Source organism: Methylocaldum sp. GT1TLB (assembly GCF_051027445.1).
GTDB lineage: Bacteria > Pseudomonadota > Gammaproteobacteria > Methylococcales > Methylococcaceae > Methylocaldum.
This window is the reverse complement of the sequence record NZ_CP194898.1, coordinates 3,153,985-3,211,655: the sequence shown is the minus strand read 5'-3', so window position 1 is coordinate 3,211,655 and position 57,671 is coordinate 3,153,985. Positions and strand designations below refer to the sequence as shown.

48 protein-coding genes and 1 tRNA gene (2 of these 49 only partly in view) are annotated in these 57,671 nt (G+C 58.4%); 20 read left to right on the top strand and 29 right to left on the bottom strand.

Annotation, left to right across the window (positions count from 1 at the left end):
* Positions 1-408, bottom strand: the 5' portion of a protein-coding gene (locus ACR2R1_RS13930) for a bestrophin family protein (protein WP_434110560.1). Its footprint begins 504 nt before the window's first position; 408 of the gene's 912 nt are visible here — the first part of the coding sequence; it begins with the start codon at positions 406-408; the stop codon falls past the left edge of the window.
* Positions 409-465: 57 nt separating this feature from the next.
* Between ACR2R1_RS13930 and ACR2R1_RS13925 the strand changes: the two genes are divergently transcribed.
* Complete coding sequence (locus ACR2R1_RS13925; RefSeq protein WP_434110558.1) at positions 466-651, top strand: YbdD/YjiX family protein; 186 nt, start codon at positions 466-468, stop codon at positions 649-651.
* A gap of 53 nt (positions 652-704) precedes the next feature.
* On the opposite strand, the gene ACR2R1_RS13920 is transcribed toward ACR2R1_RS13925, so the two are convergent.
* The 3 genes from ACR2R1_RS13920 to ACR2R1_RS13910 form a co-directional block, all read right to left on the bottom strand.
* On the bottom strand, positions 705-965 hold the full coding sequence (locus ACR2R1_RS13920; RefSeq protein ID WP_077730857.1) for a hypothetical protein: 261 nt from the start codon (positions 963-965) through the stop codon (positions 705-707).
* A gap of 268 nt (positions 966-1,233) precedes the next feature.
* Positions 1,234-2,805, bottom strand: a complete 1,572-nt coding sequence (locus tag ACR2R1_RS13915; protein WP_434110556.1) for a SulP family inorganic anion transporter — start codon at positions 2,803-2,805, stop codon at positions 1,234-1,236.
* A 67-nt stretch (positions 2,806-2,872) separates the two neighbouring features.
* Positions 2,873-3,541: a carbonic anhydrase gene (locus ACR2R1_RS13910; protein WP_077730859.1), complete on the bottom strand. Its 669-nt coding sequence runs from the start codon at positions 3,539-3,541 to the stop codon at positions 2,873-2,875.
* A gap of 112 nt (positions 3,542-3,653) precedes the next feature.
* Here ACR2R1_RS13910 and nhaR point away from each other — a divergent pair, with 112 nt between their 5' ends.
* Positions 3,654-4,550, top strand: coding sequence for a transcriptional activator NhaR (gene nhaR, locus ACR2R1_RS13905; RefSeq protein ID WP_434110554.1), 897 nt, complete (start codon positions 3,654-3,656; stop codon positions 4,548-4,550).
* Between the two features lie 466 nt (positions 4,551-5,016).
* Here the strand turns inward: nhaR and ACR2R1_RS13900 are convergent, their stop codons facing one another.
* The 13 genes from ACR2R1_RS13900 to ACR2R1_RS13840 form a co-directional block, all read right to left on the bottom strand.
* On the bottom strand, positions 5,017-5,262 hold the full coding sequence (locus tag ACR2R1_RS13900; protein WP_077730861.1) for a hypothetical protein: 246 nt from the start codon (positions 5,260-5,262) through the stop codon (positions 5,017-5,019).
* Complete coding sequence (locus tag ACR2R1_RS13895) at positions 5,262-7,016, bottom strand: Hsp70 family protein (protein ID WP_434110551.1); 1,755 nt, start codon at positions 7,014-7,016, stop codon at positions 5,262-5,264. The genes ACR2R1_RS13900 and ACR2R1_RS13895 overlap by 1 nt, the downstream gene beginning before the upstream one ends.
* Positions 7,013-7,666, bottom strand: coding sequence for a nucleotide exchange factor GrpE (locus ACR2R1_RS13890; protein WP_434110549.1), 654 nt, complete (start codon positions 7,664-7,666; stop codon positions 7,013-7,015). Before ACR2R1_RS13890 ends, ACR2R1_RS13895 begins: the two co-directional genes overlap by 4 nt.
* Entirely contained in the window at positions 7,663-7,989 is a 327-nt protein-coding gene (locus ACR2R1_RS13885; protein ID WP_434110547.1) for a J domain-containing protein, read from the bottom strand. The genes ACR2R1_RS13890 and ACR2R1_RS13885 overlap by 4 nt, the downstream gene beginning before the upstream one ends.
* Before the next feature lie 8 nt (positions 7,990-7,997).
* The gene (locus tag ACR2R1_RS13880; RefSeq protein ID WP_434110545.1) at positions 7,998-10,421 is read right to left on the bottom strand and encodes a tetratricopeptide repeat protein; all 2,424 of its coding nucleotides are present in this window, start codon (positions 10,419-10,421) and stop codon (positions 7,998-8,000) included.
* 375 nt (positions 10,422-10,796) lie between these two features.
* Positions 10,797-11,987: a methyl-accepting chemotaxis protein gene (locus tag ACR2R1_RS13875; RefSeq protein ID WP_077730867.1), complete on the bottom strand. Its 1,191-nt coding sequence runs from the start codon at positions 11,985-11,987 to the stop codon at positions 10,797-10,799.
* A gap of 91 nt (positions 11,988-12,078) precedes the next feature.
* The gene (locus ACR2R1_RS13870; protein ID WP_434110543.1) at positions 12,079-13,089 is read right to left on the bottom strand and encodes a quinone-dependent dihydroorotate dehydrogenase; all 1,011 of its coding nucleotides are present in this window, start codon (positions 13,087-13,089) and stop codon (positions 12,079-12,081) included.
* Positions 13,090-13,101: 12 nt separating this feature from the next.
* On the bottom strand, positions 13,102-13,809 hold the full coding sequence (locus ACR2R1_RS13865; RefSeq protein ID WP_077730869.1) for a (5-formylfuran-3-yl)methyl phosphate synthase: 708 nt from the start codon (positions 13,807-13,809) through the stop codon (positions 13,102-13,104).
* Entirely contained in the window at positions 13,806-14,384 is a 579-nt protein-coding gene (locus tag ACR2R1_RS13860) for a DUF447 domain-containing protein (protein WP_434110541.1), read from the bottom strand. The genes ACR2R1_RS13865 and ACR2R1_RS13860 overlap by 4 nt, the downstream gene beginning before the upstream one ends.
* A complete protein-coding gene (locus ACR2R1_RS13855) occupies positions 14,381-15,784 on the bottom strand; it encodes a DUF6513 domain-containing protein (protein ID WP_434110539.1) in 1,404 nt (467 codons plus the stop codon). Before ACR2R1_RS13855 ends, ACR2R1_RS13860 begins: the two co-directional genes overlap by 4 nt.
* Before the next feature lie 398 nt (positions 15,785-16,182).
* Positions 16,183-16,788 carry a DUF2290 domain-containing protein gene (locus ACR2R1_RS13850; RefSeq protein ID WP_166642618.1) on the bottom strand — a complete coding sequence of 202 codons (606 nt, stop codon included), beginning with the start codon at positions 16,786-16,788 and terminating at the stop codon, positions 16,183-16,185.
* Between the two features lie 56 nt (positions 16,789-16,844).
* On the bottom strand, positions 16,845-18,971 hold the full coding sequence (locus tag ACR2R1_RS13845) for a DEAD/DEAH box helicase (protein ID WP_434110537.1): 2,127 nt from the start codon (positions 18,969-18,971) through the stop codon (positions 16,845-16,847).
* A 494-nt stretch (positions 18,972-19,465) separates the two neighbouring features.
* Positions 19,466-19,957, bottom strand: a complete 492-nt coding sequence (locus ACR2R1_RS13840; RefSeq protein ID WP_434110535.1) for an REP-associated tyrosine transposase — start codon at positions 19,955-19,957, stop codon at positions 19,466-19,468.
* 153 nt (positions 19,958-20,110) lie between these two features.
* On the opposite strand from ACR2R1_RS13840, the gene ACR2R1_RS13835 reads away from it, so the two are divergent.
* Genes ACR2R1_RS13835 through ACR2R1_RS13805 form a run of 7 tightly spaced genes read left to right on the top strand, consistent with a single transcriptional unit; the run spans position 20,111 to position 27,854 of the window.
* Positions 20,111-21,118: a stage II sporulation protein M gene (locus ACR2R1_RS13835; RefSeq protein ID WP_434110533.1), complete on the top strand. Its 1,008-nt coding sequence runs from the start codon at positions 20,111-20,113 to the stop codon at positions 21,116-21,118.
* On the top strand, positions 21,108-22,613 hold the full coding sequence (locus tag ACR2R1_RS13830) for a hypothetical protein (protein ID WP_434110531.1): 1,506 nt from the start codon (positions 21,108-21,110) through the stop codon (positions 22,611-22,613). Before ACR2R1_RS13835 ends, ACR2R1_RS13830 begins: the two co-directional genes overlap by 11 nt.
* Positions 22,614-22,616: 3 nt before the next feature.
* On the top strand, positions 22,617-23,972 hold the full coding sequence (locus tag ACR2R1_RS13825; RefSeq protein WP_156881657.1) for a DUF4350 domain-containing protein: 1,356 nt from the start codon (positions 22,617-22,619) through the stop codon (positions 23,970-23,972).
* Between the two features lie 6 nt (positions 23,973-23,978).
* Complete coding sequence (locus tag ACR2R1_RS13820) at positions 23,979-24,962, top strand: AAA family ATPase (RefSeq protein WP_156881658.1); 984 nt, start codon at positions 23,979-23,981, stop codon at positions 24,960-24,962.
* A 12-nt stretch (positions 24,963-24,974) separates the two neighbouring features.
* Positions 24,975-26,285 carry a DUF58 domain-containing protein gene (locus ACR2R1_RS13815; RefSeq protein WP_434110529.1) on the top strand — a complete coding sequence of 437 codons (1,311 nt, stop codon included), beginning with the start codon at positions 24,975-24,977 and terminating at the stop codon, positions 26,283-26,285.
* 26 nt (positions 26,286-26,311) lie between these two features.
* Entirely contained in the window at positions 26,312-27,118 is an 807-nt protein-coding gene (locus ACR2R1_RS13810) for a BPSS1780 family membrane protein (RefSeq protein ID WP_434110527.1), read from the top strand.
* 7 nt (positions 27,119-27,125) lie between these two features.
* Positions 27,126-27,854: an RDD family protein gene (locus ACR2R1_RS13805; protein ID WP_077730880.1), complete on the top strand. Its 729-nt coding sequence runs from the start codon at positions 27,126-27,128 to the stop codon at positions 27,852-27,854.
* A gap of 125 nt (positions 27,855-27,979) precedes the next feature.
* Here the strand turns inward: ACR2R1_RS13805 and ACR2R1_RS13800 are convergent, their stop codons facing one another.
* The 4 genes from ACR2R1_RS13800 to ACR2R1_RS13785 form a co-directional block, all read right to left on the bottom strand.
* A complete protein-coding gene (locus tag ACR2R1_RS13800; protein WP_086133479.1) occupies positions 27,980-28,195 on the bottom strand; it encodes a hypothetical protein in 216 nt (71 codons plus the stop codon).
* A 226-nt stretch (positions 28,196-28,421) separates the two neighbouring features.
* Positions 28,422-29,468 carry a magnesium transporter gene (locus tag ACR2R1_RS13795; RefSeq protein WP_347257810.1) on the bottom strand — a complete coding sequence of 349 codons (1,047 nt, stop codon included), beginning with the start codon at positions 29,466-29,468 and terminating at the stop codon, positions 28,422-28,424.
* Positions 29,469-30,712: 1,244 nt separating this feature from the next.
* Positions 30,713-32,242 carry a hypothetical protein gene (locus ACR2R1_RS13790; RefSeq protein WP_156881662.1) on the bottom strand — a complete coding sequence of 510 codons (1,530 nt, stop codon included), beginning with the start codon at positions 32,240-32,242 and terminating at the stop codon, positions 30,713-30,715.
* Positions 32,243-32,374: 132 nt separating this feature from the next.
* On the bottom strand, positions 32,375-32,848 hold the full coding sequence (locus ACR2R1_RS13785) for a hypothetical protein (protein WP_156881663.1): 474 nt from the start codon (positions 32,846-32,848) through the stop codon (positions 32,375-32,377).
* An 814-nt stretch (positions 32,849-33,662) separates the two neighbouring features.
* Between ACR2R1_RS13785 and ACR2R1_RS13780 the strand changes: the two genes are divergently transcribed.
* From ACR2R1_RS13780 to ACR2R1_RS13770, 3 genes are all read left to right on the top strand, one after another.
* Complete coding sequence (locus tag ACR2R1_RS13780; protein ID WP_434110524.1) at positions 33,663-34,481, top strand: EcsC family protein; 819 nt, start codon at positions 33,663-33,665, stop codon at positions 34,479-34,481.
* A 117-nt stretch (positions 34,482-34,598) separates the two neighbouring features.
* The gene (locus ACR2R1_RS13775) at positions 34,599-34,892 is read left to right on the top strand and encodes a DUF5132 domain-containing protein (RefSeq protein WP_133718103.1); all 294 of its coding nucleotides are present in this window, start codon (positions 34,599-34,601) and stop codon (positions 34,890-34,892) included.
* 2 nt (positions 34,893-34,894) lie between these two features.
* Complete coding sequence (locus ACR2R1_RS13770; protein ID WP_434110522.1) at positions 34,895-35,371, top strand: HMA2 domain-containing protein; 477 nt, start codon at positions 34,895-34,897, stop codon at positions 35,369-35,371.
* Positions 35,372-35,429: 58 nt separating this feature from the next.
* Here ACR2R1_RS13770 and ACR2R1_RS13765 read toward each other — a convergent pair whose 3' ends face one another.
* A complete protein-coding gene (locus tag ACR2R1_RS13765; protein ID WP_077730887.1) occupies positions 35,430-36,020 on the bottom strand; it encodes an HNH endonuclease in 591 nt (196 codons plus the stop codon).
* A 369-nt stretch (positions 36,021-36,389) separates the two neighbouring features.
* Here ACR2R1_RS13765 and ACR2R1_RS13760 point away from each other — a divergent pair, with 369 nt between their 5' ends.
* Positions 36,390-38,597 (top strand): primosomal protein N', encoded by a 2,208-nt coding sequence (locus tag ACR2R1_RS13760; RefSeq protein ID WP_434110520.1) that lies wholly within the window; start codon positions 36,390-36,392, stop codon positions 38,595-38,597.
* Between the two features lie 183 nt (positions 38,598-38,780).
* The gene (locus tag ACR2R1_RS13755) at positions 38,781-39,491 is read left to right on the top strand and encodes a rhomboid family intramembrane serine protease (protein WP_240502550.1); all 711 of its coding nucleotides are present in this window, start codon (positions 38,781-38,783) and stop codon (positions 39,489-39,491) included.
* Between the two features lie 35 nt (positions 39,492-39,526).
* Here the strand turns inward: ACR2R1_RS13755 and ACR2R1_RS13750 are convergent, their stop codons facing one another.
* Positions 39,527-41,008, bottom strand: a complete 1,482-nt coding sequence (locus ACR2R1_RS13750; RefSeq protein ID WP_086133483.1) for a lipopolysaccharide biosynthesis protein — start codon at positions 41,006-41,008, stop codon at positions 39,527-39,529.
* A 324-nt stretch (positions 41,009-41,332) separates the two neighbouring features.
* Between ACR2R1_RS13750 and ACR2R1_RS13745 the strand changes: the two genes are divergently transcribed.
* The 6 genes from ACR2R1_RS13745 to ACR2R1_RS13720 all read left to right on the top strand — a co-directional run bounded on the left by ACR2R1_RS13745 (position 41,333) and on the right by ACR2R1_RS13720 (position 48,936).
* Positions 41,333-43,711, top strand: a complete 2,379-nt coding sequence (locus tag ACR2R1_RS13745; RefSeq protein WP_077730891.1) for a phosphoketolase family protein — start codon at positions 41,333-41,335, stop codon at positions 43,709-43,711.
* A 70-nt stretch (positions 43,712-43,781) separates the two neighbouring features.
* A complete protein-coding gene (locus ACR2R1_RS13740; protein ID WP_434110516.1) occupies positions 43,782-44,981 on the top strand; it encodes an acetate/propionate family kinase in 1,200 nt (399 codons plus the stop codon).
* 406 nt (positions 44,982-45,387) lie between these two features.
* On the top strand, positions 45,388-46,173 hold the full coding sequence (amoC, locus tag ACR2R1_RS13735; protein ID WP_077732835.1) for a bacterial ammonia monooxygenase, subunit AmoC: 786 nt from the start codon (positions 45,388-45,390) through the stop codon (positions 46,171-46,173).
* 139 nt (positions 46,174-46,312) lie between these two features.
* Entirely contained in the window at positions 46,313-47,056 is a 744-nt protein-coding gene (amoA, locus tag ACR2R1_RS13730) for a bacterial ammonia monooxygenase, subunit AmoA (protein WP_086132856.1), read from the top strand.
* 110 nt (positions 47,057-47,166) lie between these two features.
* On the top strand, positions 47,167-48,411 hold the full coding sequence (amoB, locus tag ACR2R1_RS13725) for a bacterial ammonia monooxygenase, subunit AmoB (RefSeq protein ID WP_086132855.1): 1,245 nt from the start codon (positions 47,167-47,169) through the stop codon (positions 48,409-48,411).
* Between the two features lie 449 nt (positions 48,412-48,860).
* A tRNA-Thr gene (locus ACR2R1_RS13720) sits at positions 48,861-48,936 on the top strand.
* Between the two features lie 34 nt (positions 48,937-48,970).
* Here ACR2R1_RS13720 and ACR2R1_RS13715 read toward each other — a convergent pair.
* The 6 genes from ACR2R1_RS13715 to ACR2R1_RS13690 all read right to left on the bottom strand — a co-directional run.
* Positions 48,971-50,446 carry a RimK family protein gene (locus tag ACR2R1_RS13715; RefSeq protein ID WP_077730720.1) on the bottom strand — a complete coding sequence of 492 codons (1,476 nt, stop codon included), beginning with the start codon at positions 50,444-50,446 and terminating at the stop codon, positions 48,971-48,973.
* A gap of 1 nt (position 50,447) precedes the next feature.
* Positions 50,448-51,557, bottom strand: a complete 1,110-nt coding sequence (locus ACR2R1_RS13710; protein ID WP_086134663.1) for a GNAT family N-acetyltransferase/peptidase C39 family protein — start codon at positions 51,555-51,557, stop codon at positions 50,448-50,450.
* Between the two features lie 130 nt (positions 51,558-51,687).
* On the bottom strand, positions 51,688-52,875 hold the full coding sequence (metK, locus tag ACR2R1_RS13705) for a methionine adenosyltransferase (RefSeq protein WP_077730722.1): 1,188 nt from the start codon (positions 52,873-52,875) through the stop codon (positions 51,688-51,690).
* Positions 52,872-56,012 carry a cation-translocating P-type ATPase gene (locus ACR2R1_RS13700; RefSeq protein ID WP_434110513.1) on the bottom strand — a complete coding sequence of 1,047 codons (3,141 nt, stop codon included), beginning with the start codon at positions 56,010-56,012 and terminating at the stop codon, positions 52,872-52,874. Before ACR2R1_RS13700 ends, metK begins: the two co-directional genes overlap by 4 nt.
* Positions 56,013-56,144: 132 nt before the next feature.
* Positions 56,145-57,446: a guanine deaminase gene (guaD, locus tag ACR2R1_RS13695; RefSeq protein WP_434110511.1), complete on the bottom strand. Its 1,302-nt coding sequence runs from the start codon at positions 57,444-57,446 to the stop codon at positions 56,145-56,147.
* Between the two features lie 35 nt (positions 57,447-57,481).
* Positions 57,482-57,671: the 3' end of a TIGR01458 family HAD-type hydrolase gene (locus ACR2R1_RS13690; RefSeq protein WP_086134664.1), read on the bottom strand. It continues 617 nt past the right edge of the window; the window shows 190 of its 807 coding nt (coding positions 618-807); its start codon lies beyond the right edge, outside the window; the stop codon is at positions 57,482-57,484.

Below are 57,671 nucleotides of genomic sequence, written 5' to 3'. Positions count from 1 at the left end.
CAGCGGTTCGGCATCGCGGAGATGCTCGTTCAGCACCGAGGCATAAGCGGCAATATGTTTGGCGATGATGAGTCTGGACGGATGGTTTTGTCGAAGGAATGCGTTGCACTTCAGCGCCAGATTGCGGGACGTATTGACCAAGGTTCCCCACTGCCGCCTGCCTTCCCACCAGCGCTCGTACGCCGTGTTGGTTCGAAAAACCAGCAGCAGCGAGATGACGAAGCCCAGTAGGGAGTGAACCAGATTCGTGCCCTTGAATTCCTCGGGCAGCAGATCGCGATCGATATAGGCTATGGCCGCGGTGAATAAGGCGACCGAACTCATGGCCGGCAACAGCCTTCTGAACGTGTCGCTTTTATGAAATTTGAAAATGAGGCCCCACCACGATTTGGGGTTGTAATTGATCACGCTGAACTCCTAAGCGGCTTTCGATCTCGGGAGTGAATTGCCGAAGTGGATTATTAAATGATGAAAACAGTCAAGACGCTATGGCATCTGCTGCGGGAAATGACCGGCGACGATGCCTATGAAAAGTATCTGGCGCATTGGCGTGTCCACCACGCCGGCGAGGGCGGGGAGCCTTTGAGCCGCAAAGAGTTTTTTAATGCCGAGCTGCATCGGCGATGGAGCGGCGTCAAACGCTGTTGCTGACGCGGCGGCGCATCCCGCCTTCGCAGGCGGGATGCCGAAAGATGCGGTGGCAGTTATATCCGGCTCTTGATCCGTTCGTAGGCGCTTCTTACTTCTTCACCGAGCATTTTGACGCTGGTCCAGACATCTTCCGAGGCGTCTTTGGCTTCGTCGGCGACTCCGGCGAGCTTGCTCTTGAACTCTTCCAGCTTTTCTTCCGTCTTGTTCCACTCTTCCTGAGCCTCGAGTTTCGCCAAGTTGAGCTGCACCCGCAGTTCGTCCCGTTGCTGAAGTAAGCCGTCCCGAAATTTTTCCAATTCTTCTTTAATGTTCATGATGATTTCCTCAATGTTGGTTCGCCTTGATCTCGCACATACAAGGCCTCCTCCGATTTCCTTGGTTTGACTTAAACGGCGCGGTATTGCGAGGATTCGTCACAGCAAGCTGTACGAACGCATGGTAACAATCTTGAACGGAACTCTTCCAGTCCATCATTGTTTTGCGTCCGATGGAGTCCTGTCGGACTTCCCTCAATAGCTGCAACCCGGATGGACCGCGGAATCCTTCGGCAAACTCCAGGCCACGGCCCGTCAGGATGGATCTTCATGCGGCCTCGATGCGCCGTTCTCCCCAGGCGTGCTGCTGGAAGACGGCGCGCAGTCTGTCCCAGTCGATGACCAGTTCGCCGCCGGCTGCCTTATGCTGTTGTTCCCAATTGATCAGAAGATCCAAGCAGGCATGATCGATATACGTCAGTTCGTGGAAATTCACGTGCACCTGAGCGTCGGGACGGACCCGCTCCAGGGCCGCCGCGAGCTTCGGCAGACGGATGAAGGTTGCGGCGCCTTTGAGGTGGATCGTGGTCCGGCCGCTCGCTTTTTTCTCTTCGACCGCAACTTCCAGATGCGAGAAGGTATACAGCAATCGGGCCAACGCCAGAGCGATTCCGACAGCAATGCCGGTCAGGAGGTCCACCACTACCACGGTACCGAGGGTCGCCGCGTATATGCCGGCTTCCGCCCGGTCGGTGCGCCACAGTGTGCGCATGGCTTTGGGATTCATCAATTTGACGCCGGTGTAGACCAGCACCGCCGCTAGGCTGGCCACCGGAATCAAGCTCAGGACGCCCGGTAGAAGGGTGATGAACACCAACATCCAGACGCCGTGCAGGATCGTGGACAGCCGGGTTCTCGCACCGGCCAGCACATTGGCGGAACTGCGGACGATCACGCCGGTCATGGGCAATACACCGGCCAGTCCGCACAGGATGTTGCCGACGCCCTGGGCGGCTAGTTCCCGATCGTAGCGGGTACGCGGCGCATGCCGCTGCATAGAGTCCACCGCGGTGGCGGTCAGCAGCGATTCGGCGCTGGCTACGAAGGCCAGAGACAGGCCCGCGAGCCAAATCGCCCGGTCGGAGAGAGCTCGAAGATCGGATCCGCTGGGCCAGCGTAACGCTTCCAGCAGATTGTCGGGGACCGGCACGTACTTGAGGTCCGCCTGCAATATCGCGGCGCAGGAGGTGCCGACCACGACGCCGAGAAGGGGAGCCGGCAGCAGCTTGAGCTTTTGCGGCGCGAGCCTGTTCCACAAGAACATGGTTACGATGGTGAGCAGCCCGATCAGGGCCGCCGGCCGGTGAACCGTTTCGGAAATTCCTTTCCATACCGCCTGCGGCAAGGTCCACAGATTGATGATGCCGCCGAATTCCTTGCCGGTCCCGGGAGGCAGATCGTCCACCATGACATGGAACTGGGAGGCGAAGATCAGAATGCCGATCCCTGCCAGCATGCCCTGGATCAACGACGGCGACACGGCCCGGAACACCTGGCCCAGCCGCAACAGGCCCGCAGCCAGTTGCACCAAGCCGGCGAGCAGCACGATGACGCCCAGGGTTTGGAAGCCGTGTTCCTGAACGAACAAAGCGACCATCACCGCCAAGCCGGCCGCCGGCCCGCTCACCTGAAGCGTGCAGCCGGACAATGCCCCGGTGACGACACCGCCGATGATGGCGGTAATGAGGCCGGCCGAGGCGGCGTGCGCCATGGGCACGCCGGAAGCGATGGCGATACCCATGGAGAGCGGCAAGGCCACCAGAAAAACCACGATAGAGGCGGGGAGGTCCGTTTTCCAGGCGGCGCGAAAAGCGGATAGTCGCAAGGTCTGTGCGTTCATAACACGATTTGCCCTTTGGGCGGTCGGAAGTTCAGGAAGAGCTTCAACGATAGAAAAATGCGAGGACCTAGATTTCCGTTGCAATGAGTGTGCGTTCGTGTACGGACGGCATGGGGCGCTGCTCGGTCAGCCGCAAAAACTGCCCGCTTCCCGCGTCATAGCCGAATACTTCGCCGGTCTCGATCTTGTAGACCCAACCGTGCAGTTTAAGTTTGTTCTGGGCCAACCCGGAGGCCACCACCGGATGGGTGCGCAGATTCTCCATTTGCGCCAGCACGTTCTCCTGAATGGTGATATTGAGCAGGGAAGCGCTCTCCAGGTCTACATACTTATCGTGAACGACGCGGCGGGTGGATTCGGCATAGGAGAGCCATTGGCTCAGGGCCGGAAAGTCGCGGGTCGATGGCCGTTCCAAGAGGCCTTTCATCGCGCCGCAATGAGAATGTCCGCAGATGATGATGTCCTTGACCCCGAGACCGGCCACCGCGAATTCGATGGTGGCGGCTTCGCCGCCCATGACCGCGCCATAGGGCGGCACGATGTTGCCGGCGTTGCGCAGAATGAACAGCTCGCCGGGTTCGGTCTGGGTGAGCAAGTTCGGGTTGATGCGCGAGTCGGAACAGGTGATGAACAGCACTTCGGGCTGCTGTCCTTTTGCCAGCCGCTCGAACAGCTCGCGCTGAGAACCGAAAAGGTCGTTCTGAAATCGGTGTAGCCCCTGTAACAGTTTTTGCATCGTTGATTCACGCTGAAGTTGACTGACGGGGCATAGCCTATAGATTGAGCTTATTATAATAAAATAGAATGTTTGAAATTCATTTATAGATTAAATCAATTAATCTGTTCTTATGGGGCGCATCAACTATCAGCATCTGTTTTATTTCTGGAATGTAGCTCGCGAGGAAAGCGTGACCCGCGCTTCCGAGAAACTGCATCTGGCGCAGCCCACCATTAGCAGTCAATTGGCGGTGTTCGAAAAAACCATCGGAGAAAAGCTGTTTTACAAGAATGGACGCAAACTGGTACTGACGGACACCGGCCGCATCGTGTTCCACTATGCCGATGAAATCTTTTCCCTGGGTCAGGAGCTGGCCAACACGCTCAAAGGCCGGCCGACCGGGCGGGCGCTCCGGCTGGTGGTGGGCGTGGCGGATGCTTTGCCCAAGCTGGTCGCCTGCCGCCTGATCGAGCCGGCCTTCCGCCTGCCGGAGCCGGTGCAGATTCTTTGCTATGAGGATAAGGCGGAACGCCTGTTGGCGGAGATGTCGCTGCAGGGCATCGATTTGGTGCTGTCGGACGTCCCCGTCACGCCGGCGAACGGTGCCAAAGCTTTCAACCACTTGTTGGGAGAGTGCGGAGTCACGGTGTTCGGAACCCCCGGGTTAGCCAGTGCGTACCGCCCGGACTTTCCCCGTTCCCTCAGCGGAGCGCCTTTCTTGCTGCCGACCGGCAATACCGCGCTCCGCCGCTCGCTGGATCAGTGGTTCGACGCCGAGGACATCAGCCCGAAGATCCAAGCGGAAATCGAAGACAGCGCCTTGCTCAAGACCTTCGGCAGTGGCGGAACCGGGCTGTTCGTCGCGCCCTCTGCGGTCGAGGAGGAGATTCAACGTCAGTACGACGTGGAAGCCATAGGCCGGATCGATTCCGTGCGGGAACGGTTCTACGCGATCACCGAACGCAGGAAACTCAAGCATCCCGCTGTGAGCGCGATCCTGGAAAATGTCGGCAAGAAGCCGCTCTGATCCGCAGCCAGTTCCGGCATCGCCGTTTCCTTTTATCGAACGACCAGACAAGGTGGTTAAAAGGTAGGCGGGGATAAGCCCGTCCCGGTAATTCCTAAGACCCTTCGGTAGACCCGGCCGTTGGGCCAACGGGTTCGTCGGAAGGGTGGCTTCGGCGCTCCCGAAGACACCGTTTGCGATTGGGAAAGGATTGCCGACCTACGACTTTCCGAGGAATTCATTCTTGTAGGATGGGTAGAGCGAAGCGAAACCCATCGATGGTGGGTTAGGCGGCGAGGCCGTAACCCACCGAACGACTTCGGACCGGTGGGTTACGCGGAGCCTGTCCCGAGCGGAGCCGAGGGGCTAACCCACCTACGATAATGTTCACTCGAACGCCGGATGGAATAAGCGGTCAACCGCCGTTTCTTAGGTTCAAAAGGGGCCGGGCGATGTTCCTTGCAAAGGATCGCCTCGGTCGAAAGGCTCAGCGCCCGCGGCGAGCCAGAAATCCCCGCAGCAGCAGGGCCAGGGGCGAACGTTTGAGTTGCAGCGATTCCTCCAGCGCCTGCCGGGCCGCGGCGGCGTCGCCCGCGCCGAGCCGGGCGACGGCCTGGTGCAGCTTCGCGCACGCCTGTGCCTCGGCGGCGAGCGGGAGGCTCAAATCGGTCCGGCAGCGGGCGCACACCGGGTCCTCCCGCAACCGGGCCTGGCAGGTGGGGCAGCGCTCCATCAGGTATCGAGGTAATAGAGAATGTCGGCGAGACGCTCCACCGCCGTCTCGACGGCCTGGAGATCGCCGGCGGCGATGCCGTCCCTGATATCTTCGATGAGGTCGATCATGTCCTCGCGGTCTTCCTCGGACGCTTTCTCCAGCAGGCGTTCCGCCTTTTCCACCAGAGCCCGCGCCTTGACCTCCGTATGATGCCGCTCCGAAGCCGCTCCTTCCACAAGCGTTTCGGCTCCGGCCGCCGGCCCGAACAGGGCGTCGATGCGGGCCTTGGCCGCCCCCATCTCCTCTCCCTGGAAACGGGCGATGGCATTGTTGATGGTGATGGACTTGGAAAGGCCGGTGTCCTTCTCCCGAGCCGAGACGTGCAGGATGCCGTTCAGATCCAGATCCAGGCTGACCGTGACGGTGTTGCCCGCGGGCACCTTGCGCAGGCCCTTCACCCTGAATTCGCCGATTTCGATATTGTTCAGGGCGTCCGGGGCCTCGCCCTGGTAAATCCGGACGTCCACTTCCTGCTGACCGTCAAAGCTGGTGTAAAAGGCCTCGGTCTTGCTCACCGGCAGCGGGGTGTTCTTGCGGATGATGGGGACATAGACGTAGGGGTAGAGTTCGCCGTCGAGTTCGGCTATGGCGGAGGTCCCATAGGTGTAGGGCGTGATGTCGACCAACACCGCGGATACCGATTCTCCCGCGATCACCCCGGCCTGGACGGCCGCGCCCATGGCGACGCACAGATCGGGGTCGATGTTCCGGTGCGGCTCCTTGCGAAGCTCGCCGAACAGCCGCTCGCTGACGACGGGCGTGCGGGTGCTGCCGCCCACCAGCAGGATTTCGTCGATGTCGGAAGCGGTCAGGTTGGCGCCGCGCAGGGCGATGTGCACCGCTTCCAGGGTTTCGTCGATATAGCCCGCGATCATCTCTTCGTACTCGTAGCGGGACAGCTCCAGCGACAAATGGATGGGCGTCCCCTCCTTCTCGAATAGATATTCCTCGTCGATGCGCACGAAGGGCTGGTCGGACAGGGTTCGCTTGGCGCTCTCCGCGGCCCGGTTGATACGCGCCATGATCTGCCGCGACTCGGTGATGTCGAAGTCGTGCTCGCGCTTGATGTGCTCGACCAGATGATCGACGATCCGGGCGTCGAAATCGTCCCCGCCCAGCCGGTTGTTGCCGTGGCTGGCCAGGACTTCCACCACATCGTCCTCGATGCTCACCACCGACACGTCGAAGGTGCCTCCGCCCAGGTCGTACACCAGTATCCGTTTGCGCGTTCCGGTCTTGGCCTCGTAAGCCAGCGCCGCGGCCGTGGGCTCGTTGATGATGCGCACCACGTCGAGACCGGCGATCTCCCCTGCTTCTCGGGTGGCCTGGCGCTGGGCGTCGGAAAAATAGGCGGGGACGGTGATCACCGCCTTTTGCACGCTCCGTCCGAGGTAGTCCTCGGCGGTCGCCTTGAGACGCTTGAGGATGATGGCGGAGATTTCCTGCGGGCTGAAGTGCTGGCCCGCCAGCTCCACCCTGAGATCTTCGCCCATGTGGCGCTTGATGGACTTGACCGTGCGCTCCGGGTAGAGAATGTACTGATTGTGCGCCGGTTCGCCCACCAGGACGTCGCCGTGCTCGCCGATGCCGACGAAGGACGGCAGGATCTTGCGTCCTTCCCGGTCGGGGATGACGGTTACCTTGCCCTCCTTCAGAATCGCCACTTCCGAGTTGGTCGTGCCGAGATCGATGCCGATGATGATGTCGCTCATAGTTTGTTGGCCCTGACTTCCGCTAAACGTAAGACTTCGTCGCCCCAGAGAAATCCCTTGCGCAGTTCCGCCGTGACGATGCCGTTTTCGAGATCGGGCTGCCGGTCCAGTTCCAGCACGGTCATGGTGTGGGGATCGACGGGCAGACCCATGACCTCCAGCGGCCGGACCTCGTGGCGCGCCAGGATTTCCTCCAGCCGTCTGAGGCTCATGCCCTGGCCTTCGCGTATGCTCTCGATAAAGCGCCGGTCCTCCGGACGCGACTTGATGCGGAACCAGCCCTTGACCGGACGGTAGTTGCGCAACGCATTGAGACCCGCGGAGAGCCGGTCGTGCACATCCAGAAGATCCAGCAGCGCGGAACGCAGGGCGCTGCGGCGCAGGGTGGAAAACTCGCCCTGAAACCGCTCCAAAGTCTGATTCAGATTGCTCTGGCTGTCCCTGAGCCATTCGTGCGCTTCGCCGACCGTATCGAGAGCGGTGCGGAACTGGCGCGACTCGGTCCGGACCTCGGTGCGTAGCGCCGCCAGCTCACCGAACAGGGTGAAAAGGTCGGTCTGCCTCGCCGCGTCTTCCTCGAAACCGGCGGGCGTATCGAGGTACTGCCGGAATTCTTCCAGCAGACGGATCTTGTTCGCTTCGTCCATCATGTATCGGTGTGCTTCTCGGACAAATGCTCGGCCAGGCCCTCGGTGAGCGTCCGGATCAGGGTGCCGGCATCCGGCCGTTCCGGCCGGCCCGGTCGCAGAATCTGGCGCAGCAGGACGGAAACGTCGGGCTTTTCCCGATGGAACAACCGGTATTCCCGGCGCTTCTTGTCGGTCTCGATGAGCTCATAAGCCTTGCGGATACGCCGGAACTCCCCGGCGTTCCGCTCCGGCGGGAATTCCCGGACCTTGCGTAGATAAGCCTTCTTGATTGCCTCGTCGCCGGCGTCTTCCTCCACGCCCAGCACTTCGTAAGGGGTTTCCATGGACTCTCCTAGGATTTTTTCGTGTTCTTGGATTTCTTGCCGCGGCCGGGCAGGGGCAGTCCGTCCAGAATCCGGCTCGCGTCCACACCCAGGCCGCCCAGCAATTTGTCGAGAATCAAACCCAGCGCATCCTTCTCCGATAGCTTCTCGAGCTGCTCGGGGGGATAGTCGCCGAGCAATTCCTTCGCCCGTTCCTCGGGGGACAAGCGGTCGAGTTCCTCGATGCGCTCCGCGAACCGCTCGGCCGCCTCCTCGTCGAGACTGTCCAGCCCGTCCGGAAAAGCCTCATGAAAATCGGGTTGCAGGGATTCCTCGTGCTTGCGCAGAAATTGATCGATCAAGGCCGCGGTGCGGCGGTCGCCCGCCTGGTGCGCCTGGTCCAGATTCATCTGTAGCCGGAGCCCATCCATGGGCAGCAGCCTGCCCGCATCGCCCCGGCATTTCGCATAAACCTCGAAATACGCGAACACCGGCGCGTAGCGGCACCGCCTCGCCCCCTGTTTCGCGCATTCGGCCAGGAGCTCGTATTGGCCGGCAGCGGCGAAGCCCTGGCAGAGGCCGAAGAAATCCTCCTCGGACAGTTCCGCCTGTTTGAAGCTCCGCTTCAGCATCGGCGCCAGCTTGTGGAGAGCCTGCGAGAGATTCTGCCGCCCCTCGCCCCGGTACAGGCCGAGCAGCCTGACCAGAGTCATAAGCTCCGGCTTATCGGCCAAATGCTGCTTGTCCAGTCCCTGGATCAGGCTATCTGGGCCCTTCAGGGGCAAATCTGCCGCGAGCACTTCCATTGCCCACTGAAACCAGGCCGCCGCGCCGCCGCCCGCGGCGGTCCATGCCTCCTGCCAAAGATTCCGGCAGCGTTCGTTGTCGGCCTGCCAGAAGGCCGATAGCCCCTCGAGCCAGAGCAGGGCCGCGCTGCGCCGCTGGGGATCGAGCTTGCGGGCCGCGGTCAGCTCCGCTTCCGCCAGATCCGTGCGTCTGGCTTTCAGTTGCTTGCGGGCGTGGCCCAGATGGGCCTCCAGCAGAAAGCGGCGGGCATCGCTGTTGATGGGGTCGATTTCAAGGAGGGTCTTGGCATAGTTCGCCACCTTCTTGAACGCCTTGCGGCGCTGGGCCGCCCGCATCGCCGGAAGCAGAACCTCCGGGTCCCGCGGATAGCGCTTCACGGCGCGGTCCAGCCAGGACAGTGCGGCCTTGGCGTCGTCGAACTGCTCCAGCAGTCCGATCAGCCTTAGGTAGGCTGGCTTGTCGTCCGGGTCCAGTTCCAGGCTCTGCTCCAGGCAAGCGATGGCCAACTCGGGGAATTCCTTCTCGGCCAGGTCGGCCACATGGCGGAAGATCAGGGCCTGGGTGAGAGGTTCATCGCGGCCCTGCGGGGCATTCTTCAAGAGAGCGATGCATTCCTGCCAATACCGGCTGGCCTCTGGATAATCGAGTATTTCCTCGGCGTGGAGCGCCTTGATGCGGCATTGTTCGAAGGGAATCAGCTTGCCGAATGCCCGCTCGTAGAACGGGATGGCCTCCGGGGAGTCCGCCAGGGCCGCGAGACAGAAGCGGCGGCTTTCGGCCTCGCCCAGTTCGGCGCGGTGACGCAGGACCGCTTCCAGAAGCGGCCGGGCACCCTTGGCCTGGGCGGCGCTTTGGATGTCCCGCAACAGCGCGAGTTCCTTCTTGCCGTAGCCTTTCAGCTTGTCGACAACGGCACGCAGCTTCGGCGGAAGCTTGAGATAAGCCGCCACGTCCGGCGCAGGGGTTGCCAACTGTTCGCGCAGAGCCGCGGCCAAATTCCGGCAGGCCGAATCGGGATCGACGCGGTCCAAGACTTCCGACGCCCCGTCGGGATCGCGTTCCACCGCAAGGAGGCCCTTGAGCAGAGTGCGCAGATTCCGGTACGGCGAGCGGGACGATACCTGCCGCAGGCATTCCTCCGCTTCGGCTTCCCGGCGCTCCGCATAAGCCGCGAGGGCTTTCCGGAGCAGCGGCTGCTGCCGGACGATGGCATGCTCCCTGGGCAGGGCATCGAGCAGCTTGTCGTTTTCCAGGGCCAGCAAAGCCGCGGCCTCGACCAGACGCCGCCCGGTCGCGGAGGCGACAAAGTCATCGGGGACCGCTGCGAGCGCCTGGCCGAGCTTCACCATCTGCCCGGCCTTGAGCAGCCAGGTCAGGTACTCCCCCGAAAGCGGCGTGCCGGGGCGAAGACCGGCATGGTTCTCCCACAGCATCGCCGCTTCCTGGAACATGCCCTTCCCGGCCAGTTCGCGGGCACGTCCCAGATAGGCCTCGGCCAGAAGGTCTTCCGACTCCTGCCGGCGCTCCTGTTTCAAGAGGTCCTTCAGAGACGCGATCGCGTCCTTGAAATACCCGCTCTGGAGAGCGCGCTGGGCCGCGGCTTTGAGTGCCGGCACGGATTTCAGCGGTGAAGGTTTGGATTTCATCGGCGGGTTGGAAAGCAGGGGACAAGATGCGAACGGGGATTATCGCAAAAAATCTCCATTCGCGATTCAAGGAGATGTACGGATGCGGTATCGAATGAATCCCGTCAGCCGACCGGTTCAGCGGCGACTTTCCGGATTCGACGCAGGTTCGGACCGGCACGGTCCCGACTGGCAGTCGAAATCGGGTTCAGCACGCAGGATGGGCAAAGGCCTTAGGCCGTGCCCATCCTCACCGGGAAAGTTGGGGTGGGAGTTCGTAGGTCGGCAATCCCTTGCCGACACTTTCGTCGGCAAGGGATTGCCGACCTACTGAGGACGATCACGCCGGTTACGGGTAGCAGGTGTCCCGAACCGAAATCGAAGGGCGGCAGACGGCTAGCGGATCTTGAAGCGGCCGACCTGTTCCTGAAGGTGCGAGGCCAGTCGGGCCAATTCCTCGCTGGCGGCTGCCGTCTGCTCGGAGCCTTGAGCCGTTTCATGGGAGATTCCGCTGATGTTGACTACATTGCGGTTGATTTCTTCGGCGGTGATGCTTTGTTCCTCGGCGGCCGCCGCGATTTGGGTGTTCATGTCCTTGATGGTGTCGATGAAGCGATTGATGATCTCCAGCGATTCGCCGGCGTTGATCGCTTGATCGACGCTGGTCTTGGCCGCGCTCTTGCCCTGCACCATCGCGGAGACGGCTTGGTTCGCCCCGGTCTGGAGGCGTTCGATCATGCCCTGGATTTCCTGGGTCGATTGTTGCGTGCGGCTTGCCAGAGTGCGGACTTCGTCCGCCACCACCGCGAAGCCGCGGCCTTGTTCGCCGGCGCGGGCCGCTTCGATGGCGGCGTTGAGCGCCAGCAGATTGGTTTGCTCGGCAATGCCCCGAATCACGTCCAGAACGGCGCCGATGGCCACGCTATCCTCTTTCAGCTTGTTTATGGCTTCGGAGGTTTTCTCCACTTCGGTCGCGAGGCCATTGATGCTTTGGATAGTGTGCTTGACGACCGTGGTGCCGTTCTTGGCCTGTTCGTTGGCGTCCTGAGCGGCTTCGGCGGCGCGGGATGCGTTCTGGGCGACCTCGTGGACGGTCGCCGACATTTCCGTCATGGCCGAGGCGACTTGCTCGGTTTGCTCGTTCTGGTTGAAGACGCGCTGCCGGCTTTGCTCGGTGATCGTCGACAATTCTTCCGCCGCCGCCGCCACCTGTTCGGCATCCTTGACGATATCCCGCACCATGCCGGCCAGGTTTTTGATCACCGTGCTGCATTTCCAGGCCATCCAAGAGAATTCGTCCTTGCCCTCCAGGGAAATGTTCTTGGTTAAGTCGCCGGCGGCCATCGCGCTCAGCGCGTCCACCAGTTTTTCGGCGCGTTTTGCGGAGTGCCGGCCCAAATAGGCGGCCAGTGCCAGCATCGTGACCGATGCCGCGACCGCGGTAATGATGACGCCGGTAATATCGTCATTTTCGCCCGCCGTCTTGATGCTCATGAAAGTCACCGAGGCGACGCCGGCGATGCCGACACCCATGGCCAGGTACATCTGGCGGGATAAATTCAGGTTTTCTACGAAGGATTTCAGCATGGCTCGATCTCTGGGTTAATTATTGTTTTGCAACCTGAGTCACAAGTTTAGTCAGAAATTTTCGAGCCGTAGGGAGAGACTAGGGCGGCTGTTACAAAGCTTCGACGATCTCCCTGATCAAAGCCGGGCCTCGGTAGATGAAGCCGGTGTAGAGTTGGATCAATTCCGCGCCGGCCTCGAATTTCCGGCGAGCGTCCTCGGCGCCGGCGATGCCGCCGCAAGCGATGATGGGAACGGCGCCTTGCAAAGCCTGCCCGAGTCGGGCGACCACATCGGTTGATTTGCAGAACAAAGGGCGGCCGCTGAGTCCGCCGGTTTCTTCGCCGTGAGCGAGTCCTTCGACGCCTTCTCGGGAGGCGGTGGTATTGGTGGCGATCACCGCATCGATTCCGTATTTGACCAGGGCGTCCGCCGCCTGCTTGATTTGCTCCGGTTCGAGATCGGGCGCGATCTTGACGGCCAGCGGAACGCGCCGGCCGTGAGTCTGGGTCAGATTCTCCCGCTCCTGCCGGAAGCCGGACAGCAGATGGTCCAGGTTTTCGCCGGCCTGGAGGTCGCGCAGGCCGGGCGTATTGGGAGAGGAAATGTTGACCGTGACATAGCTGGCGTGCGGATACACTTTGCGCAATCCGATCAGATAGTCGTCGAGCGCCCGATCCAATGGGGTATCGCGGTTCTTGCCGATGTTGATGCCCAATATGCCGCTGTAACGCGCCTTTTTGACCTGCTCGACCAGGTAGTCCACACCTTTATTATTGAATCCCATGCGGTTGATGAGCGCCTCGGCCTCGGGCAGGCGGAACAAACGCGGCTTCGGATTGCCCGGTTGCGGGCGGGGCGTCACCGTGCCGATCTCGATGAAGCCGAAGCCCAGAGCGGCCAGGCCGTCTATGCATTCGCCGTTCTTGTCGAGCCCGGCTGCCAGACCTACCGGATTCGGGAAGCTGAGGCCCATCACCGTTCGCGGCTTGGGGGCGGCCGAATGATGGAGGGGATTCAGCGATCCCAGCCGGCTAAAGCCTTGAAGAGCGGCCAGGCTGAGATGGTGGGCGGTTTCGGGGTCGAGTCGAAACAGCAGAGGACGGAGCGAGTCGTAGAGCATGGGTTTTCGAAATTACGCGGTGATTCGCGGCGATGCGTTAACGCATTCGCCATGGACCAGGTTCAAAACGGTGAGTACGGACTCGGGATCCAGGGCATCGGTACGATCCCCGCCGCACAGAGCGCCCCGAAAGCCCAGGTAATCGGGTTTCAATGCCAGGAGAGGCGCGATATCCGGCACGCGAAGCGATCCGGCCAAGCCGCACAGCAAGCCGTGCGAGCGGGTTTCGGCAACGAATGCCCGAAGATAATCATTCCGGCATACTTGCCGCAACGATCCTTTTTTCTTGTCGCGCGTGTCCAGCATCGCTCCGACGAAACCGGCCGTAGCGAGTTCTCCGACCCAATGCAGCTCCGGCGATTCGTCGCCGAACAGGACGGCAACGAGACGTACATTGCGGCGGGCTAAGGAGGATAAGCCATGAATGAGGCCGGCCCAGTCCCCGCCCGGGAAAAAACCGATTTTCACGTAATCGACGCCGGTCGCCGCCATTGCTTTCACGGCGGACAACACGACATCGGCTTCCATCGGCAGATCGCCGACGGTGGCGCTGACCGGCCGGTCGCGGCCCAGCTGGCTGACGATGCGGCCGACATCGGCGACGGGCAGGGCACCCAGGGCGCCTTCGGCGGGATTTTTCAAATCGACGATGTCGACGCCGATTTCCCGAACCTGCCGGGCTTCGGCAAGGCTGGCAACGCTCGCGAGCATGCCGGTCATGTCGGAGCTGCCTTGTCCGTCTTGCCGTGTTTGAACGCTTCGACCGCATCCATCAGCCAGCCCCAAGCCTCGAATTCTTTAGGTCCCGCCGTCTTGTCCAGGCCGATGCGGAGATAGGCGAGTTCGGATTCGATCTTGTCCCGCGGCAGCATGTGCAGGCGGCTGACCAGGATAGCCGCTTCCAGTACCGAAAATTGCGCCCGGTTGAAGCCGCGGAACGGGGCGTGATTCGCTTCGTGAACCACGCGGCAGTAAAGCTTCGGGCGGAGTTCGTCCTCCTCCCAGCGCAGCAGTTCCAGTTCGGCATGGGCGAGGGTTTCGGCCAGCCTTTGGCCGGGGACGCTTTCCGCCGGAAGCAGAGGCCAGTCGCGCCGGCCGGTCAGGCAGCCGGCGAAGACGCGCACGTCGTCGGTGTAATTGATGACGGCCGTGCGGGTGGCCAGAACGTTATCCAGGGTCGTGGACGGCCGGAAAGGCATGATGAGCAGTTCGTCGTCCAATACGTGCACGCCCATGGGCGCGATATGCGCAACGCCTTGGGGCGAGCAGCTCGTGATGATGGTCTCGCGAATCATTCTTCGTCTTTCGGTGTTTTCTGCAAAGTCGACCCGGCCGGTTTGTAGGCGTGAGGATCGATGGTCGGCTCCGGCGCTTCCACGTGGCAGCCCCACTGCAAGGGCTCGTCCTGCGAGTAACGCTTGCCGAGCTGCCAGGCAATCTGCGCCCGGGCCAGCTCGACCCCCAGATAAAAGGCATGGCCGCCGTCGGTTTCCACGCCCAGCTTCGGATACAGCTCGAACGGGTCTGCGGCGGTGTGAAAGCCTTCGCGGTTAAAGATGTGCACGCCCTCGGGGCTGATCAGGATGCGATAGCTCGGGTCCTTGATTTGCCGGTAGATTTCATCGATTTCATCGCGGCTGAGCGGAAACGGCGCGCATTCGTGCAGGGCCATCAGCCGGTCGTCGATATGCTTGGGCAGTGTGTTCAGTTCGCGCGCGGCGAACAGGATTCGGCGCGCCAGATCGGCTTCGCGCACCGCCTTGCGGGCATGCTTGCTAACCTGGGTGGCGAGAATCTGTTTGATGTGCAGCTCCGAGCAGATTCCCAACAGGATCGCATTGATGCCGGCGGTGTCGGCATGGGTGAGCTCGGTCAGATTGCCGACGCCCATCATGATCTCGACATCAGGATGGCGCCTCCGGACCTCGTGATAGCGGACCAGCGACTCGGTGAATCCGAAATGGATGGGGTCCAGGATCGGATCGACGATGAAGTCCCGGCCCTTGGCGCACATGGCTTGAACGGCTCGATCCAGTGAATCCAGGTCACCGTGCTTGGCAGGAATCAGAATCGGGGTCGAGGATACCTGATCGGCGATCCACAGCGTTTCTTCATGCAGGCTGAGCAGATAGTCGGCGCCCGCCGTGCCGCCCCGGAGCAGATCGTCGTTTTCCAGCGAATCGACGCTGACCTGAAACCCCTCGGCCTTGAGCGCGCGGACCGCTTCCTCCAGATGCGGAAACGGCGTCTCCGGCAAACAGCCGACATCGATCACGTCGGCCCCGTCCTTCCGGTAGTCCCGCGCCTGGCGGAGGATGCCGTCAATGTCCATCCGGGGCGCGTCGACGATTTCCGCGAAGATGCGGAGTTCGTAACGGCTGATGTCCGGCTTTTTCTTCTTCTTGCCGAAAAACTCCGGCAGATCGTGCAATTCTTCCGGCCCGCGTTCGATCGCGATGCCCATGTCCTTGGACAAGGTTTCCAGATCGCCCCGGCAGCGTCCCGGCACCAGCACCCGGTCGGCCCCGAACGTGTCCTTGAGCCGCCGCCGAATCATGTCCGCCGTCATCAGCGCCGCCACCGTCAATCCCAGCTGATGCACGGTGTACCCGAACTCCGGCTCCATCTCCTCGAGAGTGCGGCGCAACTGCTTTTCCGCCAGCTTGCCGGTGAGAAACAGGATGTGCTCGGGCATTGATCGGTGGGGAATGTGTGGAATGGAGGCGTTAGGGGATTGGACCGCGGGATTATAACAAAGATCGGGGTTCTGCTTTCCCGGAGCTCCAGGTCCAGCCAGATTGCCCAAACTTGTAGCGCGGCCGCCGGGTCTCTGGATCAAACCCAAGGGCTCGCCGTGCTGGTGGCGGGTGGCTTTTCTAGCCGATACTTGGATTTGTGCGCTTATACCAAAGGTTTCAGCAGGTGAATCTTTCGGACGAGCGTTATGATGTCAGCTTTGATCTTTACCCAACATTAGGTGAAAGTCTCAACGCGACTAAAATCAGTTATTGTGCAAATTGAGGCAAAGCCCACAGTGGTTTGTAAACGCCTTGATCTCGTTACATAAAGGTCCATGATCCCTATCAGAACCGGCTAGTTCAGATACAACTCCAGCCTGTCCATATCAGTCATCAATGGTGCCACGATCTCGGTAAGCTCATCTCTCACGATTCTCTCGATTCTGTCGACTAAGTTGCTCTGAAGCAGATACTCCCAGTTATGGGGATACTTTTGTCGAACGACAAACAAAAGAAACGCAAGAGGCGTCAGTTCCCGTTTTACGCCGAGCCGAATTTCGTTCTCTAGCCCGATGTGGATATGGGCCGTTGGGTGTACTCCAGGTCTGTATGAAGATGGATCGTGGTCATAGCGAATAGGCGTGACTGAACTCCTGAAGGGACATGTTGCAAGATAGTCTTGATACTCAGCTTCCAATATTGATCGATGAACTCCGTGGTCATACAAGCCAAATTCTTCCCGAAATGCTGATAACGAGACCGCCTGCAATGGACAATCAAAGAACGTGTAGCTTGGTTTTGGATTGATAGCAAAGTTAAAGAAACAATTATCGTCCATATATAAATGGAACCAACGGTTTTCTCTGCAAATTAACCATTGATCTCTATAAGAATGTTCTTTGACGTTTCTAACAATCTCCGGGGTAATCTCGAATCCATTCTGGTCAAGCTCGAATTTCAATTTTGCATACCGAAGGAACGGACGAAATTGCGCAAACCATTTCATAATACGCCGTATTAATGTTGTGTTCTGTGCGTCTTTCTGTGCGTCCTTTTCCGTTTGCGCAACTCCTGAAGCTTACGAGATAGGACATCCTCTAAATCTTCGTCTGAGAATTCTTCAGTGAGCCTGTCGATAACATTTTCCAACTCTCCAGACTCAGCAGTTACTAAGTCTCGCTTCATTATCACGAGTTGTTCGCTGCTTGGATAAACAAACTGAAGTTTTGGGAAATGCTCCTTTGCCTTATCGAGTTCTTTTGCGAATCGCTCAGCGACAGTTCCCAGGCCAGATACACGCAGCCATCCCTTTGCTCGAGTCATAGCTGTAAAAACCATATTCCGCCGTTTGGCTGCTTTCCTGTCGAAAAGTGCATCTATGCCAACGAGGAACACGATGAACGCCTCGTTTCCCTTGGCCTTGTAGACAGTAGAAAGCGTTACTTTTTTTGCGGCACGAAAATCAGTTAAACCAAAAGAATCCTGTTGAAGGTTATTGCACGCAATGCCATGCCTGTTCAGCTCAGTGGCAATATTTCGAAAGTACGAGCGAATGTTCTTGTCATCGGCGCAAATAACAAGAATATCTTCTGGCGAAACCCCTTCTTCAGAAATGTCCTTAACGATTTGCCCGACAACATAGTCGATCTCCTCGCTAAATTCAGAGAAAACCTGTACTTCGATAAGCTGATTAATCGAGTTATCTTTCGAGATTGATGACGGTGAATTCTCTTCCGGACGCTCAATCACGATTTCTTGTCCGCTGATAAACTCTCCCTTAGTCACTTGGTACCCAAAATCTTCCCAATGTTCTTTGGATTCCAGCATCTGCACTATGCGTGGCCCATATATCCCGAAACCGAGCGCGTGGGCACAGACAAGAATCTCACGCGGGTTTCTGTAGCACTTGTGGAGAACAATATCTTCCTCAAAGTGCACTGCCGGCTCGCCTCGTTTGTCAGTACCGAACAAGACTTCTACAGTTGGCATCTCAACATCGAAAATCGTTTGAAGTACGTCGTATGCGATTACCAACTTCTCTTCATCTGCAAGCCGAAGAGCAAGCCTCAAAAAGGAAGGCGTAAAATCCTGAGCCTCATCAACGAAGATGTAGTCGAACAAAGAATTGAGAGAGCTATTTGAAATTAGACGGTTACACACATAATCAAAGGGCTGATGGGGATCAAACGCCCTAGCTTGGGCAAATGTTAGAGGCACTTCTCCATGTGCTTTGGCGGCGAACGAGTACAGCCCTTCAACTACGTCTCCTCCCCATGCATGGAGTATTCGAAGTTTTGCCCAGTCTGGATCGCGATCATCATAAAGTCGGTAGAAGCGGGTGATTAGCTGTTTGACATGTTGGTACAGGGCTTTCGTATAAAAGGTAAATGCAATCCGTGCATCCGGTTCGCGAACGTGCGTTAAAGCCGCCTTTATTGCAAGTACCACTGTTTTTCCAGATCCAGCTAACCCACGTATTCGCTGTGGTCCAGAAATCTCCGACATGTACGCGATTCGTTGATCGCGATCGAACCTTCTAATCTCTTCTTCGAGCGCAACGATGCGAGCAACTTTCGACGTCTGAGAAAACGGTTTGATATCTCTGTCAGGCGGCCTTATTAGCGCTTTTGAACCGTCAAGAACCGAAATAATTTCTGCAATAATCTCATCCGCCAGTGGCTTCGGTAACCTTTGGGCATCGAGCGTCCGTTTTACACTTCCGAGGCCGACAAGAAGAAGATCAGAATCCCCTTCATAGTCAACAGGTTCCTCAGGAGAAAACAAGTAGGCTTCGAGCGTTGCAGCGAGAGTATTTCGGTTTTTTCTCAGGCGAGGGTATCTGACGAGCTTCGAGAAAACCTGGCTATACGTGCCTTCCAAAGATTTGGCAGTATCCGAAGGTGTCTCGCCAAAAGCACGCGCGTCTTCGGGAAACGCGAATAGAAATACACCGTGCAATGGACTTACTAGAATCAGCGGCGCCGTAAGCACGACACCTTCTTCTCGGAATAGCGGAAAGTTGCAGAAAACAAAAGCACTTTCCAGCCTGAGATCTTCTTGGGTAGAAAGTAAGTAGTCAAGCAGTGTTTTGGCTACCGGTGCATTTCGAAAAGCTTGTTCTTTTGGATAGACTTCTAATGCCATAACTCAATTACCCCCCCAAATCTGTTCATTTAAATTTAATCTATCAGCAATTGCAGTAATTTGTGTCCCCGCGCGGAGGTTCGCCAGTGGCAACGATTCGAACTTACCTATTGACTCACTCTCCAAGTGCTGACAGGTCATGGAACGGCGATGGATTTGGTACACAAGTTCAGCGAACGTTATTGGTGGGATTGGGTATCCGCATTGGGCCGGAGCGGCAGTTCTCGCTCGTTCCCAAGCTCCCGCTTGGGAACTCTCCCGTCGAAGCTCCAGCTTCAAAAACAACTCACCACGCCCGCACCACTTCGATCAAACCTTCCTGGCTGGCATAGTTCCGCGCTGGAATCGCGCCAATGCTCGAGCATTTTCCGGTGTGGTGTGCGACCCAGGCTGCCGTAGGTCGGGAATCCCTTCCCGACGTCTTTGTCGGCAAAGGATTGCCGACCTACAACCATATTTGTGCCTGCATTCAGGGTGTGTGCCGAGTTCCCAATTCACACCGCTATGCTGCGGCGAAAAACGCTCTCGGCCTGATCCACACAGCCGCGCTTGACGGGGTTCTGGTGGATGTAGTCCATTTTTTGGCGCATGACCGCTTCCGATTCGATGAGTTGCGGGTGATTGCCTTCTTCCCAAATCTGATAGGTGCTTTCGGTTTTGTGATGTCGCTTGAATAGCGCCAGCAGCTCCAATATTTTGGCCGATCCGCGCTGCTCAAGGTACGCGACGATTTGCCTGGCCGTGTAGGACTTGAAGCGCTGCATGTCCCGGCTCAAATCGGGCGAAGCGGCGATGAGATGCAGGTGGTTTTCCAGTATGACGTAGCCGTAGAGCTGGAAGCCGGCTTCCAGCTGCAGGAACCGCCAGCAATCCAGCACGATATTCACAGTTTCCGGGCGGGTAAAGAGCGGCAGCCAGTGGTTGATCGTTGCCGTCAGGAAGTGGGGAGATTGATTTTGCAGGATATGGTAGCGGCTTCGGGGCATGGGTTTGAGTTTAGTCGTTCATTTTCGGGGACGAGTGGAAGCCGGAGCTTCCGATGCGGGGCTCCCAAGCGGGAGCTTGGGAACGAGCATGGTCGGCGGCCAAGATCGCCCACCTGGACTAAACTAAGCCTTCAAATCTTTTCGGACCGGGATGTGAAGGAATATCAATTCATCGAAACGCGGCGGGCGGATTGGGACGCGTGGGATCGGTGGCTGGCTGGCGGGCTTCGCGGAAAGGGGGAGCGGAGCGATGCTTCGGGTGCCGAGCCGGGGCCGGCGGCGATCACGGTTGAGAGTTTGCCGCGTCAGTTTCGGGGGCTGTGCCGGGATTTGTCCCTGGCGCGGGACCGCCGCTATTCGGAGCCTCTGCTCGATGCGCTGCGCGACCGGGTCTTGGCGGCCCATCAGCGCATTTATGGCGCCCGCAGGGCGGGGGGAGGCCGGTGGCTTCGTTTCGTGCTGCACGATTTGCCGGTTCTGGTCCGGAGCGAGGCCCGGCTGGTCTGGGCTTCGGCGGCGCTGTTTTTCTTGCCTTTGTTTCTCGCTCTCGCCGTGCTTCAGTTTTATCCGGACGGCGTGTATTTCCTGCTCTCACCGGAAACGGTGGGTTCCGTGGAAGAAATGTACGCCCCGACGGCGGAACGGCTGGGGCGGCCTCGGGATGCGTCCGACGACGTGATGATGCTGGGGTTCTACATTGCCAACAATGTGCGCATCGACTTCCAGTGCTTTGCAGGGGGCATCGCTTTCGGCCTCGGGAGCGTATTTTTCCTGATTTATAACGGGCTGGTGATCGGCGCGGTGGCGGGGTATCTGACGCAAGTCGGCTATATCGAGACGTTTTGGGGCTTCGTCGCGGGGCATAGCGCGCCGGAGCTGATAGGCGCCGTACTCTCCGGTGCGGCCGGCCTGAAAATCGGACTGGCCCTGATTGCGCCGGGGAGACTCCGCCGCGCCGATGCGGTCAAGCGGGCGGCGCAGCGGGCGGTGCATCTCCTTTACGCAGCGGCCGGACTGACTTTTTGCGCCGCTTTCGTGGAAGCGTTCTGGTCGCCGATCCGAACGCTTCCCGTGGAGCTCAAATACGGCGTCGGGATGGCATTCTGGCTCTCGCTGCTGGCCTATTTCTCTCTCGTCGGACGAAGCCGCCGTGCAGCTTGAACGACTCTGTCTGGATCTCCGCCGACGCACGCCCTGGGAGGCCCTGGATCTTGGACTGGTTGTGCTGCGGCACTGGCATCGGCCGGTTTATCGTGCCTGGTTCGCCACCATGGTGCCGTTCACTCTGATCGTGTTTCTTCTCCTGTGGCGGTGGCCCGCCGTTGCCGCAATCAGCGTGTGGTGGTTCAAGCCGCTGTTCGATCGAATACTGTTGAAGGTCTACGCGGAAGCCTCGTTCGGACGGGCGCCGAGCACGCGGGAGATTTGGCGGTCGCTGCCGGGGCTCATCCGGAATTCCGGCTTGCTCATAGGGCTGACCCTGGGGCGTTTCAGCCTGGCCCGTTCGTTTCATCTTCCAATCGCGCAACTGGAGGGCCAGCGCGGGCGAGCGGCGGCGGCTCGGCGCCGGGTGCTCGACAGCAAGACTCGGGGGTGCGCGGTATGGCTCACCTATCTCTGTGCGCATTTCTCGGCATTTCTCCAGATTTCGCTGATCCTTTCGATCGAACTGTTTCGGCCGCGGGAGATCGAGCCGGTTTTCGACTGGGCGGCTTTTTTTCACGGCGAGTCGGATGTCTGGCTCGTGGTGCTGTCCGACTTCGCGTATCTGGCGGGGGAGACCCTGATCGAGCCGTTCTACGTCGCCGCCGGCTTCACGCTGTATCTCAATCGCCGCAACGAACTCGAAGGCTGGGACATCGAGCTGGGTTTTCGCCGTCTGAGCCGGCGCATCGAGGCGGAATCGGAAGGGCGGGAGGAGACTCTACGGAAAGCGGCTCTGATGATGGCGTGTCTTTGTTGCGCCGGCCTGTTCTCGCTTCAAGCTCCCCGTGAGGCCTTCGCGGACCAGCCTCCCGCGAGCGTCGCCGAGACCGGCGAAGCGAAACGGGCGATTCGGGAGGTGTTGGCCGATCCGGTATTCGGCCGGGAAGTTCAGGATTGGACGTGGCGGTACCGAGATTCGGAGAGCGAGTCGCCGTCGGACGATTCCGGTGCGCTGGAGCTGTTGAAGACGTTTGCCGAGTGGATGGCGAAGGCGATCCGGAGCCTCAGCTTTGTCGCAGCCGCCGTTCTGGCCGCGGGCCTGATCGTTTTGCTTTATCGCTATCGCGAGAGATGGCTGATCCGGAGTCCTGCCGTCCGCAGCGTTCCGGAAACCCTGTTCGGCTTGGACGTGCGGCCGGATTCGCTGCCGGCGGACCTCGTCTCCGCTGCGAGACGGCACCTTGAGGCGGGGGAATATGCCGCCGCACTGTCGCTGCTTTATCGCGGGGCGCTGGTTTCTTTGATTCATCGCGCTTATGTCGACTTCCGCCCGGGGGATACCGAAGGCAACTGCCTGGACCGGATACGGGGGCGAATCGATGCGGCCGGCGAGCGTTATTTCGCCGAGCTGTTGCTGGCCTGGAAGCTCGCGGCTTACGCCCATGCCGCGCCGCCCGTGCCGCAACTCGCCGATCTCTGCGACCGCTGGTCTGATCACTTCGCGGACTAATATATGAGAGGCAGTAAAAAAACCTACTGCGCGACCCAAGTCCGCGCCTGCGATGCTCAACGTACCCCCTTGTACGCCTCCGCTTCTCGGCGCGGACTCGGACCGCTCGCGACGGTTTTTTCACTACCTCTGAGCCGAACGGTGATCTGGAGTTCGACGGGGGTTCTGGTGCTGGTCGCGCTGAGCGCCGCCTGGTTTTTTTCCAACTTCGATTACGTACCGGTCACGACTTGGGAGAAACCGGGCAAGGAGGCTCGGCGCGATCCTTATCTGGCTTTCGACCGTCTCATGGGGCGGCTCGGGCGGCCGGCGGTACGGGTCAGCAATGCTCTGGTATTGGATGAGCTGACGCCGGGCGGGGTGTTGCTGCTGGATCGCGGCCGCCGCATCTACGTCAATGCGCGCCGCGCCGACGCTCTGTTCGATTGGGTGAGCCGCGGCGGCTATTTGATCGTTGCGGCGGAATACCGCCAAGTCGACGACCCCATCCTGAAGCGTCTGGGGATCGGATGGTACGAGCCCCCGAAGATCGAGCCCAAGAAAACCGCCGCTACGGAGGAAGACGGCGCGGAGGACGAACAGGATGGAGCGCAGATGTGCGAACCTTCGGATGCGCGGTCCGACGATGAGCCGGATACGGTTGAAGTGCATCTTCCGGCGCGGGACCAGCCGTTGCGGCTGCAACGGACGTTCGGGTCAAACGGCTTGGGTCTGGTGCCGACCGACCCGGCACCAGTCTGGAAAGCGGGAGTGGTCGATACGCGCAGCACCGTGCTGCATTACGACTATGGCCAAGGCCGGATTACGGTACTCGACGGCTTCACGTTTCTCTCCAATCGGCGGATCGGCGAGCACGATCACGCCGAACTGATCTGGGGGCTGATGCGGCATTACCAGCCGCAGGGCGAAGTGCGTCTGGCTACCAGGCTCGAGGTTCCGACGCTCTGGGAATGGCTGGCCGAATCCGCGTGGATGGCGCTGATCAGCGGCGCGCTGCTGATCGCGGCCTGGCTTTGGCGTATCGTGCCGCGGTTCGGCGGGATGCTGCGGTCGCCGAATCCGGCGAGGCGCAGCCTGATCGAGCATCTTTCCGCCGTCGGACGCGCCGTCTGGCGTCACGGCGAAGACGGGCGGGCTCACTGGGAAAACGTGATGCGGCAGGAATTGCGGAGATATGTTCTTCAGCGGCATCCGCGCATCGCGCAGGTCTCCGAGTCGGAACAGGCGAGAATTCTCTCCGGTATGAGCGGGATTCCCGAGAACCGGGTGACGGCGGTCTTGGCCGCACCGGACAAGCTTTCGCCGCGGCATTTCGTCGATTGCGTGCGTACGGTGCAAGAACTCGAACAACGATTGTGAGGATTTATGGCGGTAACCCGTTTGCTCGATGAACAAGTGGACAAGGCCGGAGTGCTGCTCCGGTCGATTCGTGCCGAGCTCCGCAAGGTGCTGATCGGCCAGGAGCGGATGATCGACGAGGTGCTGATCGGTTTGCTCTGCGGCGCGCACGTGCTGCTCGAGGGCGTGCCCGGTCTCGGCAAGACGCTGCTGGTGAAGGCGCTGGCGAAGACCTTTTCCGGACGCTTCGCGCGGATTCAGTTCACGCCCGACCTCATGCCTTCGGACGTGGTCGGCCATACCTTCTTCGATATGGGCAGCAGCCAGTTCATTACCCGCGAAGGGCCGGTCTTCACCCATCTCCTGCTGGCCGACGAGATCAACCGCGCTCCGGCGAAGACCCAGGCGGCGCTGCTCGAAGTGATGCAGGAAGGCCAGGTGACTCTGGAAGGCCGCTCGATGGCCGTTCCTCAGCCGTTCATGGTCCTGGCCACTCAGAATCCGATCGAACAGGAAGGCACTTATCCGCTGCCGGAAGCGCAATTGGACCGGTTTCTGCTCAAGATACGCATCGATTACCCCGATATGGAGGAAGAATTGGCGCTCACCCGCCAGGTGATCGAGCGCCGGTCCGGGGGCGAATTGGCCGTGGATAACGTGGCGGTCCTGATCGGCCCGGAACAAGTGGCGGCGCTGCAGCGGTTGACGGCCCACGTGGAGGTGGACGACCGGGTGCTCCGCTATGCCGTCTCCATAAGCCGAGCTACCCGCGAGCATCCGCGCCTGTCCATCGGCGCTGGTCCCCGAGGCAGCATCGCTTTGGTCCGCGCGGCCCGCGCCAGCGCACTGCTGTCGGGGCGGAGTTACGCGACGCCGGACGATATCAAGGCGGTGGCTTTGCCGGCGTTGCGCCATCGCGTGGCGACTTCTCCGGAGGCGGATATCGAGGGATCGAGTGCCGACACGCTGCTCCGGGCGCTGCTGGACCAGGTTCCCTCGCCGCGCTTCTGACCGGGGTTTCTCGTGCTCCTGCCTCATCGCGTCCTTTTGATCGCGCTCGCCGCCTGGTTCGGTCTCGCCGTTCTCGCGGCAGTGTGGCCGTCATGGCTTGCGGTCTGGCAATTCGCTGGGGCGGCGCTGCTGAGCGCGGCGCTGGCTGACGGGTGGCTGGCCCTGAGTCGCCGCAATCCGGTGCGGGTCGAGCGGGAAATCGAGGATGCATGGCCCGTAGGGGTGACGCAAACGGTCCGTCTCCGCCTCGCCAGCCCCGAGCGCAGCGTCGCAGGCTGGGTGTTCGACCGCCATCCCGAGACGTTTTCCGCAGAAGGCTTGCCCTTGTTTTTCAAGCTGTCGCGCGGCCATTGGGCGAAACTCGGCTATATGGCGCAGCCCCTGGAGCGCGGACCCCATGTCTTCGGCGGGATCGAGTTGCGGCTTCTTTCGCCGCTGCGCCTATGGCTCACCCAATACCGGGTCGGCGGCGATGAGACGGTGCGGGTTTACCCGGATTTCGAAAAAATCACCCGATACTCGGTGTTCGCGACCGATAACCGCTTGTCCCAGATCGGCGTTCTGCGCAGGCGGCGGCGCGGCGAGGGTCTGGACTTCCACCAGTTGCGGGAGTATTGCCGCGACGATGCCTTGCGGCAAATCGACTGGAAAGCCACTGCGCGCAAGCGCAAGCCCATCGCGCGCGAGTATCAGGACGAAAGAGACCAGAACATCGTGTTTCTGCTGGATTGCGGCCAGCGCATGCGTGCCAAGGACGATGCCCTGTCGCATTTCGACCATACGCTGAACGCGCTGCTGCTGTTGTCCTACGTGGCTTTGCGCCAGGGCGACGGCGTGGGGCTTTCGACTTTTGCCCAGGCCGAGCCGCGCTACTTCGCTCCCCGCAAATCGCTCGTCACGGTGCAGCGCTTGCTCAATGCCGTGCACGACCTTCAGCCCTCGCTGCAAACGCCCGATTATCTGATCGCCAGCCAGGCCCTATGCGAGCGCTTGAGCAAACGTTCGCTGATCGTGCTCCTCACCAATCTGCGCGACGAAGACGAATCCACGCTGCCGCCGGCTCTCGCCATTCTGCGGCGGCGGCATCTGGTGCTCCTGGCGAATTTGAGGGAAACGTCCTTGGACGCTCTCCTCCATGAGCCGGTAACCGATTTGGATGGCGCCTTGGCCTATGCGGCGGCGGTGGATTACCGCCGGGAGCGCCGGCGGCAACTGGCCGCCCTGCGCGCCCAAGGCGTCGCCGTGCTGGATGTCGCCCCGGCGGAACTGCCGGTGGCGCTCGTTAACCGCTACTGGGACATGAAGCGTAGCGGCGTTTTTTAACTAAACCAAAAAGAAGAGAGGTTCCTATGGACACTACGGGTCGTGATCCGTCTTCCAACGATGCTTCCCACAATCCCTTTCAGGCTCCCCGGTCGCGAGTGGCCGATCCCGTTCCGGAGAATTCCGGCGTGCTTCTGGAAAAGCCGAATCGGAACGATGCCGGGCGCGGCTGGGCATGGTTGAGCGAAGGCTGGGGATTGTTCAAGGAGGCACCCGGAACCTGGATCGGAATTATCGTCGTCATGTTCTTGCTGAGCATCGTCATCAACCTGATTCCGGTCGTGAATCTGCTGTCCAGCCTGGTCTACCCGGTGCTGACCGGCGGGTTGATGCTGGGATGCCGTTCTCTCGAACAAGGGCGGGGACTCGCCTTTGGCCACTTGTTCGAAGGATTCCAGCGCAATTTCGGAAAGCTCGCGCTGGTCGGTTTGCTGTACCTATTGGGAGCCCTTGTGGTCGCGGGGGGAGTGTTCGTGGTCGTACTCGGCGGCTCCGGTACGATGAGCATTTTCGCGGGAACGCCGCCGGACGCGTCGAATATCATGATGGTGCTCGTGGCTTCCTTGCTCGCATTCGCCCTTCTGGTTCCGCTGCTCATGGCCATGTGGTTCGCGCCGGCCTTGGTCGTGTTTCATGACAAGAGCGCCGTCGAGGCCATGGGGCTCAGCTTTCGGGGGTGTCTCCGCAACATCATGCCGTTCCTGGTCTACGGTATCGTGGGCTTGGTTGCGGCGATCGTCGCGACGCTTCCCGTCGGCTTGGGTTGGTTGGTCCTAATGCCGGTGTTGATCTGTTCGACATACAAGGCTTATCAAGACATCTTCATCGCTTGACGCAGTTATGACCGCTTCCGCCGCCCCGCTCGACACCGTCCGATCCGTCGCCACCCCGGAGGGCTGCGAGCTTCGACTTCGTGTCGCCGGGCCGGCGGCGCGGGCGCGCGCCTTTATGATCGACGCCCTGATACGTCTTCTGATTTTCGTGTGCGCCGTGGTGGTGCTGCGGTATTTCGGCGCATTGGGGCAGGGTCTTGTCATACTGACTTATTTCGTCCTCGGCTGGTTTTACAACATCGCGTTCGAGGCCTTGAACGACGGCGCTACGCCGGGAAAACGCCTGTGCAAATTGGCGGTGTTGCGCGAAGACGGAACGCCGGCGGGCTGGGATGCCGCCTTCATCCGCAACACCTTGCGCTTTGTCGACGCTTTGCCGGTCGGCTACGCGTTCGGGCTCATCGCCATGGGGTGCAACGCCGACAACAAACGGCTAGGCGACATCTCGGCCGGCACCGTGGTGGTCTATCGGCCGGATGCCGGACAATCCGCCGTCATCGACGACTATTCCGAGGCGGAACCCCCGCCTTTTTCCCTTACCCCTTCCGAACGGCACGCACTGATCGAGTACCGGCGGCGTTGCGCCACGCTCACACGAGAGCGCGCGGAAGAACTGGCGGAATTGGCTTTCCCTCTGACTCGGGGGCTTTCTCCGCCCCAAGGACGGCAGAAGCTCTTTCGCATCGCCAATTTTCTGATGGGGCGAGAGGCATCGGCAGCCCGTAAGACGGATTAACGGGCCCGTGATCGCCGATCGGCGAAACCGGCGATAAACGCGAATGCCCCATTCCCGTGGAGCAGCCTGTCACCTCGATTCCGATAACGAGGCTGCATGCCGCACGGGCTTCGCGACAACCATTTTCACCGGTCCGACTGGGCGAGATCTCGCAGGATTTCAAAGTGGCCCTGGATAAGATGATCGACGAATTCGGTCCACGCCATCCGGCGGGTGGGTTCGACCTCCTGCGGCCAGGCGGTTTCTTCGTAGTGGAGCAGTACCGTGTTGGTGTCCGCGCTGAGCTCGATGATCTGAAAGCGGTAGCCTGTGAGATGATCTAGACCGATGTGTGGATGCATACATTGTGGCTCCGGATTGCCAAAAGATCAGCTGATGGCCTTGAGACCGATCCTTGACGCTGTCGATCCCGGAGGGTCATTAAAGCGTTATTGCCAAAAGATGAACAGCGTCGTAACGGAAATAAATCGTAGCCTGAGCAAGATCGTCGGTTTCGCAACCGGCGGAGGGGGGTGGCAAGGTCGCTTAAGCCGGGTTGAGCGAAGTCACTGCATTCCCTGCCGCTTTCTAAAATAAAAAGAGGTTGACCGCGGCGAAATAGATCAAAAGGCTCATGACGTCCTGCAGAATGGTTGCGAGAGGGCCGCTGCCGTAGGCGGGGTCCGTTCCCAACTCCCCCAACAGCCACGGAAGAAAGAGCCCGATCGTCGTCGCCACGCAGCCGGCCGAAAACAACGCCACGGCAACCGCCAGCGCCAGATAAAAGTCCCCGAAGATCAGCCAGATTATAGGGAGAGTGACGGCAGCCAAGGTAAGGCCGATCAGTAGGCCGGTCCGCATTTCCCCGCCGAGCAGCGAGCGGAGGTTCGCATGAGAGAGCGATAGCCCGCGTACGGCAATGGCCTCGGTCTGAGTGCCGATGGCATCGGCGATATAAACTAAACCCGGAATGAAAAAGGCGATAGCGATCCGGTCCTGCAATTGTGCCTCGAATTGCGCAACGACCTGGGTCGCCAAGGCGCTGCCCACCAGTCCGAGCATCAACCACGGCAACCGGTCCCGCGCTCGCCGCAGCGGGGCCGATTCCATAGCTTCCCGCGCCTGATGCGTCTCGCGTTTGATCCCGGCGAGGCGGTGCAGATCTTCCACGTGCTCATGTCGCAAGATGTGCATCAGCGCCAGGGGCGGTACCACGCCGAGGAAATGTCCGCCATGGTCGACGACGGGAACCGCGGTCAGCCGATGGTGCAGCGCCAAGGACGCCAGTTTCTCTTGATCTTCGTCTACGCGAACCATGGGCAGTGCCTTAAGAACGTCTCCCATAGGCGTCTCCGCGGGCAAGGCGATCAAATCCTCCAGAACGACACACCCGAGCAGCCGATCTTCCGGATCGGTGATACAGATCAATTCAGCGTGATCGAAGCGGTGTTCTCTTAAGCGAGTTTGAACGGCCGCCGCGGTTTCGTTCGAATAGGCGCGGGGTACGCTGGCCGTCAGGTGGGTGCCGGCCGTTTCGCCCTGGCGGTGATTTCTCTTTCGAGATTTCGTCGGGCGTCTTTTCTTTTCGATGGCTTTTTCCATATTCGCTTTCTGCATTTGTTCAATTTGGGGCATGACTCGGAGTCCAGCGCGACCAAGGCCGGCTCGTTCGAGTTTATCGGCGCACTTTCCCTTGCGACCGAATACCCGTCAAGTCCCGCTGCGGGGTATCGGAATTAATCCCCAAGCCAGGTTATACGTGTACCGGGGCGATCCTATGCGCATTTCTTGATGTTTCCGTGAACTACATTTCGTCACGTGTCTCTATCGGCCAATGGTCAAGGCCGAGAGAAAAGCGGCATTCCGGTACCGGGGCCTTGGATGATCGCTATTGGAGACTTCGATAGTCCGATAAACACGTTCAAGGATAACCATGGAGTGTGATCAAAAGATTTCGAAGTTGATGCGGAACTGTTACGCCGCGCTGCGGGCTGCCATCCCTATAGCGGCCGCCGTGCCGACCACGGCGCAAGCTGGCGCGCAGCGCCTATGCCGTGGCTTCGTGACAATGATGTTCGCAGAGTTTTGATGTCCTATTCACTCGCTTGCTTTGAGACCGATCGCCCATCATGGCTAAGAGGGTTGTACCCACACGGATTGACGCCGATACCTTTGCCGGCAGCTCGCGTGCCGCTTGTAGCGATTGGCGCTCCGTGCGCAGATTCCATGTCGGCACGGGCCACCAAGAGCCCACTTCAAGATGCCGGATATACGACTGCATGCGCTTCCTTGTCGCCATCCCTATCGATCGGTTTCTTGCGCTCGGGGAGGAGTCGATATACGCACAGTTAGGCTTGGGCGCTGACAGGCAGGGCTAGAGCATTTTCATACCGCCTGTACGGGCACTCGCGAGTAGGTCGGGAATCCTTTCCCGACGACACGTCCCGCCGAGCGTCTTCGTCGGAAGGGTCGCGACTAAAGCGACCGTTTGCGATTGGGAAAGGATTGCCGACCTACGAATGCTTGAATCCATTCACCCGAGCCGAAGGCGCCAACGACGTCCGCCAAGCCTGTTCTGCCGTACGAGCGAGATGAAAACGCTCTAAGTACATTCAGGGAAGTCTTGCGGCATAGGCAACCTGCAGGACAACCCCGCCAATCAAGCCAATCAGTCGAGATTCCGCAAATATTTGCGGAATGTACTCAGGGGAGCTAAAAGCTAGAAAATGATGAAGGAGATACTGTGCGCTGCATACGGTTCGACGATGCAGGGTGCACGCAACGCACCCTACATCGAAAGTGAAACCGATGTAGACGTGACCGTCCGTTTCGTGCGCGGACTTTGCGTCCTGCCTGTGGTGGCTTTCCGAGGCCCTCGTTTACTCGCTATCCTTACTCAGGGTCGGTTGGCCCATTCGCTGCACTAACTCCTCCACCCGTCGCCACTCCTCCTCAAGGCGGGCGCGGTCGATCTTCGATGGCTCTTCTGGAGATGCCATCTGTTTGGCTCGTAGCTGGTCAATCTCTTTGCTGAATAAGCCTTCCTGTTGCGCCGCAAGCTGGAGCATTAATTCAGAGTTCCCCTTCCAAAAAGTGCTATTTTCCGGGGGCTGATTGTACGACTCTGGGTGCCGATAATAACCCTGCTCATCCGCAGGCTTTTCTTCCTCTACTATTAATGGATGTGCTTGCGCCCAAGAATCCTTGCGAATGCCTGTTACCTGCCAAGAAACTTTCATCCCCGACTTACCTCCCGCAATATTGAAGCGATTGTTTGAAATCTCCCGAGCGACATGAAGGTTAGGGGCAGGCTCGCCAATAGAGGTGAGCTGATAGCGGAAGTCGCAATTGAGGGCTTCAAACCATTCAGGAAGCTCCACAAAACACTCCCCATTCCCGTCAAGAGCCGCAACCCCGTCATAAACATTCTTCATCTCGGCCGACTCGACAAATGAGTGAGCAAGGTACTTGTGCGCCGGCTCAAGGGGGTGATCGATCCTGAAGCCACCACCGGACTTGATTAAAGGACCAAAAACCTCGACTTTTCCATCGAGAAATGCTGCCCATCCATCTTCACCCCCTCTGCCGTACACGCCAATGCCCCTTTGAGCAGAACTTGTACCCCACACACCAACGCTGATGAAACCACCGCTGCTATCGCCACTCACACCGGCGCTGAAGAAACCACCGCGGCTATTGCCACTCACACCGGAGCCAGAGGCACTATCGCCACGCACGCCCGTGCCTTCTCCCGCTACGCCAGATACGCCGGTGCCGGTATTGACTGCTGCTCCGGCTACGCCAATGCCTCTTGTTCGCTCTGTGCCGGCTAAGCCGAACACACCCACTAGAGAGTTGCTGGAGCCCACGACGCCGAACCCGGCATCGCAGAGTCCGCGTACGCCGGCTTCGAAGCCGCCGGTAGGTACACCGAAACGTTCACCAAGTACGCCATCCCCATCGCCGCTAGTCCCGCGGACGCCGGTACCCCTGATGCTACTTCCCACCACGCCGGTGGCCTCGCCGACGAAGCCGGTCACGCCGTTACCACCGGTAGTGCTGGAGCCGAAGACACCGGAGGCGTCGGGAGTTGGAACAAATGTAACGCCCAATACGCCAGTGCCGGTTGCACTTCGGCCAAGCATACCTAGGCTCTGCAAGCTTTCGCCCGCGACACCTTCGCCCTCGATGCTGCGGCCAAATACTCCCGGATTTTGGATGCTGTGGCCTTCCACCCCGGCGATGTTAGTAGGGATGTTCGCTACGTTAGGAGGGAGAGCGCCGCTCGTACCGAACACGCCTACTCCGGTGGTGGAGTCACCCCACACGCCCACGGCGACGGGATTTCCATTAGCATCTACCGGCACCTGATCGCTATTCGCCGGCTCAAATCCTTCTACTCGTGCCATATTGTCCTCCTTTCATGGTTTCGCTGCGGTTGCCGTTATCGCTGTTTGTGCAGGAACTAAAGCTTGCGGTCATGACAGTGTTGATGTGAAGAGTCATTCAGGAGATGCGATGCCATTATCGAGCGGCTCTAGCTACTGCCGCTTGGCGGTAAATCCGGCGACCGTGAGGGTGGTGTTGATGAATCGGATCTCGCGATTGCGGTCGACGATCACAAACGCGACTGTCGAAGGCCCATCAAAGGCCGTTCCCGAGAACTCGGCGACACTGGTACCCGTGCCATCGGGATTGACCGAATGGGTGCACGTCTTGGACGTGAGAGGTCCGAGGATAGTCCCGTTGATATTGACAGTCGTGGTGACCGCGCAGCCTCCGTGGCCATCAAAGATCACCGTGCCAAGGGCGGCCGTTGGCACCGCTTGAGGGGCAGCGGGGGGCACAATCATCCCGAACTCCCCCGAAAATCCCCACCTTCCTTCGATGCCGCGTTCGGTAAATGCTGGTCTTGGAGCGTCCGCTCTCGAAGATGAGGCTAATGCCACAAAGACAAGCAATACTGTCAACGGCTGTAGGACTACCCCATACACGTTGCGATTGTGTTTCGTCATAGTCACCTCCTACGCGAAACGCCTCTTCGCCATAACGCATTTGATGAAAGAATCGGATTTGCCAGAATCACAGGTTATCGCGGGTGTGGCCGACGAATCATTGAAATATTTGGATGCCGAGGATGAAAGTGGCTGTCCGTCATTTCGATCCAAATATCGGCTCCCTTATGGGGCGGGAGGAGACTAAACCGATATTCGAAGGACACCTTGTCCAAGTAAAAAAGGGGGTAGGGATTGTATGTCTGGAGAACTGCCATTTGAGCCCTTATTAATCAGGCCTGTAAATACCCTCCTGGTATTTCGGGCCGCCGCCCAGGCCGGTACACGCCCGGCCTGGGCTCAAGCGGCTGGTCGCCGCGCCGGGGCATCCCTGCCCCGGATTAACCCGGCCTATATTTATAGGCCGGGTTAATAATAAGGCCCAGCAGCTTTGGGTACTAAGCGCTACGTGGGCAATATCAAAAGCTGACGTTCAGGCAAAGTCGCAATCATCAATCCGCGATCGTCCGCTTTAGCCGAAAATCAGGCGCATGGACGACCGCTACGAATGGCAGCTTCGAATCGGGAGTGGCAGTTCAAATCATCTGACAGTGTTGGTCCGATCCGGCCGCAACAACCTCAATGTACGAGTAGAACGGTTTTGGGATTTGCTCTCGCCTTACTAAAATGCGTTCCATGAGGCGGCACGGGAGCGGCAATAGCATGGCCGGCGATGGCTGCCGTCATATAACTGTAATCTCGTGCGGCTATTTTCACGCTTTTTGTAAACAGCGGTTTGGGCCGAGCGAGCGATCTGATTATGAGTGGCAGACCCATGGCTTTGTCGCACGAAGACTATTTGAGTCTCAAGCGGGCATATCGGCATCTCGAATATCCCGCCTTCGCCGTCAGGCTTGCCGATGCGGTCGGCACACCCTTGGAGAAAGGGCTTAAGCTTTTGCCCAAGCCATGGTACCGAAGACTGCATCGCTGCGCCGAGAATGCCATTTGGAAGGCTTTGGGCGTGGCGGTCACGAGCCTGGACAATAAGCCGGGGACGGCATCCCGCGACGTGTATTACAAGTTGCTCAGCATCGCGAGCGGTGCGGTCGGTGGTTTTTTAGGCGGTCCGGCCTTGCTGGTGGAGCTGCCGTTTACGACCATTCTCATGCTGCGTTCGATTGCCGATATCGCCCGCAGCGAGGGCGAAGATCTCGACGATATCGCGACCCGCCTGGCGTGTCTCGAAGTGTTCGCCTTGGGTGGGCGTACTAAGGACGATGATGCGGCTGATGCCGGGTACTACGGGTTGCGTCTCGCTTTGGAGCGGCCCGTTGCCGCGGCCTCCAGCTATATCGCTCGGAACGGCCTAGGCAATCGGGCCGGCGCGCCGATGTTGGTGGATTTTATTATGATGATCTCGAGCCGTTTCGGCATAACGGTCTCGGAAAAAGCCGCTGCGGAAATCGTCCCGATTGTGGGGGCGGTCGGCGGCGCTTTGGTCAACAGCGTGTTCATTCAGCACTTTCAAGTTATGGCACATAGCCACTTTTCGATCCGCCGTCTCGAGCGGAAGTACGGCCCGAAGCTCGTTCGGGCGGAGTACGATAAGCTGCGCGCCCCCGAGTACAGGCTGTCGTACGCGTCAGTTTAGCTTTCCTTTATTTAAACTTTTCGTGGTTCTTGGCCCGCTGGCATAATACCCTTGGCTTTTTATGCGGCCGAGGTATTTTCTTAATCAATGGGGTTTCTGGAATCCAGGGAGGTAGCGATGGCTGGTTTCGGCGATTTTCTTGAAAACGGTGTGGCCAAAGGCGTTGTGATCGGGCTTGGCATGGTGGCGGCCGGTGTCGTTCTTGCGCCGGCGCTGCGGCCAGCTGCACGAGCAGCCGTGAAGACCGGCATCCTGCTGTTCGAAAAAGGCCGCGAATGGGCGGCTGAAGCCGGCGAAACCTTCGAAGATCTGGTGGCCGAGGTTCGAGCGGAGCTGGCAGAGCAGGCGGCCGCAGCGGAAGGATTCGAAGCCGCCGAGCAAGCCGCTGCGGAAAGCGATATGAAAGGCTAAAGATGGTCTCGGCCTTCGTCGTTCATGAGCTAGCCGGTCGATTACGGCTGAGAATTCCCGAAAAGCGCAATGATTCGGCCTTTTTTGCCGCTCTCGCCGAACGTTTAGCCGAATGTCCGGGCGTTACCAGCGTCAAGCTCAATGCGTTTACCGGTAGCGTTTTGCTGCTTCACGCCGCGGAAACGAGTGCAATCGATGTTGCAAGGTATGCGGAGCAAGCCGCTTTATTTTCCGTTAAACCCTTGTCGGCCACACCCGTCCGCACGCTGGGTCAGCGCGCAACCAAGGGTCTCAATGCATTTGACCGCAGCCTTACCACCGCGAGTGGCGGGCTAGTGGATTTGCAGTCGGCCTTTTTTCTTTTGTTGGTGGGATTGGCGGTTTATCAGGCGAGACGCGGGCAGATTCTGGTGCCGGCGGTTTCCATGCTTTGGGAAGCGATCAGTCTGGTCGGTTCGGACAAAATCGGCAAACACTAGCCGGAAGCGCGCGTACTCTTTGTCGGATGTTGCAGACCATCTGAGGGAGCTGAAGGCGCTAGCTTAACCGCTGATGCAAAGGGCTTTTGCGGGGAAAATGCGCTTTCAAGAATTCCATTTGATCGCTCAATACCCGGCGTCCTTGTAGGTAGACATATTCCGCGTGGGTTGGGGTGAACGGAATGGCTAGGAGTTGCATGCCGGCTTGTTCCGGGGTTCGTCCGGCTTTATGGTTGTTGCAGCGCTTGCATGCGGTTACGACATTGTTCCAGGTGTCGGCGCCTCCGACGCTGATCGGAGTGATGTGGTCGCGGGAAAGGTCGCTATGGTGAAATCGGTGGCCGCAGTAGAGACAAAGATTGTTGTCGCGGCGGAATAGGGCAGGATTGCTTAAGGGCGGAACGTAGTTGGGATCGATGCCGTAGCCGTTGTTATGGTGGTGGTGTGTGGCGATGATCGAATTGACTTCGATGAGACTGCGGCGCCCCGTCTTGGCATTAATGCCACCCCGCAGCGTATACAGGTGGGTACCGCAGCTATAGGCTACTTCACCTAGATGATAAAGCTTTGCCGCCTCTTGGTAGCCTATCCATTCCAGCGGCATGCCAGAGGCATCGGTACGTAACACCTGTAGATGATAAATCTCCATAGATCCTCCATCGTTCGATTGTTGTCTTTCATTGCAGAATGGTTAAACACTTGATTTCCGGTTGCTGTCGTCGGTCGACTTATGCACAGTGTATTCAATTTGTTTGTCAAGGAAAAATTTGAATCAGTGCTGCCGCGATTAGATTTTTTTGTGACCAAATAAGGCATTGATAAAATTATAAAAAATAAGTTTTGGTCAAAATCTTTACAATTTAATGAAAGTCTAGTCTTCATGCATTTTTCGGCAACATCCCGACATCTATTCCACAAAGTTATCCACAGAAACTGTGGATAAGCAAGATTTTGCTTTTCTGCTAAGCGTGTTGCGGTTTTCCCGATTCTACCCGGGATTTGTGGCAGTTCGTTGAACATGACGAAAATTCTTAAGATCGCTGTTTCGGTGCCTTTGCGACGTCTGTTCGACTATCTTCCTCCTTCAGCTTCCGATATTCAGAGTTTGAAGCTTGGCGTCCGCGTCGAAGTTCCCTTCGGCCGTCGCCGAAAAATTGGCGTATTGATGGACATTGCGGAAGAATCGGAGGTGGACCGTGGACGTTTGAAGGAGGCGTTAGCGATACTCGACAGCGATCCCTTGCTGTCTTCCGACGATCTCCGGTTGCTCAACTGGGCGAGCCGTTATTATCACCATCCTATCGGTGAGGTCGTCGCAGCGGCTCTGGCCGTCCTGTTGCGCAAGGGCAGTGCGGCCGAGCTCGCGGGAGAACGGGTTCTTCGCCTGGTCACGGAGGACTATGCTTTCGCGGCGCAGTCATGCAAGAGAGCCCCTCGCCAAACGGCGTTGATCGGATTGCTCCGCGAGCATCCGAACGGCGTTCCTCATAGTCTTTTGAGCGAACTGGATTGGGACTGGCGCGGTGCTGTAGACGGCCTGGTTCGGAAAGGTTTGGCGTGCTGGTGCCAGAGCCGGGAAGCGCAAGTACCTGCCCACAATTCACTCAAATCTCCTCCTTTCGATCTCAACGAGGACCAGCAGCGCGCAATAGCCGCCGTTCGGGAGGCCATGGGCGCGTACGCCGCTTTCTTGCTGGAAGGCGTGACCGGCAGCGGTAAAACCGAAGTGTATCTGCAATTGACGCAGGAGGTTTTGGCGCGAGGCGAGCAGATCATGATCTTGCTGCCGGAAATCAATCTGACGCCTCAGTTGCAAGCCCGCTTTCGCAGCCGCTTCTCGGTTCCGGTCGCGATATTTCATTCCGGGCTCACGGAAACCGAGCGCTGCCGTTCCTGGCTACAAATGCAGCGAGGAGAGGTGAGTATTCTGCTCGGTACCCGTTCCGCCGTCTTCACCCCGATGAAGTCGCCGGGGATGATCATTCTGGACGAGGAGCACGACACTTCATTCAAGCAGCAGGATGGCTTCCGCTTCTCGGCGCGCGACGTGGCCGTCATGCGAGCCCGGCTGTTCAACATTCCTATTCTGTTGGGGTCGGCCACGCCGTCTTTGGAAAGTCTCTGCAACGTATCGCAGGAGCGGTATCGGCATTTGCGGCTTCTTCATCGCGCAGGCGGGGCGCTCCAACCCAGCTTCCGATTGCTCGATATTCGAGGGCATCGCTTGCAGGAAGGGCTTTCGCCGGCACTGATCGCGTATATTGCCGACACATTGAGCCGCGGCGAGCAGGCGCTGTTGTTCGTCAATCGGCGCGGTTTTGCGCCGACTTTGATTTGTCACGCCTGCGGATGGGTCGCCCGTTGCCGACGTTGCGACGCGAACTTGGTCGTTCATGCCGGCGACGGGCGTCTGCGTTGCCATCACTGCGGGTTCGAACAGTCCTTGGCCCGTTCTTGTAACGGCTGCGGCAGTGAAGACCTTCGCCCCTTGGGGCTCGGGACCGAGCGCGTGGAGAACGCGTTGGCAGAGTTGTTCCCAGGCGCCCGCATAGTGCGCATTGACCGCGACAGCACGCGGCGCAAAGGACGATTGGAAACGCTTTTGAACGACATTCACGAAGGCCGGATGGATATCCTGATCGGCACCCAGATGCTGGCGAAAGGCCATCATTTTCCGCGGGTCACGCTGGTCGGAATCACGGATGTGGATTCCGGCCTCTACAGCACCGACTTTCGTTCCGGCGAACGGACTGCGCAATTGATTATTCAAGTAGCGGGCCGCGCCGGGCGGGAAGAACGAATGGGCACCGTCGTTTTGCAGACTCGGCACCCTGGCCACCCATTGCTTCATGTGTTGATCAGGGACGGCTATTCCGGTTTTGCAAAAGCCTGTACGGACGAGCGCCGAGCGGCGCAGTTGCCCCCCTTTACCTATCAGGCGCTATGGCGGGCGGAGGCGACCGACATCGATGCGCCGCGAAGCTTCTTGGGGCGAGTTGCCGATCTTGCGAACGAGCGACCGTCGCCCGAATTGTTGGTGTTGGGGCCGGTTCCCGCACCGATGGCGCGGCGAGCCGGACGGCAGCGTTATCAACTGCTGTTTCAATCCGCCAGGCGCAATCTGCTGCACGGACTTATCGAGTCACTGCTGCCGTTGATTTCGGAACTTGATGAAGCCAAGCGAGTCCGTTGGTCTATAGACGTCGATCCGGTCGACCTTTATTGATAGCGGCTAGTGGCGCCGTTTACAGGTTCGCTTGATCTTGGCTTCTTTTTCTCCCGGACTCCAATTAGCATGGCGCTGGAGTCGAGTGTCGCGACGGCCTTGGGTTTCCCAAATACCACTCACAAGACATGCGAGGAATCTATGTTCCCATTACGAGACGAAAATCCGATTGTCAGGAGGCCAGTGGCGACGATTGCGATAATCGGCCTGAATATCGCCAGTTGGGTTTTTGTTCAAGGCTTGGGTAACGGCGAGCCGCTGGCGTGGTCCTTGTGCAATTATGGCTTGATCCCGGGTGAGCTGTTCGATCGTGTACCGGCCGGAACCGTCATTCCCCTCGGAGAAAATCTGGGCTGCGAGCTGACCGGGGACACGTCCGTCCTGACCCTGGTGACCCATATGTTCCTCCACGGCGGGTGGTTTCACATCATCGGAAATCTCTGGTTCCTTTGGGTGTTCGGCGACAACGTCGAAGACTCGATGGGGCCGATACGGTTCGTTATTTTTTATCTCGCATGTGGCTTGGCCGCCGCCGGCGCTCAGATCTTCACCGATCCGGCTGCGGCAATACCCATGGTGGGTGCGTCCGGCGCGATCGGAGGGGTAATGGGAGCGTATGCTCGGCTCTATCCGAGGGCCAGAATAGTGACGCTGATCTTCCTCGGATTCTATGTGACTACCGTGGCTTTGCCTGCCATTGCCATGCTGGGATATTGGTTCTTCATCCAGATCGCAGGTGGACTCCCAGCCCTGCAAGAGGCTGGCGGTGGCGTGGCGTTCTGGGCACACGTGGGGGGATTTCTGGCTGGCCTGATTTTGGCTGGTCCCATGCATCGACCGGATTATCTGGCTCAGCATCTTCGGCATGCGGCGGGGCCGTATGACCGCTACTGATTTTCAGTCTGTCGACGTTCTGCCGAGAGCGAGCCTTACGCCGGCTGCCGTTTTCTGAGCATAGGGCGCATATCCACCAGGGCGACGATCAGGAGGTAAAGCCCGAGGAATGCCGTGCCGACCGTCCAGGACGTCAAGCCGCACGACTCCACCAGATCTTTGTGTCCGCCGTACAGCAATAATCCGAGCAGGAGATAGCCCACGATCTTTCCTAGCGGATAACGCACCGGGTAATAGTATTGACCGAGAGCGTAGGAAATGACGGTCATCGTGGCATAACACGCCAGCGTCGCCCAGGCCGAGCCCATGTAGCCCATGATCGGAATCCACCATATATTCAGGCCGATGGTGAGCGCGGCGCCGATCAAGGATACCCATGCCCCCATCAGGGTTCGATCGGTGAGTTTGTACCAGATCGACAGGTTGACGTAGATGCCCAGGAACAGATTGGCCAAGAGCAAAACGGGCACGACGTGAAGCCCTTCCCGGTATTCCACGCCGACGAAGTACTTGAATACGTCGATGTACAGGGTCACCACCAGGAAGATGAATACGCAGAAGATCACGAAATAATTCATCACGAGCGCATAAGCGCGCTTTGCGTCCGCCCGTCCGGCATATGCAAAAAAGAAGGGTTCGCCTGCATAACGGAAGGCCTGTATGAAGAGCGACATCAGGATCGACAGCTTGTAGCACGCGCCATAGATGCCCAGCATGCGCAGATTGGTTGCAAGATCATAGGGCAGCAGAAATTTCAGGATGGCGCGGTCGAGCATTTCGTTGACCATCCCCGCAAATCCGATCACCACCATCGGCAGAGAGTAAGCCAGCAAGCTTTTCAGGAGTCGCGAATCGAGCCCATGCCGCAAGCTTTTGAATTGCGGCAGGAGCAGCAGGAGCTTGAACGCGCTGGCCGCAAGATTTGCCAGGAAGATATAGCCGACACCGATAGCCGGATCGTACAAACGCGCTCCAAGCGAGTTCGGCCAAAGCTCCTCGGCCTTTTTGCAATAAACCAGGAAGAACAGGTTGAGTCCTATGGCGAGTACGATTTCGATCAGTTTGATGCCGGCAAAGCGCCAAGCCCGGTTTTCGGAGCGCAGTTTGGCGAACGGCAGTGCGGAGATGGAATCGAGCGCCAGAATCGCGCCGAACCACACCAGATATTCCGGATGCTCCGAATAGCGGAGCAGCGCCGCAAGCGGTTCGCGAAATACGACGATTCCGGAGACAAACGCCAGGTTCGCCAATATCAAGAAGACGAGCGCCGTCGAGTATACGGTGTCCGACCGGAGTTCTTCCCGGTTGCTGAAGCGGAAAAAGCCCGTTTCCAGGCCGAACACCAGGAGTACGGCGAAAAAGCCGGCGTAGGCATAAAACTCCGAAACGATGCCGTATTCCTGCGCCGGAAACGTATAGGTGTACAGCGGAACCAGCAGATAGTTGAGGAATCTGCCGATGATGCTGCTCAAGCCGTAGATGACGGTTTGCGAGGCAAGCTTGCGGAGAGGGTTCAAAAGTTGATGCGCCGGCGATGTTTGAAGGCCGTCATTTTATGGCGAGTCCGGATGGACGCCAAAATCGTGTGCGGTTTCTCATGCGTTCCAACCCGTGTCACGACGTTCTCGTTTAAGAGTTGCCGTTTGTGGGAAGTTTTCGCGAATTCATAGATGTTCGCGTCGGCATTTGCATGGTTTTTCGGATAAAAGTAATCAAATTATGCTCATCTAAGCTTGTCAAACTAAAATTGGTTGTTTTCGAAGCAAAGTCAATGATGAAGGCCGAGTTTTAATCGGCCTTGTTTCTTAAGTTCATCAGCTAACAAACAGCGAGGTAAGCCCATGGCGTCTTTTATCGCGGAACACCCACTCGAGGCCGACGAGCTGCAAAAACTCGATGCCTACTGGCGGGCGTGCAACTACCTTGCGGTGGGCATGATTTATCTGAAGGACAATCCTCTGCTGAAAGAGCCTTTGCAGCCGGGGCATATCAAAAAACGCTTGCTCGGTCATTGGGGCTCCAGTCCCGGCTTGAGTTTCAGCTACGTTCATCTCAATCGCCTAATCAATAAGTACGATCTTGATGCGATTTTCATCACCGGCCCCGGTCATGGAGCGCCAGGCGTATTGGCGCCGGTTTATCTCGAGGGTACGTACTCCGAAATCTATCCGAATAAAAATGAAGACGAAGAGGGGATGCGTCTGTTCTTCAGGGAATTCTCGTTTCCAGGCGGAATCGGCAGCCATTGCACGCCGGAAATGCCGGGATCGATCCATGAAGGGGGAGAGTTAGGTTACAGCATTTCCCATGCCTTCGGTGCGGCGTTCGATAACCCCGATCTCTTGGTTACCGTAATGGTCGGCGATGGCGAGGCAGAAACCGCAGCTCTCGCAGCCTCCTGGCATTCGAATAAATTCCTCAATCCGGTTCGGGACGGTGCGGTACTGCCGATCCTCCACCTCAATGGATATAAGATCAATAATCCGACCGTCCTGGCGCGCATTTCCCATGAGGAACTGGAGCAGCTGTTCGCGGGATATGGATGGACGCCCTATTTTGTCGAGGGCAGCGATCCGGAAACCATGCATCAAGCGATGGCGGCTACTTTAGAACATTGCGTGCTCGAAATTCGTCGGATTCGGCAGGAAGCCCGCCAGGGCGGTGGCCTGAGCCGCCCGCGGTGGCCTATGATCGTGCTGCGCAGCCCGAAGGGGTGGACAGGACCCAAGACGGTCGACGGCCACAAAATAGAAGGTTTCTGGCGTTCGCACCAAGTGCCGCTCGCAGGAGTCGCCCAGAATCCGGAGCACCTCAAGATGCTCGAAGAATGGATGCGAAGTTATGAGCCGGAGAAACTGTTCGATGCCACCGGCCGCCTCGTTCCCGAGTTGAAGGCTCTGGCTCCCAGGGGGAATCGGCGCATGAGCGCCAATCCCCATGCCAATGGTGGCTTGCTCCGTAAAGCTTTAAGGATGCCCGATTTTCGCGATTATGCGGTCGAGGTGCCGAAACCTGGTTCCGTGGAGTCGGAAAATACGCGGCCCCTCGGACGCTTTTTGCGCGACATTCTGGCGCTAAATCCTAGTAACTTCCGGGTATTCGGTCCGGACGAGACCACTTCCAACAAGCTGGATGATGTGTACGAAGCCAGCAAAAAAATGTGGCTGGCCGACTACTTGCCGGAGGACGCCGACGGCGGCGAATTATCGCCGGAGGGGCGTGTTATGGAAATGTTGTCGGAGCACACGCTGGAGGGCTGGCTCGAGGGCTATCTGCTTACCGGGCGGCACGGATTCTTCTCGACCTATGAGGCCTTCGTCCACGTGATCGACTCGATGTTCAACCAGTTCGCAAAATGGCTGGATATCGCCAACGACATCCCCTGGCGCGCTCCCGTATCTTCCCTGAACCTCTTGATCACCTCTACCGTATGGCGACAGGATCATAACGGCTTCACTCATCAGGATCCGGGGTTTCTCGATCTCGTGGTCAACAAGAGCCCCGAAGTGACCCGTATTTACCTGCCCCCCGACGTCAATACGCTCCTATGCGTGGCGGACCATTGCCTCCGAAGTACCTATAACGTCAACGTGATTGTTTCGGACAAACAGAAGCATTTGCAGTATTTGGACATGGAAGCAGCGATAAAGCATTGCATCAAGGGCCTGGGAATCTGGGATTGGGCGAGCAACGACCAGGGTTCGGAGCCGGATGTCGTCATGGTGGGTTGCGGCGACATCCCAACGAAAGAGGCGCTAGCGGCTGTCATGCTCCTGCGCGAACACTTCCCGACATTGAAGATCCGTTTCATCAATGTGGTCGATTTGTTCAAGCTGCAGCCTGCAAGCGAACACCCCCACGGCCTTAACGACCGCGATTTCGACAGTCTCTTCACCTTGGATAAGCCGATTATTTTCAATTTCCACGGGTATCCGTGGCTGATCCATCGCCTCTCTTACAGAAGAACCAATCATAAGAACCTGCACGTGCGAGGGTATAAAGAGAAAGGAAATATCAATACCCCGCTGGAATTGGCCATCGAGAACGAAATCGACCGTTTCAGCCTGGCGATCGATGTGATTAATCGCGTGCCGGGGCTGTTGGTTGCGGGCGCCCATGTCAAGGAAAAGCTTCGCGACATGCAGATCGAGTGCAGCAATTATGCGTATGAGCACGGTGTGGACAAGCCGGAGTTCGCCAATTGGACATGGCCTCAATAATGAGCGAGCGACGATGGCGCGGCCCGGAAAGGATTTCGTAGACGCACTCCCTCAAGCTGACTGAGAACTCATGCAGAGGAAGCTTTTGGTCCTCAACTCGGGTAGTTCGTCCGTAAAGTATCGGTTGTTTGATCTGAGTGACGAACGTGTCCTGCTGTCAGGCATTATCGAACGAATTGGAGAGACTCGCGCTTCTTCGCCTGAAGATGGTGGTGAGGGGCATGGATTCGCTGACCACCGTCAAGCCTTTGCCGAAGTGATGCGGAGGCTCGACGAGTCTGGCGAGTTGCCGGACCCGAACGAGCTTTTTGCAATCGGCCACCGTGTGGTGCACGGAGGGGAGACTTTCCGTTCCGCTGTCGTCGTCGACGATTCGGTCATGGCGGCGATTCGAGCGGCTGTTCCTCTCGCGCCTCTCCATAATCCGCCAAATTTGCTGGGCATTGAGGTTTGCCGCGCACTCTGGCCAGGCGTGCCTCAGGTCGCTGTGTTCGATACGGCCTTTCACCAATCCATGCCGCCTCACGCCTACCATTACGCGCTGCCGAAAAAATTTTATCGGGACGATCGAATACGCCGGTACGGGTTTCACGGAACCTCGTTCGCGTACGTCACGAAACGAGCCGCCGCCCATCTGGGGCGACCGCCGGAGTCGTGCAACTTCATCGCGTTGCACTTGGGTAATGGGGCGAGCGCTACAGCCATTAAGCACGGCCGTAGCGTCGATACATCGATGGGCATGACGCCTTTGGCGGGCTTAATCATGGGTACGCGGTGCGGCGACATCGATCCCGGCATCGTCCTCCATTTGATGAACTCCCGCAATTATTCAGCGAGAGACATAGAGTGCCTTCTAAGCAGGAACGCCGGGCTCAAGGCGCTCGTCGGGGCGAATGATATGCGCGAAATTTTGCGGCGTGCTGCGGTCGGCGGCGAAGACGCCCGGTTGGCCGTCGAAATGTACTGTTACGCGATCAAAAAATACATCGGGGGCTACTTGGCTGTGCTGGGTAACATCGATGCGTTGATCTTTACGGGCGGTATCGGTGAGCATGCCGCTCCCATCCGCTACAAAATCTGCTCGGGTCTAGAGCCGTTCGGAATCGTGATCGATGTACGCAAAAACGCAATGGACGCGTCTGAAACGTCGGAGCTGCAAGCCTCCCATAGTCGAGCCAAAATCCTAATCGTGCCGACAGACGAGGAGCTGGAAATCGCCCGCGAGGCCGCGGAAGTGATTGATGCTCGGTCCGTCGGTTCAATCGAATAGTCTCGGAAAACCATTGGTACGTGTTTTTTCACTCCTTTGCGGCTTCTTCCATTTCTTTTGGTACTGAGCTTTCGTGTTCTCTGAATTCCGGGCGGCAGGCTCGTTTGGAGTGCCCATTCCTGGCCTTTCTGCAAGAGCGCGAACGCGTGCCAGTCTCTTTTCTGTGTGTGTGCTTTTGCCCTGATTTATCGCGGCCTCAGAGCTCCAGTCGGAAAGGCAGTAGGAATCGTCGGATATAGCCTTGACAAGGCATGAATGAGTGATAGACTGCAACGCACCCTAGGAGTGGGGCATTTTGTCGCAGGGGCCCTTGGGCCAGGGGCAAGAATGAAGAAGACAAGGATGCACGACGAGGTAGCGGGGCGGCGACGCACCGCGAATGAGTACTAACTTTGGAGGTAAAACTATGGCTGCAACAACAGTTGGTGGCGTAGCAGCGCAAGACAAGCCGCTTTTGGACATGAAGTGGCTGACCTTTGCGTTCATGCTGTACACGGTCTTTTATATGTGGGTTCGGTGGTATGAAGGGGTCTACGGCTGGTCCGCCGGTCTGGATTCGTTCGCACCGGAATTCGAGACGTACTGGATGAACTTCCTGTACACCGAAATCGTACTGGAAGTGGTCACCGCCTCGATTCTGTGGGGCTACCTGTGGAAGACCCGTGACCGCAACCTGGCGGCACTGGCGCCGCGGGAAGAACTGCGCCGGAACATGACGCACCTGATTTGGCTGTTTGCGTATGCATGGGCCATTTACTGGGGTGCGAGCTACTTCACCGAGCAGGACGGCACCTGGCACCAGACGATTGTTCGCGACACCGACTTCACGCCGTCGCACATCATCGAGTTCTACCTGAGCTATCCGATCTACATCATCACGGGTGGTGGCGCGTTCCTGTATGCGCATACCCGCCTGCCGCACTTTTCGGCTTCGAAAGGCTTGTCGCTGGCGTACCTGATTCTGTGGACCGGTCCGTTCATGATTCTGCCGAACGTTGGCTTGAACGAATGGGGTCACACCTTCTGGTTTATGGAAGAGTTGTTCGTAGCGCCCTTGCACTACGGCTTCGTGATCTTCGGCTGGCTGGCATTGGCCATCATGGGCGTGTTGCTGCAGGTGTTTGCGAGCTTCTCGAACCTGATGGGCAAGGAAATCTGTGAAGCGGTGGATCAAGGTCTGATCGCGAAATAAGTTTGGATGGGTTGCGGCGGGGCGGCGACGATAGCTACTATCGATCGGCGCGGCCGCTGCGACCGGCACTGGACGTGACGATGACCGCCCGGCGGGCGGTCGTCTAAAACGACAATAAATGAACTTTTGGAGGTAACTCATGAGCGCACTTCAATCTGCGGTTCGGTCTCATGCCGAAGCAGTGCAAGTCTCCAGGACCATTGACTACCTGGGGATCTTCATTTTCTTCTTTGTAGTGTGTGGTTCGTATCACATTCACGCCATGTTGACCATGGGTGACTGGGACTTCTGGTCGGACTGGAAAGACCGTCGTCTGTGGGTCACGGTGACCCCGATCGTGTTGGTGACCTTCCCGGCGGCGATCCAGGCGTGGGCCTGGGAAAAGTTCCGCAACCCCTGGGGCGCGACCATCGCGGTGTTGGCGTTGCTGTTTGGTGAATGGGTCAACCGCTACTTCAACTTCTGGGGCTGGACCTACTTCCCCATCAACTTCGTATTCCCGGCGGTTCTGGTTCCGGGTGCGATTTTGCTCGACACCTTCCTGATGCTTTCGGGCAGCTACCTGTTCACGGCGATCGTGGGCGGTATGGCGTGGGGTCTGGTGTTCTATCCGGGCAACTGGCCGATGATTGCGCCGCTGCACGTGCCGGTGGAATACAACGGCATGCTGATGTCGATTGCCGACATTCAGGGTTACAACTATGTCCGTACCGGTACCCCCGAGTACATCCGCATGGTTGAAAAAGGCACCCTGCGTACCTTCGGTAAGGACGTAGCGCCGGTATCGGCTTTCTTCTCGGCGTTCATGTCGATCCTGATCTACTTCATGTGGCACTTTGTGGGCCGTTGGTTCTCGACCATTCGGTTCTTGAAGCAGACCTAATCGGGACCGGAATCGGACGTACAAGCAAAACGCACCCAGCCTTTGAAGCGCCCTGACGCGGGGGCTTGAGAGGCGGGTACAACAGAATAGACTCGAGAGAGGAAGAACCTATGAAACTACTCAAAGACAGGATCGCCAAGTGGTCCATGGTCGGTTTGCTGGCCACGTTTGCCGCGACCAGCTTCTACGCGCCGAGCGCCTCGGCCCACGGTGAGAAATCGCAGGCGGCGTTCATGCGTATGCGTACCATCCACTGGTACGATCTGAACTGGTCGAAAGAGAAGGTGAAGGTCAACGACACCGTCGAAATCACCGGTAAATTCCACGTGTTCGAAGGCTGGCCGGAAACGGTCGCCGAGCCCGATACCGCGTTCTTGAACATCGGTATTCCGGGTCCGGTCTTCATCCGCAAAGAATCGTACATCGGTGGCCAGTTGGTGCCGCGTTCGGTGCGCTTGGAGATCGGCAAGACCTACGAGTTCAAAGTTGTGTTGAAAGCGCGCCGTCCGGGTGACTGGCACGTGCACACCATGATGAACGTCGAAGGCGGTGGTCCGATCATCGGCCCCGGCAAGTGGATCACGATCGAAGGCTCCATGAGCGAATTCAAGAACCCGGTGACCACCCTGACCGGTCAGACCGTGGATCTGGAGACCTACAACGAAGGCAACACCTACTTCTGGCACTTCTTCTGGTACGCCATTGGCGTCGCCTGGATCGTGTACTGGGTCCGTCGTCCGGCCTTCTTGCCGCGCTACCTGATGGTGGAAGCGGGCCGTGCGGACGAGCTGGTCTCGGCGGGTGACAAGAAAGTGGCGATGGGCTTTGCTGCGGCGACGATCCTGATCGTGATCTTCGCGATGTCGAGCGCCAACAGCAAATACCCGATCACCATTCCGTTGCAGGCCGGCACCATGAGAGGCATTCAGCCGATCGAAATGCCGAAGTCGACGATTTCGGTGAAGGTTGCCGACGCCACCTACCGGGTACCGGGCCGTGCGATGCGCATGAAGCTCACCGTCACCAACAACGGCAACAAGCCGGTGCGGTTGGGTGAGTTCTACACCGCGTCGGTGCGTTTCCTGGACAGCGATGTCTACCGCGACACCACCGGTTATCCGGAAGACCTGTTGGCGGACGATGGGCTTGAAGTGAGCGACAACAGCCCGCTGCAGCCGGGTGAGACGCGGACGATTGACGTCACCGCCAGCGATGCGGCGTGGGAAGTCTATCGTTTGTCCGACATCATCTACGATCCGGACAGCCGCTTTGCCGGTCTGTTGTTCTTCTTTGACGATGCGGGCGGCCGTCAGGTCACCCAGATCGACGCTCCGCTGATCCCGTCCTTCATGTAAGACCGCGGGGCGCCGGGTCCCGGCGCCCTCGAGGCTTTACGACCGACGGTCGGCACTGAAAAGCCCTCCTTCTCTGAAGGAGGGCTTTTTTCTTTGTTTAGATCGGAGATTAATTCGGATCTCGGTGCGCTGTGTGCGGCCTAGAGAGCTTATGACGCGGAAGGTGGCTTATTTGGGCCCAGCTGATTATCCCTCTATATTATTATGAGGGCAGGGTGTTCCCCTTAAGACTATAGGTTCCTATATCTCGGTGGGTCATAGGTTTCGCATCGCTTGTGCCGGTTACCGGCTAAATGCTTCCGAATGATGCCCACGCTAGCGCCGAAAATGTACCAGCCGGTAATTTACCTAAATTTTACTCACTACAGAGCCAGAATGAACTGAAGACAACCTTCAACTCCTTTCCGGCTTCTAGTGATATAATTTATGCCGTTTTATCCATATCCATTGCTGGCGTAGCTCAGTCGGTAGAGCAGCTGATTTGTAATCAGCCGGTCGGGGGTTCGAATCCTCTCGCCAGCTCCATTTCGCTATCCATTGCCTTGAATCCGGGTATCGCTCAGCGGCTCTCGCGACGGATATCTAAGCGGCGTACGAATTCGCCGATGATGATTTGATAGAGTCTGTCACCGAGGACGTGATCCTCGATGCCGGCATCGATGTTCGGGTTATCGTTAATTTCGATCACGTAGACACCGTTCTCGGTTTGTTTGAGATCGACTCCGTAAAGACCGTCCCCGATCAGTTTGGCGATGGCCAGCGCGGTATCGACGACAGCGCTAGGGGTCTCTTCGATTGGTAAAGTCCGAAAGTTTCCCTCTACGGCCTTCCCGGACGATCGGTGCCTGACGACTTGCCAATGCGCACGAGACATGTAGTACTGGCAGGCGAACAAGGGTTGTCCATTGAGTATGCCCACTCTCCAGTCGAACGACGTATAAACGAATTCTTGGGCGAGGATCAGATCGGATTCCTTGAACAGTTTTTGCGAAAGTGTTCTAAATTCACGCTCGTCATCGGCTTTGTATACGCCCCGAGAAAACGAGCCGTCCGGGATCTTAAGGACGACGGGGTAGCCGATGTTGCCATTCATCGATTCGACGTGCCCCTTTTGGAGAATTTTGCTTTTCGGTGTGGGAATGTGGTGCGCGTCCATTAGTTCGGCCAAATAGACCTTGTTGGCGCACTTCAGGATGGAATCGGGATCATCTATGACCACCATGCCTTCAATCTGCGCTTTTCTCGCGAAGCGATAGGTGTAGTGATCAATATTGGTGGTTTCGCGAATAAATAGAGCGTCGTATTCCGCCAAGCGCTCGTAATCTCTCTTCTCGATCAGTTCGACATCGACCCCTTGTTTTTTTCCGGCTTTGACGAGCTTTTGCAAAGCGCCGGCATTGGAAGGCGGCATGTTCTCGGCGGGATTACGCAGCACCGCCAGATCATAGCGCGACGTGCTCCTGGCGCGGGGCCTCCGCCATGGTTTCGCGAGGTAGCTGTTCAGTCCGTCGATGAAAAGTTGCCGGTTCGGTTCGCACATCGAGCTCGTGAGGTGCATCGGCTTTACGGTGTCTATATGCCACTTGCCTTGATAGCGGAACTCGACTTTAAGCAACGGACATTGAAATAGATCGAAGATCTGCCGGGAAAGGTCCTGCATATTCGGATCTTCGCAGCGACCGAAAAAAATCGGAAGCTCGAAGGTCTCATCGATTTTGCTCTCGCGCTTCTTGAAGCGTTTCTGGATTATGCCGTTGAGATCCTCGATGTTAAGGCTGTAAATGGATTTACTGCTGAGGCTGGTGAGGGTTCTCACGGTCGGAATGACCCGATGGCTGCGCGGCTCTGCCAGCAAAGAGCAAAAATACCCCATGCTTAAGTAACGATAACTGCGGCACAAATTGATGACGCGGACATCCTTCGTTTTCAGGTACTCGGCCTTCGATAAATAATCGCAGGCTGCAACCACGGGCACGCGCGGATAGTCCGGCTGCCAGTCCTTTAGACTCTCGACAACGACGATGTGGACGGACATATCAGTGGCGCCGGCGCGACTTTGATTTGCGAAGGATCAGTACAGACTTTTGTCCGGTTTTTCCGTAGCGGGCCATGCGTTGAAAATCGGTCTTGAGAATGGGCATGTTGATGCAGTCGGTGGCTGTCTTTCCGGCTGAATAATCGACATAGGGATCGTGCACGTAAAAATAATGTTCGTCGAAGCCTGTCACCACGATCCAGTGGGGAAACTTTTCCTGATAAAGACGATAGGAACTGATCAGCACAACCGGTATGCCGCCTTGCTCCATTTTTTCCTGCAACTCATTGCAGTTGAGGGCGGCATACACGATCTTGACCGGTAGTCTTTTCAGTTCATCCAAAAAATCCTCCTGTACGACCTGCATCACCACCCGTTTCTCTGGATCACGTACCGAGGTAATGAAAAGTGCGCCTTCATCATTGACATAAACCTCGACATCGAACCCGCGGTGAAACGCCGAAAGCGCGAGTCCATAAGGCCCGCACCCGCCGTGCCCGGAGGTCATGAAAACAGTGGTCGATTCGCGCCATAGCCGCAACTCGAGTTTTCGGTCCAGCTCTACATCGGATTGCAGGGTCTTCATGGCCATCATCAGGGATGCCGGACCGCAGGTGAAATCGAGAGTCTGCTGGTAATACGGCACCCGAGCCAGTTCCGGATTCAAATGAGGTGCCAGCATTTTCTCGAACCGCAAGGCCGAGGCGTGGTCTTCGTAGTAGTCGGGAACGCTTTCCAGATAACGATAGCCGAGATTTTCAAACAGTTTGATCGAAGGTCGATTATCGCGCCGAACTTCGAGCCGCAAGGTCACGCATTCGCGGTCCAGGGCCAATTCTTCGGAGGCTATTACCAGAGTCCGGCCTATGCCCTGGCTGCGATACGGCGGGTCGACCGCGTAGGAATACAGGCGCGCCAGCGAGGTGCCGGTATGGAATAGCACCATCGAATATCCGCGAATCACCCCTTCATGATCATCCACGAGGGTCGCCGCATTCGCCTTGGTAAGGAGATACCGGAAGTTGCGCCGGGAAATACGGTCCGTATCGAAACATCGGTCTTCGATCCGAACGAGGGCGTCCAGATCGTCCAAGTTGGCTGCGCGAATCATCAACGGTAGTGGGGGATAGGTGTCGGAAAAGATACTAGGCAGTTGTATGCCGACATCTTACCCGAAAATAGGTGGGCATTGTGCTCGCGGGGTCAAGCGCGGGAACAAGCCTGCGCTTGTCTGATGCCGATCAGCGGAGCTTGCTCTCGATATCAATGCGTTCCCAAGGCAGTTCGGTGAATGACGCGCCCATGTGGCCGTGTGCCGGTAGCATCCGGTAAAACATCCCTTTGTATTGCGCGGGCAAGTAGCGAAGTCCGAATTTCCGGATGATCGCTCCTAGCCGGAAATCGATGCATTCTTCGAGTCTGTTCTTGATCGTATTTTCGTCGACGCTGCCGGTACCGAATGCCGACACTTGAATGCTGACCGGCCTGGACTGCCCGATCGTGTAGCTCAGCTGGACTTCGCATTCGTCGGCGAGCCCGGCCGCTACAACGTTTTTGGCGGCGTAGCGTGCGGCATAGGCGCCGACGCGGTCGATACGGCAGGGGTCTTTGCCGGACAAGGCCGATCCGGAATGCCGCGCGTAACCGCCGTAGGTATCACTCGCTGTCTTTCGTCCGGTCATGCCCGAGTGTGCGGCGGGGCCGCTTTTCGGGAAAGTGCCGCGCGGATTGATGAAGATGTCTGTCTGATCGTCCGGCCGAATCGATTCGTTCGCAAAAGCGGGATTGATAACGTGGTCGAGAAGATCGGCGCGAAGCTGGGCTGCGTCGATTTGATCGCCCCCATGAGGCCCCGCGATCAGGGTAATGCTGTGAATCCTGTTCGGTCTGCCGCTTTCGAATTCCACGCCGACCTGCGTGGTACAGTCGGGCGATAAGTAGGAAACGGTTTTGTTCTCGCGCGCCACGGTCAGTTGCCGGGCCAAGCGGTTGGCCATGGTAATCGGAAACGGCATCAGCTCGGTCGTTTGATTGCAGGCGAAACCGAACTGAGTGATTTGATTGCGGACGGTGATTCGGTCGAGCTCCTTGTCGGTCAATTCCCGCTCGTCCCATTCATACCGTTGATCGAGAGGTTGCGCCATAAGGCTGGTGACCACGGTGCATTCGGCGGCGTTGAAATCTTCCTTGCGATAACCGACCGCGCCGACAACCTGCCGCGCCAGATCCGGAATGTCCACGGTCGCTTTCGAAGCAAAGCGGGCGGCGACGAACACGATTCCTTTCGACAAGGCGCATTCGGTCACGATATGAGAGTAAGGATCCTGCTGGAGAAACCGGTCAACAATCGCGTCGCTGATGGTGTCGCATAACCGATCGGGGTGCCCTTCGGCCACCGATTCCGAAGTGAACAAAAAGCTCTTTTTCATGATCGCCGCTCCTTTTGTTGCGAGTCGGTTTTTAACCGTTTAATCCCCTCATTGATTAAAAACGGCGTGGTTGCTCCGGCCCCGATCGCGACCCAATCGAGGGCGCCGATGGGCGAAAGTCGGAGCAAATTGCGCAACGGAGGCAAAAAGGCCGCGCCGATTTGAAGAGCGGCTGAACCGAACAAAGCCGCACTCAATAGCCGGTTGGTTGGCCGTTTCTCCCTATCGAACACGCCGGTGCGCTCGGACCGGCAACTGATGGCGTGGAGCAACTGACCGAGCGTGATAGTCATAAAGGCGCCGGTGCCCGCTTTTGGCCCCAAGCCATACCGGGCAACGCTATATCCGTAAACAGCCATGGCGCCGCCGGAGAGAAGCAGTGATTCACGCATCAATCTGGCGGCATCGGCGCGGCGGATGATTGGCTCGGTTGGGCTGCGGGGCGCCTGTTTCAGCACGTCCTGCTCGGGCGGCTCGAGCGCCAATCCGAGGCCGGGCAGGATGTCGGTCAATAGGTTGATCCACAGCAGTTGGATCGGGTTCAGCACTTCGCCGGCACCAAGCGCCGTGCCGATCAGCATGATCTCGACTTCGCTCAAGTTGCTGGAAAGCAGGAAATGCAGGCTCTTTCGGATGTTCAAGTAAATCGTTCGTCCCTGCTCAACGGCAGCGATCATGGTGTGCAGATTGTCGTCTTCCAGAACGATGTCGGCGACGGACCGCGCCACCTCGGCGCCCCCACCGCCAAGCGCCACGCCCACGTCGGCTGCCTTTAAAGCAGGGCCGTCGTTGACGCCGTCGCCGGTCATCGCTACGACGTGTCCGGCCTTTTGAAGCGCCTGGACGATGCGGAGCTTGTGCGCCGGGCTGACCCGCGCGAACACTGTCGTATCATTCACGATGCCCGCGAGCAGGTCGGGGTCGAGTTTGTCCAGATTGGTGGAATCGATGATTTCGAGAGCCTTAACGCCGTTCAGTCCCAAGCGTTTGCCGACGGAGAAGGCTGTGGCGCTCTGATCGCCAGTAATCATTACGGTACTGATTCCGGCTCCATGGAATTTGGCCATGAGCTCGGCCATCCCGGGGCGGACCGTGTCTTCCATCCCTATCAATCCTAGCCAGACCAGGTTTTGGCTCACGGATGCGGTACCAATATCTTCGGAGTATCCGAAGGCGACGCCCAGAACCCTCAACGCGCGCCCGGCCAAGCCTTCGTTCTGTGACATGATCGCCGCACACTGCGTTTCGTCAAGCTCTACGTACTCGCCGTCGCGGAGCCCGTGCGTGCACAGCCCGAGCACGTCGGTCGGACTGCCCTTGACCGCGACCAAGTGTTTTCCATCAGTGTTCTTGTGAACGGTGACCATATACGGACGATCCTCCGCTCGATGTACCGTCTTGACGAGCGGATGCCGTGCCCGCAGTGCCTTGAAGTCCTCGCCCGCGTCCAGTGCGATCTCCACCAAAGCCGACTCGGTCGGCGTTCCGTCGAGCTGGCGCCCGCTGCCGTTTTCGACCAGCTTGACTTCGCTGCACAGGCACACGATCTGAAGCAAGCGTTCGAGATCTCTCTGCTCGGCCAGATCGAACGATTCTCCGTTCATCAGCAACCTGCCGTTCGTGCGAGTGACGGAGATTGCGGGCATTTCGATCGTGACGGCCCGCATCCGGTTCTCGGTCAGCGTGCCGGTTTTATCGAGGCAAAGGGTCCTCACCGAACCGAGGCTTTCCACGGCGGGCAGCTGACGGACCAGCACGTGGTGGCGCTGCATTCGCCGTATGCCGAGGGCCAGGGTGGTGGTCGCCACCGCCGGCAAGCCTTCCGGAACGGCCGCGACGGCCAGAGATATCGAGGACTTCAACATTTGCAGCCAGGCGAACCCGCGCAGCAGGCCGAGGCCGAACATCGCCGCGCAGATACCGCCCGAAAACAGCGCGAGCTGGGTGCCCATACGGTCCAATTGGCGCTGCAACGGCGTCTCCGGCGGTTTGACCGATCCAACCAGGGATTGGATCACGCCGATTTCGGTGTGGCGGCCGGTCGACACCGCTACGGCCGTCCCGCTGCCGCCGGTGACGACGGTGCCGCGATGAACCATATTCTTGCGATCGGCCAGAGGGGCGTCCGCAGGAGCCAGATAGTTGTGGTGTTTGCCGACGGGGAGGCTTTCGCCGGTCAGCGCCGATTCGTCGACAGTCAACCGGTTGCTGGCGATCAGACGTGCGTCTGCCGCTACAAACGATCCCGGCTCGAGCACCAGAATGTCGCCGGGCACGACGTTTTCGACCGCTATTTCCGTCTTCTCCCCATCCCGAATGGCAAGCGCCCGGGTTGGTGTCAGCTTGGCCAGCGAACCGATGATTTTTTCCGCTTCACTTTCGGTGAAATAGCCGATGCCGGCATTGATCAACACGACGCTCAGGATGGCTAGAGCATCCGCGACGCCTCCGGTGGCGATGGAAATCACCGCCGACACGCCGAGCAACGCGACCGGCGGACTCATGAGTTGTCCCGCAAACATCGCTATGGCCGAGCGGGGTTTTTGCTGGCTCAAGGTATTCGGTCCGTGACGAAGAAGACGCGCCGCGGCAAGCTTTCCGGTCAAGCCGTCCGGTCCGGACCCCAGGGCCGTCAGCACCTCTTCGTCCTCGATTGCGTGCCAGACTCGCTTGCGGGAGGGGGCCTCTAAATCCGGATTCTCGACGATTTGGAGTGGCGGTTTTCCAAAAGCAGCCCGCCGGGCTTTCCAAAAGCCGATCTTGAGCGCATTGGAGTGCCTCGTGCCCTGGTGTCCGACTTTCGTCCGGGGTCCGCCGATCGCGGCATTGGTTTTCCAGTGTCTACGGGCACAAAGTTCGAGCTCGTCGATGATGAGGGCAATCGGCAGATCCAGTCTGAACCGGACCAAGGCGCTTCCGGTAAGCGGATTGGCGCTGACCGAGTCGAGCCACCGGCTCTTGGCCGGAAGTTCTTCAAGCGCCTTCTTCATGATTTCCGAGCGATAGAGTCCACGAACCTTGACCCGGATTCGCCCGGGAGCCCCGCGATGGGCAAGCGTGATCAAGATCGGTCCGACAGGGCTCGAATGGGAGGAATGATTTTGGCGGCGGGCGCTTTGATCGAACGTATCTTTCATCGGAAAAGCCGTTCCGCGACGGGGAATGACGGGCACCTGTCGCGATGAAAAGTTACTATGCTTCTGCGTATCCGGTCTCGGACGTCAAAAATGAGCTTACCTTAGCGTGGTTACCAAAATGTGACCCTGCGGCTACGATCCGTTACGGGATGCAGCCATATGCCCATGAACGTAGGTCGACGCTATGTGCCGCTCATCCGCCAGTTGCAATAGGGAGAACAGCTGCTCTACGGCGTTTTCGCAGCGACTTAGTCGGGCAGCGAGGTATTGGTCCTCTTCGTAATCGAGCACAAAAAAATCGGCGCTCTTGCCCGGCTCGAAGTTTCCCGCTTCACTCTCAAGCCCGAGTGCCTTTGCCCCGCCCAGGGTCGCGAGATAGAGCAACTGATCGGCATTCAAGCAGAAGTCCTGCAACTGCTGCACTTTATAAGTTTCGGATAGTTCCCGCCACACGGAGAACTGCGTACCGGCACCGATATCCGTGCCTACGGCTACTCGAATGCCGCGCCGTAAATGTCGCCGTAATGGAAACAAGCCGCTCCCGAGATAGGAATTGCTGGTGGGGCAGTGGCACACGGTGCAGTCCGTCTCGGCCATCCGATCCATTTCCGGTTCCGTGGTGTAGATACTGTGCGCCAGCACCGTGCGTTCGGTGATGAGCCCGAAGCTATCGTAAACGTCCAGGTAGTCCCGCCTTTGGGGGAATGCGGTACGCACTGCGGCAATTTCTTCGCGCGTTTCGTTGATGTGGGTCTGGAGGTAGCTTTCCGGGTGGCTTCTCAGCAGCGAACCGCACAGCTCCAGCAACTCGGGTGAGCACGACAGCGCGAACCTGGGCGTAACGGCATAGTGGAGCCGTGGGGCGTGCCGGCACAATCCGATGAGCTTTTCGATCGAATCGACAGACTGTTCCGCCGTTTGCAGCAGCATCGGCGGTGCGTTCCGGTCCATCAAGGTCATGCCGGCAATCAGGCGAATGCCGGATCGTTCGGCCGCCTCGAATAGTGCGAGGTTTGCGTCGTAGAACTGAGAGCCGAACACCATGGCGGTGGTCGTTCCGCAGGTTAACAGGCGCTCGATGAATTGTTCCGCCGCCGCCCTGGCAAAGGATTCGTCGGCAAAGCGAGCCTCGGCCGGATAGACGGTGTTCTCCAGCCAGTCCAGCAAACCGTTTCCGAATCCGGCGGTCGCGTAGAACTGAGGGAAATGCAGATGTGCATCGATCAGGCCGGGGATGAGCCAAGCATCGCCATGGTCGACAAGCTCGCTCTCCGGAAAGGCGTCGAGCACGGCATCGCGTTCTCCGAGCAAGGCAACTCGGCCCGATGGGTCTATCGCCAACGCGCCTCGCTCGATGATTTCCAGAGTGTTTTCTCCGGCAAACGGATCGCCCCTCAAATGGGCGACCGTGCCGGCGTGTATCGTATCGGTCATCGCTGGCGTATCGATTCTTTGCCTCGTGATGTCTATTAGAGACCCAACAGCGCCGGCAATTCGTTGACGGAATCGATGATCTTGTCGGGCCGAATCGATGAGGCGTTCACATAACTTTCCCGATACTTGCCGGTTTTGACCAATATTCCGGTCATCCCGGCTTTTTGGCCACCGCCGATATCGAAATCGATATCGTCGCCTACGATGGCTGTTTCTTCGGCTCTC

Coding starts and splice junctions, on each gene's coding strand:
- ACR2R1_RS13925 (WP_434110558.1), top strand. CDS start 466: ATGATGAAAACAGTCAAGACGCTATGGCATCTGCTGCGGGAAATGACC.
- ACR2R1_RS13920 (WP_077730857.1), bottom strand. CDS start 965: ATGAACATTAAAGAAGAATTGGAAAAATTTCGGGACGGCTTACTTCAG.
- ACR2R1_RS13915 (WP_434110556.1), bottom strand. CDS start 2,805: ATGAACGCACAGACCTTGCGACTATCCGCTTTTCGCGCCGCCTGGAAA.
- ACR2R1_RS13910 (WP_077730859.1), bottom strand. CDS start 3,541: ATGCAAAAACTGTTACAGGGGCTACACCGATTTCAGAACGACCTTTTC.
- nhaR (WP_434110554.1), top strand. CDS start 3,654: ATGGGGCGCATCAACTATCAGCATCTGTTTTATTTCTGGAATGTAGCT.
- ACR2R1_RS13900 (WP_077730861.1), bottom strand. CDS start 5,262: ATGGAGCGCTGCCCCACCTGCCAGGCCCGGTTGCGGGAGGACCCGGTG.
- ACR2R1_RS13895 (WP_434110551.1), bottom strand. CDS start 7,016: ATGAGCGACATCATCATCGGCATCGATCTCGGCACGACCAACTCGGAA.
- ACR2R1_RS13890 (WP_434110549.1), bottom strand. CDS start 7,666: ATGATGGACGAAGCGAACAAGATCCGTCTGCTGGAAGAATTCCGGCAG.
- ACR2R1_RS13885 (WP_434110547.1), bottom strand. CDS start 7,989: ATGGAAACCCCTTACGAAGTGCTGGGCGTGGAGGAAGACGCCGGCGAC.
- ACR2R1_RS13880 (WP_434110545.1), bottom strand. CDS start 10,421: ATGAAATCCAAACCTTCACCGCTGAAATCCGTGCCGGCACTCAAAGCC.
- ACR2R1_RS13875 (WP_077730867.1), bottom strand. CDS start 11,987: ATGCTGAAATCCTTCGTAGAAAACCTGAATTTATCCCGCCAGATGTAC.
- ACR2R1_RS13870 (WP_434110543.1), bottom strand. CDS start 13,089: ATGCTCTACGACTCGCTCCGTCCTCTGCTGTTTCGACTCGACCCCGAA.
- ACR2R1_RS13865 (WP_077730869.1), bottom strand. CDS start 13,809: ATGACCGGCATGCTCGCGAGCGTTGCCAGCCTTGCCGAAGCCCGGCAG.
- ACR2R1_RS13860 (WP_434110541.1), bottom strand. CDS start 14,384: ATGATTCGCGAGACCATCATCACGAGCTGCTCGCCCCAAGGCGTTGCG.
- ACR2R1_RS13855 (WP_434110539.1), bottom strand. CDS start 15,784: ATGCCCGAGCACATCCTGTTTCTCACCGGCAAGCTGGCGGAAAAGCAG.
- ACR2R1_RS13845 (WP_434110537.1), bottom strand. CDS start 18,971: ATGGCATTAGAAGTCTATCCAAAAGAACAAGCTTTTCGAAATGCACCG.
- ACR2R1_RS13840 (WP_434110535.1), bottom strand. CDS start 19,957: ATGCCCCGAAGCCGCTACCATATCCTGCAAAATCAATCTCCCCACTTC.
- ACR2R1_RS13825 (WP_156881657.1), top strand. CDS start 22,617: ATGAGAGGCAGTAAAAAAACCTACTGCGCGACCCAAGTCCGCGCCTGC.
- ACR2R1_RS13820 (WP_156881658.1), top strand. CDS start 23,979: ATGGCGGTAACCCGTTTGCTCGATGAACAAGTGGACAAGGCCGGAGTG.
- ACR2R1_RS13810 (WP_434110527.1), top strand. CDS start 26,312: ATGGACACTACGGGTCGTGATCCGTCTTCCAACGATGCTTCCCACAAT.
- ACR2R1_RS13805 (WP_077730880.1), top strand. CDS start 27,126: ATGACCGCTTCCGCCGCCCCGCTCGACACCGTCCGATCCGTCGCCACC.
- ACR2R1_RS13800 (WP_086133479.1), bottom strand. CDS start 28,195: ATGCATCCACACATCGGTCTAGATCATCTCACAGGCTACCGCTTTCAG.
- ACR2R1_RS13795 (WP_347257810.1), bottom strand. CDS start 29,468: ATGCCCCAAATTGAACAAATGCAGAAAGCGAATATGGAAAAAGCCATC.
- ACR2R1_RS13790 (WP_156881662.1), bottom strand. CDS start 32,242: ATGGCACGAGTAGAAGGATTTGAGCCGGCGAATAGCGATCAGGTGCCG.
- ACR2R1_RS13785 (WP_156881663.1), bottom strand. CDS start 32,848: ATGACGAAACACAATCGCAACGTGTATGGGGTAGTCCTACAGCCGTTG.
- ACR2R1_RS13780 (WP_434110524.1), top strand. CDS start 33,663: ATGGCTTTGTCGCACGAAGACTATTTGAGTCTCAAGCGGGCATATCGG.
- ACR2R1_RS13775 (WP_133718103.1), top strand. CDS start 34,599: ATGGCTGGTTTCGGCGATTTTCTTGAAAACGGTGTGGCCAAAGGCGTT.
- ACR2R1_RS13770 (WP_434110522.1), top strand. CDS start 34,895: ATGGTCTCGGCCTTCGTCGTTCATGAGCTAGCCGGTCGATTACGGCTG.
- ACR2R1_RS13765 (WP_077730887.1), bottom strand. CDS start 36,020: ATGGAGATTTATCATCTACAGGTGTTACGTACCGATGCCTCTGGCATG.
- ACR2R1_RS13760 (WP_434110520.1), top strand. CDS start 36,390: ATGACGAAAATTCTTAAGATCGCTGTTTCGGTGCCTTTGCGACGTCTG.
- ACR2R1_RS13745 (WP_077730891.1), top strand. CDS start 41,333: ATGGCGTCTTTTATCGCGGAACACCCACTCGAGGCCGACGAGCTGCAA.
- ACR2R1_RS13740 (WP_434110516.1), top strand. CDS start 43,782: ATGCAGAGGAAGCTTTTGGTCCTCAACTCGGGTAGTTCGTCCGTAAAG.
- amoC (WP_077732835.1), top strand. CDS start 45,388: ATGGCTGCAACAACAGTTGGTGGCGTAGCAGCGCAAGACAAGCCGCTT.
- amoA (WP_086132856.1), top strand. CDS start 46,313: ATGAGCGCACTTCAATCTGCGGTTCGGTCTCATGCCGAAGCAGTGCAA.
- amoB (WP_086132855.1), top strand. CDS start 47,167: ATGAAACTACTCAAAGACAGGATCGCCAAGTGGTCCATGGTCGGTTTG.
- ACR2R1_RS13715 (WP_077730720.1), bottom strand. CDS start 50,446: ATGTCCGTCCACATCGTCGTTGTCGAGAGTCTAAAGGACTGGCAGCCG.
- ACR2R1_RS13710 (WP_086134663.1), bottom strand. CDS start 51,557: ATGATTCGCGCAGCCAACTTGGACGATCTGGACGCCCTCGTTCGGATC.
- metK (WP_077730722.1), bottom strand. CDS start 52,875: ATGAAAAAGAGCTTTTTGTTCACTTCGGAATCGGTGGCCGAAGGGCAC.
- ACR2R1_RS13700 (WP_434110513.1), bottom strand. CDS start 56,012: ATGAAAGATACGTTCGATCAAAGCGCCCGCCGCCAAAATCATTCCTCC.
- guaD (WP_434110511.1), bottom strand. CDS start 57,446: ATGACCGATACGATACACGCCGGCACGGTCGCCCATTTGAGGGGCGAT.